This is a genomic window from Roseibium sp. 10G30-5, from assembly GCF_055809635.1.
In genome coordinates, this window is record NZ_CM147918.1 from 2,183,530 (window position 1) to 2,241,200 (window position 57,671).

Sequence of the window (57,671 nt, forward strand, 5' to 3'; positions counted from 1 at the left end):
GCCCGTTCTCCACGACAGATGAGGCTATGCCGAGTGGCAATGGTCTTGCCGCAGTCGGGCTCGCCAAGCTTGCGCTGCTTACCGGAGATGAAACATATCGGCAGCGCCTCGATCGACTGTTCGCGGCTTGCAGCTATGATATGAAGAAAAACGTTTTTGCGACTGCATCGCTGATTTCAGCGTTTGACACACATGTGAATGGCCAACTTGCGGTCCTTGTCATTCCGGATGGAACGGATCCGAATCCACTTCTCGAGGCTTTATGCCGATTTTCCGATCCAACCGTCTGTATCCGGCCGGTTCGAGATGGCGACGAAATACTTCCCAAAACGCACCCGGCGTTCGGAAAGAAAGCGCTCAATGGACAACCGACCGTCTATCTCTGCAAGAAAACCACATGTCAGGCACCAGTGACAGACGTTAAGGAACTCGACGGACTCCTTGCGCGCAGTTGTCGATCAGAACCCAACATCGCGTAAAATCAGGTCTGCTCAGCCTGCCGTATCCAAGGCCGCGCGGGATGCTGCCCATTGGGTGCGCGTCAAACGATACAGCTTATGCTTTTGCAGAGGGTGTCTGTCTGGGATTTTGGGAAACAAAAAGTCCCCCTCCTCGTCACGGCTCATACCGAGACGTTGCATGACCTTTTTCGACGGCACATTGGGATAGGCTGTGAAGGCAACAATCTCATCGAGATGCCTCTCTTCATAACCGAACCGAATCCATTCCCGTGCCGCTTCGCTAGCGTAACCCTTACCCCAGAATGCACGACATAAGCGCCAGCCTGTTTCAACACATGGGCCGAAAGGCAATTCGGCATTGTACGACGGCATGTTCAGACCAATGCATCCAGCAAACAGGCCCGTCTCCCGTTCAATCACCGGCTGAAAGCAAAACCCGTCCCGCACTGCCCGTTCCCGACAAGTCTGGACCATTGCTGCACTTTCCTCGAAGCTCAAGCAGGCCGGGTAATAACGCATAACTTCCGGATCTGCGTTCATCGCGGCAAAGGCGGCAATGTCATCCTCTTCCCAGGGGCGCAAGATCAACCGCGAAGTTTCGAGATAGGGAGCAGTGGTCGACATTTTGCTTCGGATCCGAATCGAGGCCTGATTCACGTGAAACAGGGTTTATGAAAAGTTAAGGGCGCTTTGGTTTCCACCAAAACGCCCCTCACGATATCCGACAAACATGAAACCTGAAACCTGATCAGGTGTTCATACTGTCAAAGAATTCTTCGTTCGACTTTGTCTGTTTCAACTTGTCGAGAATAAATTCCACAGCGTCGATCGTCCCCATTGGGTTGAGGATACGGCGCAGAACGAATGTCTTCTTGAGACGCTCTGGCGTTGCCAGCAATTCTTCCTTACGCGTGCCCGACCGCTGAATGTCGATGGCCGGGTAGATGCGCTTGTCAGAGATCTTGCGGTCCAGGATAATTTCGGAGTTCCCCGTTCCCTTGAACTCTTCGAAGATGACTTCGTCCATGCGGCTGCCGGTATCAATCAAGGCAGTTGCGATGATGGTCAAAGACCCGCCTTCTTCGATATTACGAGCTGCACCAAAGAAGCGCTTCGGACGTTGCAGCGCATTGGCATCCACACCACCGGTCAGCACCTTGCCCGAAGACGGCACCACGGTGTTGTAAGCACGACCCAGACGAGTGATTGAATCCAGCAGAATGACAACATCGCGTCCATGCTCGGTCAGGCGTTTTGCCTTTTCGATGACCATCTCGGCAACCTGAACGTGGCGCGAAGCCGGCTCGTCGAACGTGGAGGACACCACTTCGCCGTTCACCGTGCGCTGCATGTCGGTCACTTCTTCCGGACGCTCGTCGATCAAAAGAACGATCAGGTAGCACTCTGGATGGTTGGTCGTGATGGACTGGGCGATGTTTTGCAGAAAGACTGTCTTACCGGTCCGCGGCGGCGCAGTGATCAGCGCACGCTGTCCCTTGCCAAGTGGCGTAACCAGATCGATCAGACGTGAGGACAAATCCTTGCGGGTCGGGTCCTGAATTTCCATCTTGAACCGCTCGTTCGGATAAAGCGGTGTCAAATTATCGAAGTGAACCTTGTGACGGGCCTTGTCGGGATCCTCAAAGTTGATGAGGTTCACCTTGAGCAAGGCAAAATAGCGCTCGCCATCCTTGGGACTGCGAATTTCGCCTTCAACAGTATCGCCTGTGCGAAGCTGGAAGCGGCGAATTTGCGAGGGCGACACGTAAATGTCGTCAGGTCCAGGCAGATAGTTCGCATCAGGAGACCGCAAGAAGCCGAAGCCATCCTGCAACACTTCAACGACGCCCTCACCAATGATCTCCTCATCCCGAGCCGCAAGGCTCTTGAGGATCGCAAACATGAGTTCCTGTTTGCGCATGGTGCTCGCGTTTTCGACCTCGAGCTCTTCAGCAAACTGAAGCAGCTCAGTCGGTGTTTTTTCTTTAAGGTCTTTGAGTTTCATTTCCCGGATCAATTTGGGTTTGGTGATGCTTCAGAATACACTTGGATAGGTCTGCTGATGGGTAAACCTAAGACAGAACAAATCACCAAAAGTTAAGCTGAGATAGTGCCAGAATGTCTAGAGTAAGACTTGGCGGCCGATCTGGACGAGAGAATAATCAATGCTCGGCTCGGTTGTCACAAGGGAACTTATGAAAACCGGATAGATAATGCAAGTGGGCATTTTTCCTAATGAGCAGAAAAGCCGCTCAATAGGGGCGAATATTAAAAAGGTTTAACAATCACAAGTATCACGATGAAGATCATCAACAGCGTCGGAACTTCATTCAGAACACGATAAAACTTTGCACTCTTTTGATTTTCATCTCTGGCAAACCGTTTTACGCATCCGGCCAGATAACCATGCACGCCGGAGAGAATAATCACAAGGGCCAGTTTTGCCTGCAGCCAAGGCATCGCCAAATGCGTTGATCTCATAAGCGGTCCACACTCCGAAGATCCAGGTCGACACCATCGCCGGATTGATGATCGCCTTGAGCAATCGTCGTTCCATGATTTTGAAGGTCTCCGACATCTCAGAGCCTGTCTCGACATTGGCATGGTACACAAACAAACGCGGCAGATACAGCATTCCGGCCATCCAGGCGATGACCGAAATGACATGCAGGGCTTTCACCCAGGAATAGATATCCATGGATCAGCCTCGTTTTACACGCTCGATCATTTGCGCAACATGGTCCGGATTGGCATCCGGTGTCACACCATGACCGAGATTGAAAATCAGTGGGCCTTGATCGAAGGTTTGCAGAATATGATCAATCCCTTCATCCAAGGCCCTGCCGCCAGCAACAAGCCGCATCGGATCAAGATTGCCTTGCACCGTGTGGTTTTCTTGAACTGTCCGGACAATCTCATCCGGCGCACTCCAATCAAATCCAATTGCATTCACCCCAGTCTGCGCGATGAACCGCTGCGCCCGCGCCGAAGAGGCTTTCGGAAATCCGATGATCTTGGCATCCGGGTAAACCGCCCGGACCCCTTCGATAATCTTGCGCGTTGGCGCAATACACCAACGGTCAAAACCTGCTTCATCAAGAACGCCGGCCCAAGTGTCGAAAATCTGGATGGCATCGGCACCCGCATCAAGCTGACGGATGAGATAGCGGATCGATGCAGTAACGAGTTGATCAACAAACCTTTGCATCAGATCAGGCTCGCGATAGGCGCCCAGACGCGCTGCAATCTGATCTTGCGTGGTGTGACCAGCAACGGAATAGCACGCAACAGTCCAGGGAGCTCCGCAGAAGCCCAGCAAGGTGGTTTCATCAGGGAGTTTAGCTCGAAGTCGTGAAACCGTCTCCATGACCGGTTTAAGATGATCCTCGGCTCGGTCTTGTTCCAGTCGATCGACAAGATCCGCTGACAGAGGTTCCAGAACCGGTCCCTTGCCTTCAACGAACTTGACCGGATAGCCGATAGCATCTGGCACGACGAAGATGTCCGAAAACAGAATGCTTGCATCAAAGCCAAATCGACGGATTGGCTGGAGAGTGACTTCTGTTGTCAGATCCGGGTCATAACAAAACGATAGGAAGTCTGGAGCCGTTTTGCGGATCTCTCGATACTCGGGGAGGTAGCGACCGGCCTGACGCATCATCCAGATGGGGGAGGCCAGAGTTTTTCTCCTGCGAGAACTCGCATCACGGCACGCTCTTCGGATCTCATCAGGCAGAGCCCCTTTCACACATTCCCAATAAATAAGATTCTTAATTTTGAATCTGTTTTTTATATTAGTGAGTGGATTACCGGGATCCTTCTAGATCCACAATCACTCACATGCACAGTCGTGGTGGGAGAAATTGACGCAGGTTCTGGACAAGTTATCCTCCACAGGAGTCAATAAGTCAGAAATCTTTTATGAAACAAGACATTAAAGGAATGTTTACACTTTATTAACTAATTTGGCGAGCGTGGAAAACCTGTCCATGATCTTGCCTAACATGTTAATCCACATGGTTGCGGACTCGTTTCGGGGGAGTCGTTTAACAACTCGGCGCTGTTCATAAAATCATGTCAGCGGGTATAATTTCCACGCATCCGGTGGCCCACCCCCAAGTGTTAAGAAAACATCAACATGGCTGGGGATGACAGAGGGCATAAACACATTAAACAACTGAATTTATTGATCATTGTCAAAATTTACGAGACAATTTCGATGATTTTTGACCAAACCTCACGGGGCTGAAATATTCAGCATTGTCGAGAGTGACAGGGCTTCGCTTCTTATTTGCTGGCCCTTGGTTCAAATGCCTGTTGAACGCCGCTGTCTCGCCCGTTATCGAATGCGGCAAGATCGACATTCAGAACAACACTGCAGTTAACCCGCCTTGGACCGGATTGTTCCTAAAGTTCGAGATTGTCCGCAAAAAGGAGACCTCATGTCCTTGGTTCTAGCCAGTGGCAGCCGTATTCGCCGAACACTTCTCGAGAACGCGGGTGTTGAAATCTTGGTTTGCCCCTCGACCCTTGATGAACGATTGGTCGAAGCACCTTTATTGCAACAGGGAATTGCGCCCGACAAGCTTGCCCGGGTTTTGGCAGAAGCTAAGGCCAATGATGTCAGTGCCGCGCGACCGGATGATTATGTCATTGGAACCGATCAGATTTTGGCATTTGAGGGCAAGCGCTATACAAAGCCGGAAACTCTTGAAGACGCGCGCAATCAGCTTTTGTCTTTTGCAGGCAAAACACATGAATTGCTTTCAGCGGTCGCCATTTCACGTGGGGGCAGCATTAAATGGCACCATGTGTCGGCGGCGCGTCTGACAATGCGGGCGTTTTCTGCTGATTTCATAGATAGTTATCTTGCACAGACGGGTGACGATATTCTGCAAAGTGTTGGTGGCTATCAACTGGAGGGCGCTGGCATCCAACTGTTCGAAAAGGTCGAAGGTGATTATTTCACCGTTTTGGGTTTGCCGCTTCTACCGCTTTTGCAACACCTTCGTGAGCTTGGGATACTTGATCAATGACAGCCCCTAAACAAATCGCAATCACTGGGTGGCCGGTGACCCATTCTCGTTCGCCGGTCGTGCATGGCTACTGGCTGAAGAAATACGGCATCGATGGGTCTTATGGGCGTTGTGGTGTTGAGCCAGACAAAGCCCAGGATTTTTTCGACAACTTCGCCAGGTCAGGTCTTTCGGGGGCGAATGTCACTGCCCCGCACAAACAGACAGCCGCTCAGGCTTGTGTGTGGCTGGATGATGCTGCGAAGGCAATGATGGCGGCAAACACCCTGTGGCTCGATGACAAGGGGCAGCTTTGCGGTGCCAATACCGATGGTCTCGGCTTTCTGGGCAATCTGGATCAACTCGCGCCCGGATGGGACGAGAGACAAGAAAACGCTGTCGTTCTGGGCGCAGGAGGGGCCTCTCGGGCCATCGTTCACTCATTACGTGCGCGTGGGTTCAAGACTGTGCATATCGTCAATCGGACTGTCGAAAAAGCGCAAGCCATTGTCGATGATTTCGGGACAGGAATTATTGCTCATCCGTGGGATAAGCTGGAGGAATTTCTGGGGACAGCCGATCTTCTGGTCAATTCCACATCCTTGGGTATGACGGGCAAGGATGCTTTGAAAATCGACCTGTCGCCCCTTCCCGATCATGCTGTTGTGACAGATGCTGTTTATGCGCCGCTCAAGACCGAATTGTTGAAACAGGCAGATGAGTGTGGTCACCGCACCGTCGATGGTTTGGGCATGTTGTTGCATCAGGCGGTGTTCGGGTTTGAGCGCTGGTTTGGTGTTCGCCCCGAGGTTGACGAAGACTTGCGCGTCTTTGTGCTGGCAGACATGGCCAAAAACGCATGATCAAACTTGGCCTGACAGGCTCCATTGGCATGGGAAAGTCCACCACGGCGAAGCTTTTTGCCGCGCAAGGTATTCCTTGTCATGACGCCGATGCAGTGGTTCACGCCTTGTATCAGGGGAAGGCTGTTTCTGAGATTGCCAAGGTTTTTCCCGAGGCTGTTGTCAGCGCTCAGGTGGATCGCAAGGTTCTGTCGACACTGGTCGTTGGAAAACCGGAGGCAATGCGCCAGCTTGAAGACATCGTGCACCCGTTGGTGCAGCAGGAAGAGCAGGCATTCTTGAGGCAGGCGCAGGAGAGCGGACATCGCGTTGTTCTGCTGGATATTCCCTTGTTGTTTGAGAGTGGTGCCGATGCACGTGTCGATGTCTGCGTTGTGGTTTCGGCCTCATCAGAAACCCAGAAACAGCGCGTCCTGAAAAGAGATGGGATGACACAAGAGCGTTTGGATCACATTCTGGCGCGTCAGATGCCAGATCAGCAAAAACGCCGGCTGGCGCATTTCATCATTGAGACCGGCCGTGGTATTGAGGCCGCGACCCGGTCGGTTGACGCCCTGCTCAGGGCAATTGCCCCGATCCAGAAGTAAGCTTGTCCTTCGCCACACCGTGGAAAGCGCTGGTTGCGGTCTTGGCCAAGACGGTGTTGCAAGGCAAACTGAAGCCAATTGGGCCAATGTCATTCAAGGACCTGAAACAGTATGCGTGAGATCTCCTTCGATACGGAAACAACCGGACTGAACCCGCGTACGGGTGACCGGCTTGTTGAAATTGGCGGCGTAGAGCTGATCAATCATGTGGCGACGGGCAACACCTATCACGTCTATATCAACCCAGAACGGGACATGCCTGAAGAGGCGTTTCGTGTTCATGGTCTGTCGGAAGAATTTCTCAGAGACAAGCCGAAGTTTGCCGAGGTCGCTCAGGAGTTTCTGGATTTCGTAGGTGATGCCACGCTTGTCATTCACAACGCGCCCTTCGATATGGGCTTTATCAACACCGAGTTGAAAAAGGTCGGGCTTCCGACAATTCCGAACACGCAGGTTATCGATACCTTGCAGATCGCGCGGCGCAAGCATCCGACTGGGGCTGCCTCTCTTGATGCGCTATGCTCGCGTTATGGCATCGACAATTCACGCCGGACGATGCACGGCGCATTGCTTGATGCTGAATTGCTGGCTGAAGTGTATCTGGAGCTTATCGGCGGCAAGCAGACGGCACTTAGTCTTTATGCCCGGGGGGAAGAAGCCGACGACAGCGACGACAAGGATTGGGATCCGGATGCAGGGCTTGGGCCGTTCAATGCCCGCAGTCGTCCAGAGCCATTGCAGCGCCCGTTCCAAAGAGCGGAATACGAAGCGCATCTGGCTTTTCTGGATGGGCTGGGTGATAAGGCGCTTTGGAAAAAATACGAATAGGCAATGCTTTATCGGTCCACACCCGAAGCCACCTAATCGGTCAAAGGCAGCACGCGATCTGGTGGGCGGTGACCATCCATGAAGGCGCGGATATTGATCAGCACCTTTTCTCCCATCTCGATGCGGCCTTCGATCGTTGCTGACCCCATATGCGGCAGCAGCACAACGTTGGGATGTCCTGACAGCCGAGGATCGACAGCAGGTTCGTGCTGAAAAACGTCGAGAGCGGCCCCTGCGAGCTTGCCGGTTTCCAGCAAGTCGATCAAAGCACTTTCATCAATGATTTCACCGCGCGCTGTGTTGACGAGATAGGCATCTGGTTTCATCAGCTTGAGACGACGGGCGGACAAGAGATGATAGGTTGCCGGCGTATAGGGACAATGCACGGAAACGACATCCATGCGCGCCAGCATCTGGTCGAGGCTGTCCCAATAGGTTGCCTCCAGCTTGTCTTCCATTTCCCCGGAAACAGGGCGACGACTATGATAATGGATCGACATGCCAAAGGCCTTTGCGCGTCGCGCAACAGCCTGCCCGATGCGGCCCATGCCGACAATGCCCAGTCGTTTGCCCCAGATCCGGTGTCCAAGCATCCAGGTTGGTGACCAACCTGTCCAGGAGCCATCTTCCAGCGCCTTGATGCCAGCAGTCAGCCTGCGAGGGACGGCAAGCATCAACGCCATCGTCATGTCGGCAGTGTCTTCGGTCAGAACGCCTGGTGTATTGGTGACGATGATGCCCTTCTCACGGGCAGCGACAAGATCAATGTTATCGACACCATTGCCGAAGTTGGCGATGAGCTTCAGATCGGGTCCAGCCTGAGAGATGACGGCGCGATCTATCCGGTCTGTGACGGCAGGGACAAGAACATCTGCCGATTTCACGGCCGAAACCAGTTCGGCCTGGGTAAAGGCTTCGTCAACTTCGTTCAGACGCGCATCAAACAATTCGCGCATCCGTGTTTCTACAACATCGGGCAGCTTTCTCGTAAGAACGACCAGTGGCCTTTTTTTTGCCATTCCTGTTGCCTTTTGATTGTTCGAAGCATTTCCAGACGGGTTGAGTGTCGGCGTCCTGAGTGTCGGTGGCGATCCCCAGCCCTTTCAATATCTCAACCTTGAAGTCATGCACAAGAGGCTGTGGAGGAACTGCTTTGGTTGGAGATTGATTGGCGAAGTCTGGCCTTTATTGTCCATCTTCGCTAGAGCATTGAAAGAAAATGGCGGTTGAAGCCGGTCGGCAGGGAGTTTGAATGGCTTTTCTTTCCAAGAAATTGATGCGCGGTGTTTTGGCGGCAGTCGCGGCATTGGTCCTGTGCTTGTCGGTGCAACAGGGTTTTGCCCAGACCAGTAATGTTGGCCCCAGCGGGCTGCCGTTGCCACGCTTTGTCAGTTTGAAGTCGGATCGCGTCAATGTTCGTATTGGCCCATCGCGCGATTATGATGTGTCCTGGACGTATGTCAAAGCAGGTCTTCCTGTTGAAATTATTCAGGAATATGTAAATTGGCGTCGTATTCGTGATTGGCAGGGCAAGGAAGGCTGGGTGTTTCACACGCTGTTGTCGAGCCGCAGAACCGGCCTTAGTCACCCCATGGGAAGACACGATAACGCCGATGCGTGCGTCAGCCAGTTCCACTGCGACGGTGGTCGCAAAGCTGAAGAAAGATGTTCTTCTGGATGTCGACAGTTGCGATGGCTCGTGGTGCCGCGCCCACAACAAGCAATGCGAAGGCTATATTCTGCAGAGCCGCTTGTTTGGTATCTACTCGGACGAAAAAATCAGCGAATAGAACTCGTTGAGATTTGGCAATTGCAGATATGAAAAAAGGGGAGCCAGTTGGCCCCCCTTTGTCGTTTCAGATCGAAATCACCTGATCCCTCAGGACTTGGCTTCCTCTTCGACCTTCAATTCGGTCAGGCTCGGCATGGCCATGATGTTATAGCCGCTGTCGACGTAATGGACTTCGCCGGTCACGCCACTGGACAGATCGGAGAGTAGATAAACGCCCGTGCCGCCGAGATCATCGAGTGTAACGGTCCGACGCAGCGGAGAATTGCGTTTCTGGTAGGAAAACATCAGACGTGCATCCGATACGCCAGAGCCTGCCAGTGTGCGAACCGGTCCAGCCGACAAGGCGTTGATGCGGATGTTCTGTTCGCCGTAGTCAGCAGCCAGATAGCGCACGGAGGATTCCAGCGCTGCTTTGGCCACGCCCATGACGTTGTAGTTCGGCATCACCTTGTTGGATCCACCATAAGTCAGTGTCAGGATAGACCCGCCGTCGCTCATCAACGGTGCCGCCCGCTTGACGATTTCGGTGAAAGAGAAGCAGGATATGACCATTGTGCGGGAAAAATTCTCGCGTGATGTGTCAGCGTATTTGCCGCGCAATTCAGACTTGTCGGAAAACGCGATAGCGTGAACGACGAAGTCAATGCTGCCCCACTCTTCCTTGAGACGATCGAAAACGGCATCGACGGTTGTCGTGTCTTCCACATCGCACGGCATGAGAAGAGAAGAGCCCACGCTTTCGGCCAAAGGCTTGATACGACGGCCGAAAGCGTCACCCTGATATGTAAACGCCAGCTCGGCACCTTGTTTGTGCAAAGCCTGAGCGATCCCCCAAGCGATGGAGTGATCGTTCGCGACGCCCATGATCAGGCCACGCTTTCCCTTCATAAAATCGGACATTCTAAGTTCTTCCTCAGCCGTGATAACGCGACAGCGCCAGCGTTGCGTTTGTGCCCCCGAAGCCGAAACTGTTGGACAAGACCGTATCCAGGCCTGCGTTGTCCACGCGCTTCAGTGCGATCTCGCTCTCGTTGAGCTTGGGGTCCAGTTCAGTGATGTTTGCAGATGCAGTGATGAAATCGTTCTGGAGCATCAGCAGACAGTAGATGGCTTCCTGAACCCCGGTCGCGCCAAGGCTGTGACCGGTGAGGGATTTGGTCGATGACACGGGCGGCTGGTTGCCTTCGGTAAAGATGCGACGGATCGCTTCGATTTCGCCGATGTCGCCAACCGGGGTCGATGTCCCGTGGGTATTGATATAGTCGATCTTGCGGTCGCCGAGTGTCTGCATGGCGAGACGCATGCACCGTTCGCCACCTTCACCGGAGGGAGCGACCATGTCATAGCCATCTGAATTTGCAGCATAGCCGGTGACTTCCGCCAGAATGTTGGCACCGCGTGCCTTGGCATGTTCCAGCTCTTCCAGAACCACAACACCACCACCACCAGCAATGACGAAGCCATCACGGGTCGCATCATAGGCTCGCGACGCGGTCTGAGGTGTGTCGTTGTACTTGGAGGACATGGCGCCCATGGCATCGAACAGACAGGACAAGGTCCAGTCGAGTTCTTCACCGCCACCTGCAAACATCACATCCTGTTTGCCGAATTGAATCTGTTCGACGGCATTGCCGATGCAGTGAGCCGAGGTCGAACAGGCCGAGGTGATGGAATAGTTGATGCCTTTGATCTTGAAGGGGGTCGCAAGGCAGGCCGAGTTGGTAGAGCTCATGCCGCGTGTCACCATGAAAGGTCCCATACGCTTGGGCGCGCCCTTTTCGATGACGATCTTGTGCGCCTGGAACAGGTTCTTGGTGGATGGACCACCCGACCCCATGATCAGACCGGTGCGCTCATTGGAAACGTCGCTCTCTTCCAGGCTCGCTGTGTTCAATGGCCTGTTGCATGGCGATGTAGTTATAGGCTGCGCCATCACCCATGAAGCGGAGTTGACGCTTGTCGACGTATTCGCTGACATCAAGGTTTGGCATGCCATGGATCTGGCTGCGGAACCCGTGTTCAGCATAATCGGGAGCAAAACTGATCCCGGACTTTCCTTCACGAAGACTTTCGAGAACCTCTTGAGTGTTGTTGCCGATAGAGGAAACAATACCCATTCCGGTGATAACCACCCGCCTCATCGCGGTCTCCTATTCGTTCAAAATCGGTCTGTGCTGCCGGTTTGGCGCACGGGCGACTTGTGAAATACCACAACCGGCGCCTGTTCAGGCGCCGGCAAGTTTCGATTGACTGATTGTGTGACCAGCAGGGTCGTTTACTTGTTGGCCAGACCGACCCGCAGATCGGTTGCCTTGTAGATGGGTTCGTCATCGGCTTTTAGCCAGCCGTCTGCGATCCCGAGAACAAGACGACCCTTCATGACGCGCTTGAAGTCTATGCCGTATTCGACTTTCTTGACCTCGGGCGTCACCATGCCCTTGAACTTCACTTCGCCAGTTGACAGTGCCATGCCCTTGCCCGGCAGGCCAAGCCAGCCAAGGAAAAAGCCTGTCAGTTGCCACATGGCATCAAGACCGAGGCAGCCCGGCATCACCGGATTGCCCTGAAAGTGGCACGGGAAGAACCAGAGACCCGGATTGATGTCGAATTCGGCGCGTACATAGCCCTTGTCGAATTCTCCACCCGTCTCGGAAATGTCCGTGATCCGGTCGAACATCAACATAGGGGGCAATGGCAACTGCGCGTTTCAGGTCCGAATAGTTCGCCCCTCGCACAGGCCAGAAGATCCTCGTAGGTGAAGCTTGAGCGTCGCTCGGTCATCAGATGTCCGTTCTTTGTCCCTGCCTGTTCGTTCTCGACGAAATCTCCAAGCCGGGAGTGGTTATGTCTACTTGTTTGGCGCTTTTCCTATCACAGGGCAAAGACCTAAGGAAGGTCGTCTCTTCAGGAACTTTAGCGCAAAAAAGCTTAAAACCTAGGAAATCTGTCTATTTTATGATTGGCAGGATGGTCGGTGTCAAAGCGTCGCAGAGTAAAAACTTGCAAGTCAGGCCCCAGATAAGGCACATATAGAATAAGTTCAGTTAAAAGACGTGAACGTCTTGCAGTGCAGCGATCAGCAATTTGGATCCCGCGCATGATCAAGGACCTTAAATTGGAATGGCAGACATGACGACACTCCATCATGGCGATCATGACCACGACGTGACGGATATGTTGCGCGGTGCAGGTTTGCGCCCAACGCGCCAGCGGGTTTCTCTTGCCGAATTGCTCTTCTCTAAGGGCGAGCGTCACATCTCTGCCGAGGTGCTTCACGAAGAAGCGACCACCGCAAGCGTGCCTGTTTCACTGGCGACAGTTTACAATACGCTGCACCAGTTCACGGAAGCCGGGTTGCTGCGCGAAGTCGCCATTGATGGCAACAAGACATATTTTGACACCAATGTCGGTGATCATCACCATATGTTTATCGAGAGCGAGAACCGTGTTGTCGATATCCCCGCCAAGAGTGTGCATATCGATCAGATCCCGGATGCACCTGAAGGTATGGAAGTTGTTCGCGTTGATGTGATCGTCCGCGTTCGTCCCAAGGCCTGACCTGTCGCTGGGGCCAATTTTCAGCGCAGAATAGCGACCGCGTGTGATGCGGAGGCTGTTCAGGCTCCGTTTTCATTTGTCCATTCGTGGATGTCGATTATGGTGCCTGTTCCCGGATAAGGTCGTCGGGCAAACCAGCGAAAACCCAGGGTGCCTGCCAGGCGTGCCGATTTCTGATTTTCCGGATCCATGATGGCGTAAAGGCCATTCATTTCAAGCGTCTCTGTGGCAAATCGCATCAGCGCAAGGGCAGCCTCTTGCGCGTAGCCTTGACCGGTATGCCGGTTAAGGAAAGCATAGCCCAGATCGGGGAGCGGAAACCCTTGGCGTCGATAGATCCCGACGTATCCTAAAGGCACGTCGTCTTCCTGCCGGATGACCATGTAAGACCCGAAGCCGTTCTGCTTGTAGCCGCGTTCAATCACCTGCACGATGTAGCCAATTGCGTGTTTTTGCGACGCAATGCCGCGATCTCCGATGAAACGCAGATAGTCTGGCTCATTCATCAGTTCGACAAGAAAAGCACTGTCGTGACGTTCGACCGTGCGAAATCGCAATCGCGGCGTTGCCTGCGGGCACTGTATCAAAGGTCCAGCCTTGTCTTGTTGTCGGCCACGAGCTTTGCCGTTTTCACGGCAATTTCTGGAACAGCATCAAACGGCTCACGCTCGGGGCTCTTGCACAGATCGTAAATCAGGCAGCGTTTGCAGTCTGGTTTGCGTGCCTTGCAGATGTAGCGTCCATGCAGGATCAGCCAGTGGTGGGCGTGCAGGGAATATTGCGGCGGAACAGCTTTTTCCATCGCCTTTTCGACCTCAAGCGGTGTCTTGCCTGGCGCAAGGCCGATGCGATTGCCAAGCCGGAACAGATGTGTATCGACCGCAATTGTCGGATGACCGAAGAAGATGTTCAGCACCACATTGGCGGTCTTGCGACCGACGCCGGGAAGCCGTTCCAGGGCTTCCCTGTCTTCTGGTACTTCGCCGTTGTGTTCGTTGACAAGCAGGGTCGATAGAAGAATGACGTTTTTGGCCTTGGTCTTGTAAAGTCCGATGGTGCGGATTTCCTCACGCACGTGGTCCTCGCCAAGTGCCAGCATCTTTTCCGGTGTATCGGCAATCTGGAAAAGATGCTTGGTGGCGCGGTTGACTCCAATATCGGTGGCCTGGGCCGATAGCACCACGGCAACCAGCAGCGTGTAGGCGTTTACGTAGTCCAGTTCGCCTTCCGGTTCTGGATTGTCGGCATGAAACCGTTTGAAAACCTCAAGCGCCTCAACGCGAGAATAGCGCGATCGTTTCAGGGTCTTGCCTTGGTTCGGCGACAGAAATTGTCTTGCGTTTCTTGGCGGCGGGCTTGGTTTTGCTGGCGGGGTTTGTGCTGCTTGGCATGATCCGTCTCGAGCTGGCAATATTCCAGGAAGCATTCTTCCTCTATACTCATCATCCATGATGGACAACCATGATGCCAGCGCGAGGACGTTTGAGGAGCCGTTAAGCCGCGAACAGGGCTGTTTTTGCGTTGTGTTGACGCCTTTTAGATCGCTCGGACCGAATGGCTTCATTCTGGTGATGGCATTGGTCTGGGGGGTCAGCTTTTCGGCAGGAGTGGGCTTCTTTCTTCTCGGGGCCTTGCCTGTTGTGGGGTTTTTCGGGCTTGATGCGCTGCTGATCTATGTGGCTTTTCGCCTGAATTATGCGTCAGCGCGGATGCGTGAAGAAATTTATGTCGATAATACCCACCTGACGATACGTCGATGCGGCCCCGGATCCCGCGAGCAGCGTCATACGTTCAATCCGTTTTATGTCCGCTTGCAGATCGACGAAGACGTGGACGACGGCGTCACTCGTGTCGCTGTAGAAGCGCGGCAGACCGTGGTTGTGGTTGGAGCGTTTCTCAATCCGCTAGATCGAACCAGTTTTGCCCGGGCCTTTGCACAGGCTCTGGCAACAGCGAAAGCCGGAGCTTTTTGACTTCCTGTTATGGCGAAGCAGTAGAGGCATCATCGGGACCGCCGGCGCATGGGCATATAACGCGGACGACTGGTTGCAACCATCAATACGACTGAGGAGATGGCGGTTATTGCCGCTGCAATAACGACGGCACGATAGTCGAGGACACTGGCGATCATGCCCATGCCGACGCTGCCGATCATGCCGCCCAATGTCATTCCATTGACGAAGATGGCTGTGGCCTTGCCGGGTCTGTCTGGCATGAAACTCTGGATGTATGTGATGCCGACGCCAGCAAAAAATCCGTAATAGATCCCTTCAAGGCAGGCAAAGGGCACCAACTCCCACACTGTGCTGATCTGTGCCATCAAGACATAGACGATCACGGCCAGAAATGCAGAGAGGATCAGGATATTTCGCGCGCCATGGCGTTCTGCAAGCCGAACAGACCAATAAATTCCGATGATCTCCATGAAGCACTTCAGCGTCAGAGCGAGGCCTGGAGAATAGGCCGGTAATCCGACTTCGTTGACGAAATACAGCGATTCTGCAGAGACGAAGAGGGCATTGCCAAGATTGATGAATATACACGAGGTGATGGCGACCAGAAGTGGCCAGTGAAATCGTGGCAGGACCACGCCCGGGCTGGTGCTTGATGCGTCAGGTGCCCGAAAATCCTTCGGAACCGTGTAGGCCCACATGATCAGCCACGCGATCCCGAGGGCGGTGCCGGTCAAAAAAGTCCAACGGAAACCGATCAGGCCAAACAGGATGAAAGTTATTGCAGGGCCGACCATCCAGGAAAACGATGCTCCTGCCCGTAACAAGGCGTTGTACCTTGGCAATGTTGAGTCCGACCTCGACGGCGTAAAGACGCCCAAAGGTCAAAGAGGTCGAGATGGCGGAGTTGGCGACGCCAAGCAGCAGTGAGCCGAAGATGGTGAGCACGATTATGCCAGCACCACTGGCCAGCAGCAGACTGAACAGCAGAAACGAGATGCAGGCCGAGCCGATAAGCCAGCGCACAGGCACCGAGCGGTCGAGCATCGCTCCGAACCAGCGATTGACCAGTATTGCGGCTGGTGCCTCGATGGCGATGAAAATGCTTATTTTCCAAGGCGTTTCATGCAGGCCATTGACGATGTAATAGCCAAGCGCGGACAGAACCATGGCGGTACATGTCGAGCCAAGGGTCAACAGCACCAGAATTCGGTAGCCTTGCGGTGGGATGCCAAAGCGTTTCAGCATGGCTTGTGGTCCATTCACACATGCGACCGCAGCCTTGATCAGGCGACGGCGGGAGCGATCAGAGGTGCTCCATTGGCAGGGTTTTGCAGTTCGTGAGAGGCCCAGACAAGCGCGATCAGGATATTTTGGCCTGATGGGCCTGCATTTTCAAACTGTAGAGAGCTTCGAGGGCTTCTCTTGGTGTCATATCATCCGGATTGATCTTGGCAAGAGCTTCCTTGAGTAAATCCGGCTGGCTTTCTGCTGTTTTTGCAGGCACGGTTGCCTGCTTGATGCTGGCGAAAAGCGGTAATTCATCAATCAGTGACTGAGAAGAGCCGCCTTTGCGGTCCTGTTCTTCAAGCTGGGTTAGCACGTGTTGTGAGCGGGCAACCACACTCGCCGGGAGACCGGCAAGCTTGGCCACCTGAATACCGTAGGAGCGGTCAGCGGCTCCCGCAATGATCTCGTGTAGAAAGACAACCTCGCCATCCCACTCCTTCACGGAAACGGTGGCGTTGGACAGCCGCTCCAGCTTTTGTGCCAGTGTGGTCAGTTCATGATAGTGCGTAGCAAAGAGGGCGCGTGACTTGTTGACTTCGTGCAGATGCTCGATGGTTGCCCAGGCAATTGACAGGCCGTCGAATGTCGCGGTTCCCCGGCCGATTTCATCGAGAATAACCAGAGATCGATCGCCTGCCTGATTGAGGATAGCGGCGGTTTCAACCATTTCCACCATGAATGTGGAGCGACCCCGGGCCAGATCGTCAGCAGCGCCGACGCGGGAAAACAGGCGATCAACCACACCGATATGCGCCGCCTGAGCAGGCACGAAGGATCCCATCTGCGCCAAAATCGCGATGAGCGCATTTTGCCGCAAGAAGGTTGATTTACCCGCCATGTTGGGACCGGTGATCAACCAGATGCGGCCCGTTCCATTAACTTCATCCTGTTCCGGACCAAGGTTTGCGCTGTTGGCAACGAAGCTGTCGCCGCCATTGGCTTTCAAGGCATTTTCAACGACCGGATGGCGGCCATTTTGAATATCAAAGGCGCGGGTTCCGTCAACTTGCGGACGTACATAGCCATTTTCCTGTGCCAGTTTTGCCAATGCAGACGAGACATCCAGGACGCTGAGGCCCAAGGCCGCAGTCTTGATACTGGTCTCTGCCGCAACGATTTGCGCGCAAAGCCGGTCAAAAATCTCCATTTCGATGGCCATGGCACGTTCGCCAGCGCTGGCGATCTTGGATTCCAGGTCGGCGAGTTCCGTTGTGGTGAAGCGCATTGCGCCTGCCATCGTCTGCCGGTGAATGAAACGACCGGGATCTGCCTGTAACTTGTCGGCTTGCGCGGTCGGCGCTTCGATAAACCAGCCCAGAACATTGTTGTGTTTGATTTTCAACGAGCGGATGCCAAGGTCTTCGGCATAGTCGGCCTGAAGACGGGCAATGACCTTGCGTGACGCATCGCGCAGACTGCGCAACTCATCAAGCGTTTCGTCATACCCGGGCGCAACAAAGCCGCCGTCCCGCTTCATCAGCGGTGGTTCTTCCTTGATGGCGCGGCGCAACTCGTCACCCAACGCATGCGGTGCTTGCGACAGGCTCGCGGCAGCCTCTTTGACTTCATTGGGAAGGTCGTGCCCGCCTGCCGCCATCTTCGCGTCAATTTCAAGGGAGCGGGTCAGTCCTTCCGTTACGGCAAGTATATCGCGTGGCCCTCCCCGATTGAGGGCAATGCGCGACAATGCCCGTGCCATATCAGGCGCCCCTTTGAGAATCTGCCGAACGCCTTCGCGCATGATTTCATTGTCGTGAAAGAAAGACACGGCATCATGGCGAGCCTGAATGGCGACGGGATCGATCAAGGGTCCGGCCAGACGGCTTGCCAGCAATCGTGAGCCGCCTCCGGTCACGGTGGTGTCGATCGTAGCCAACAGGCTGCCTTGTCGTTCGCCTGACAGAGTACGCGACAGTTCCAGATTGGCGCGTGTGGCGGGATCAATGAGCATACGCCCTGCCCCGGCTTCGCGCGTCGGAGGATCCAGTGGTGGCCTTTGGCCTAACTGGGTTTTTTCGATATAGGAGAGAATACCGGCGGCGGCGGACAGTTCGGCGCGTGAAAAGGTGCCAAAGCCGTCCAGGGTCTTGACGCCGAAATAATGCGACAACCGGTCGGTCGCGGTGGCGCCGTCAAAGAAGGCGCGGGGCACCGGTGACAAGGCACCTGTTGTCTGTTCAGCGATCTGACGCACGTCTGCTTCCTGCAACAATGTGTCGGGCAGAATGAGTTCGCGTGGGCTGATCTGCGCCAGGTCGGCGGAAAGTCTCTGGTCGTCTGTCTCGGAGACCTGAAATGAGCCGGTGGATATGTCAATCCAAGCCAGACCATAGGTGCTGTCGCCTGCAAGAGAGCCCCCTTAAGGCGCGTCATGGCACAGAGATAATTGTTGGAGCCAGCATCGAGAAGCCGCTCTTCCGTCAGCGTGCCGGGGGTCACCAGCCGAATGACATCGCGTTGTACAACTGATTTTGCGCCGCGTTTCTTGGCTTCAGCGGGATCTTCCATCTGTTCGCAGACGGCGACACGGTGGCCAAGGCCGATCAGCTTTTGCAGATAATCATCGGCCGCGTGCACTGGAACGCCGCACATGGGGATGTCTTCGCCCAGATGTTTGCCACGCTTGGTCAGTGTAATGCCGAGGGCGCGCGAGGCGATTTCGGCATCCTCGAAAAACAGCTCGTAAAAATCCCCCATCCGGTAAAACAGCAAGCTGTCCGGGTTGGCGGTCTTGATCTCGATAAACTGGGCCATCATGGGCGTGACCCGGGTATCGGCTGCTTTGGCTTGGGATGCTGAAACGTCTGACATGGCGACAACCTATCAAACCCCTCGTTGGCTTTCACGAGGGTTGCGCGTTAGAAGCTGTGCCACCATGTCAGTTTTCCGGGGAAAACAAGGGCTTGAATCATGCTTCAATGTGGTTGATCAGATCTGTGGGCTTTTCGGTTTGCAACTGCTGAAGAGTGTTGGCTGCTGCTGGCATGTTCATCCGTTCTCGGCAATGAAGCTTGCGGTGCCATAAAGATGTTGCAAGTCATAGAGCGATGGATTGTTATAGGCGCCTTCTGGCCACAGCTGAAATCCTTGAGGGTTTCAAGGCCTCCCAGCGCTTTTCAGCGCACTATCAGATGTGATCTCAGGGATGACCGACAACAAGATCAAGATTTGCGGCCTTACAACCGAGGCCACCGTCGAGGCGGCGCTGGAGGCAGGTGCCGACATGATTGGTCTTGTCTTCTTTCCGAAGAGCCCGCGCCATGTATCCTTGTCACAAGCCTGCAAGCTGGCCGATATGATCCGTGGCAAGGCTGAAATCGTGGCGCTGACCGTGGATATGGATTTTGACAGCCTGTCGCGCATCAACGAACTGGTCGGGCCTGACATGTTTCAGATGCACGGCAAGGAAACGCCGGAAGCCTGTGCCGTGGTCAAGATCATGCAGGGGCCGAAGATCATGAAGGCCATTGGTGTGTCGGAAGCCGCCGACTGGAAAAAGCGCAAGAGTATCGCACTGTCGCCGACCGCATTTTGTTTGACGCCAAACCGCCTAAAAACTCTGATGTTCCAGGCGGAAATGGCATTTCTTACGATTGGGGATTGTTGAAGGGGTTGACCTCAAAAAGCCCTTCATGCTTTCCGGGGGTGACGCCGGACAACGTGGCCGAAGCCATTGCGCAAAGCGGTGTCACCAGCGTTGATGTCTCATCTGGGGTCGAAACGGAACGAGGCGTTAAGAGCGCCGATCTTATTCGCAGGTTTGTGATTGCCGCGCGGGCTGCTCAATCTGCCATGAATGAAGCATAATCAGGGAGTCTCTCGCGTTGACCAAGATCGCTAACAGCATGAGATCAGGACCGGACGACCGGGGGCATTTTGGTATCTTCGGTGGACGCTATGTCGCCGAAACCCTGATGCCGCTGATCCCGGAACTTGAACAAGCCTATAAAGATGCCAAGGCAGATCCGGCGTTTGCAGCTGAAATCGAGACGCTGAACACGCATTACACCGGGCGTCCTTCGCCGCTGTATTACGCAGAGCGGCTGACGGAGCACCTTGGAGGTGCCAAGATCTATTTCAAGCGCGATGAGCTGAATCACACCGGGTCGCACAAGATCAACAATTGCCTTGGCCAGATTCTTCTGGCCAAGCGCATGGGCAAGACGCGGATCATAGCGGAAACCGGCGCGGGGCAGCACGGCGTGGCAACGGCAACGGTCTGTGCCCGCTTTGGCCTGCCTTGTGTCGTTTATATGGGTGCCACCGATGTGGAGCGGCAGAAGCCCAACGTCTTCCGCATGAAGTTGCTGGGGGCGGAAATCATTCCGGTCACGGCGGGTGCTGGCACCTTGAAGGATGCTATGAACGAAGCCCTGCGCGACTGGGTGACCAATGTCGATGACACTTATTACCTGATCGGAACGGCTGCCGGGCCGCATCCCTATCCCGAAATTGTGCGTGATCTTCAATCCGTTATTGGTCAGGAAACCAAGGAACAGATGCAGGAGGCCGAAGGCCGTCTGCCGGATGTTCTGGTCGCGGCCGTCGGTGGTGGCTCCAATGCCATCGGCCTGTTTCACCCGTTCCTCGATGACGCGGATGTGCGCATCATCGGTGTTGAGGCTGGTGGACATGGCCTTGAAGGCCAGGAGCATTGTGCGTCGATCACGGCAGGTAAGCCGGGAGTTCTGCACGGCAATCGCACCTATCTCTTGCAGGATGATGACGGCCAGATCTTCGAAGGGCATTCGATTTCGGCAGGTCTTGATTACCCTGGCATCGGGCCAGAGCACTCGTGGCTAAAAGACATTGGACGCGTTGAGTATGTGCCAATCATGGATACGGAAGCGCTGGAGGCGTTTCAGCTTCTGACCAAGATCGAAGGTATTATTCCCGCTCTCGAGCCGTCGCACGCACTGGCGCATGTCATGAAGCTGGCGCCGACCATGGACAAGGACCAGATTATTGTCATGAACCTTTGCGGGCGTGGCGACAAGGATGTCTTTGCCGTTGGCGCAATGCTGGGCTACGACCTCTGACGCAAGGCGACTTAACTTGTGGCTGCTTGCTCCAACGGGGCATGCAGTCACTTCAAACTGGCTTTCTGGTCGATTTTCACGCCGAATGAGCTGAGATTCTTGCCGGTAAGCCGTATTTCTCCTTCCTTTGATCGTTTCGTTGACAGGTAGGGACACACGCCCCTACACAGCGAAGGTCTGAAGGCATGTTTGATTTTCTGACGGACGTTCAGGCTGAGATTGGGACGATTGCATGACCGAAACGCGTATTGACCGCCGCTTCAAGGCCTGTGCCGACCAGGGCCGACCAGCACTGGTGACTTTCATCACTGCCGGAGATCCGGATCTCGAAACCTCGCTTGAGATCCTCAAGGCACTGCCTGCGGCTGGAGCTGATGTGATTGAACTGGGTATGCCCTTTTCTGATCCTATGGCGGAAGGCGTTCCGATCCAACTTGCAACGCAACGCGCGCTCAAAGCCGGTCAGACGATGAACAAGACCTTGGATATGGTGCGTGAATTTCGCAAGTCGGACGAGGACACGCCGATCATTCTGATGGGCTATTACAATCCGATTTACATTCGCGACCCCAAGGCATTCGTTCAGGAGGCCAAAAGCGCAGGCGTTGACGGGCTCATCGTGGTCGACATCCCGCCGGAAGCCGATGATGAACTCTGCATTCCGGCACTGGATGCCGGTATCAACTTTATCCGTCTTGCAACACCGACCACAGATGACAAGCGTTTGCCACAGGTCCTCGCCAACACCTCCGGATTTGTCTATTATGTCTCTGTCGCTGGCGTGACCGGGGCAGGCAACTTGAACACAACCAATGTTGCAAAAGCTGTAGAACGCATTAAAAGCCACACCAAGCTTCCCGTTGCGGTGGGATTTGGTGTAAAAACGGCAGCAGATGCAGAAGCCATTGGCCGGGATGCTGATGGTGTGGTCGTCGGATCGGTTCTGGTCAATGCCATTCAAGGTAGCCTTGACCCCGCCGGAAAGGCAACCGATATGACGGTAAGCGCTGTCACAGATATCGTGACGTCCCTGGCAGAAGGTGCTGCCCGCGCCCGCCGCGCGTAAAACGAAATTCGACGGGTTGGCTCCTGATGAGTTCGGCTCCAGTCAATATTTGTGTAAGAAAACGGACACACCCTCGTGAATTGGATCAATTCTCTCGTTCGGCCGAAGATCCGCGATTTGTTGAAAAAGCGCGAAGTGCCGGAGAACCTTTGGATCAAATGCCCGGAAACGGGCGAAATGGTCTTCCATCGTGATCTGGAGGCCAATCTCTGGGTCGTGCCGAATTCTGGCCATCACATGCGTATGCCGTCGAAGCGGCGTCTTGAGACGTTCTTTGATGACGGCCAGTATGAGCGTGTTGAAACGCCCGATGTGGCACTGGATCCCCTGAAGTTCCGGGACACCAAGCGTTATGTTGATCGTCTCAAGGATTATCGCGCACGCACGGGTGAAACGGATGCTGTCAGCGTTGCCACCGGCAAGGTCAATGAGACTGACATGACCGTTGCGGTGCAGGATTTCGCCTTTATGGGCGGTTCTCTTGGGATGGCTGCCGGCGAAGCCATTCTGACCGGCATGCAGAAAGCCGTCGCAACGATGACACCTTTCGTCTTGTTTGTTGCCTCTGGTGGGGCGCGCATGCAGGAAGGCATTCTGTCGTTGATGCAGATGCCGCGCACCACGGCCGGTATCCAGATGCTGCGCGAAGAAGGTCTGCCCTACATTGTGGTTCTGACCAATCCGACCACAGGTGGGGTTTCCGCGTCTTATGCTATGCTGGGCGATGTGCATATCTCTGAGCCGGGTGCGCAGATCGGCTTTGCCGGTCGCCGTGTCATCGAACAGACGATCCGCGAAAAACTGCCGGAAGGCTTTCAGAGTGCCGAGTTCCTGTTGGAGCACGGTATGGTCGATATGGTTGTCCCGCGGCATGATCTGAAAGACACGATTTCCAATATCTGCAACATTCTGATGAAGCGTCCGGCAGCAACTCCGGTTGCCATTCCGTCGCTTGAAGATATGGCAGAGCCTACGGAAACCGCTGCTGAGAAGCCGTCAGGCCAGGCTCAGTCCGTCGACTAGGGACGTGAAGAGGCGCGGCATCCAACAGGCGAGCCGTGCCCTTTGTCCAGTTTTGTGTGATCGGCTCAGGCTTCCGCGTTTCGGCGCAGAAGCTTGTGCTGGCCGCATGTTACTTGATCCGTGAGGATGCCGTGGATCAGATTGCTGCAATTCTTGATCGTCTTCTTGCTCTGCACCCCAGAGAGATAGACCTCTCCCTTGAACGCATACATCGCTTGTTGAAGGCGTTGGGATCTCCTGACACCCGTCTGCCGCCGGTCATTCATGTTGCCGGGACAAACGGCAAGGGATCTGTGACGGCAACCATGCGATCTATTTTGACGGCCGCGGGGAAGCGCTGTCACGTTTATACATCGCCCCACTTGTGCCGTTTCAACGAGCGCATTCGCTTGGGAGATGAGGATCGTTTCGTCTCCGACTCAGAGCTTTACCACGCGCTTGAACGTTGCGAACACGCCAATGGTGGCGAGGAAATAACCTTCTTTGAAATCACCACCGCAGCGGCCTTCGTGTTGTTTGCAGAACATCCAGCCGATGTGCTGATTCTTGAAGTGGGCCTTGGCGGTTTGCTGGATGCGACCAATGTCATTGATAAACCCCTGGCGACGGTGATCACGTCGATTTCGATGGATCATGAAAAGTTTCTCGGCAACACGCTGGCTGAAATCGCGGTCGAGAAGGCTGGAATTCTCAAACGCAATGTACCTGCGGTCTCCGCGCCGCAGGAGGATGAGGCGCGTCGCGTGATCGAGCGCGCTGCGGCCCGCCTCAAAGTACCTTTGCAGTTCTTTGGTGAGGATTTTTCAGGATCAGAAGATCAGGGACGACTGGCGTTTCAGGATGAAGACGCCTTTCATGATCTGCCCTTGTCAATTCTTCCGGGACAGCATCAGATCGTCAATGCCTCGGTGGCCATCGCGGCCCTCAAGGTGGCGAAACTCTGGCCGGGTGAAGAGGCCGCAGCGCGTGGACTGAAACACGTCAATTGGCTAAGGTCGGTTGCAAGCGCTGATCAAGGGACCGATTGCGAATTTGTGCCCGAAAGGCTCCGAGATCTGGCTGGATGGCGGGCACAATCCCGGTGCAGGCGTGACGATTTCAGCCTTTATGGCAGAACAGGAAGAGCGCTCATCGCGTCCTTTGTATCTGATTACCGGCATGTTGATGACCAAGGACCCGACGGGTTTCTTTCGTTCGTTCAAGGGCTTGGCACGTCATGTGACGACGGTGCCCATCACCACGACGACGACGGGGCGCTCGCCTGAAACTCTGGCCGATTGTGCCCGAGATGCGGGGCTTCCGGTCTCGGTTGCGCAAAATCTTGATGCTGCTCTGGCCAACGTGCTGGAACTGGCCGAGAAGGATGGCGAGCCTCCGAGAATTCTGATTTGCGGATCACTATATCTGGTCGGTGAAGTGCTGATGCGCAATGGAACTTTGCCACAATAATCAAGCCCCGGCCTGATCGATCTTTTGTATCATTCAGGTGGCGTGAGTGTTGCTCGCAACACGCCTTGTTCCCAGACCAGCATAGCGCGTTTGCGTGGCAGGCCGGAGTGATAGCCGGTCAGCGCTCCGCCTTGACCGAGGACCCGGTGGCACGGCAGAACGAAGGACACGGGATTGCGCCCAACCGCAGCGCCAACCGCTTGTGCCCCTTTCGGTTTTCCAACGCTGCGAGCAATATCCGAATAGAGGACGGCGCGGTCGAAGGGAATTTCTGCCAGTGCTCGCCAGACGTCGATTTCAAAGGCGCTGCCGCAGAGCATAATTTTCAGCGGCGCGGTGCGCGACCAATGGTCCGTCTGGAAAACTCTTTTTACGAAGGGCACTGTCATCTGTTGATTTTCGGTAAAAGCAGCGGCAGGCAGGCGCTTTTTCATCTCATCCAGAGCGTCCATCGGCCGGTGCCGTGTTGGAAACCCAAGAGCCACCAAGTGCTGGTTCATGACGATGAAAAGTCCCGGGCCGAAAGGCGTTGGGTGAATGCCATAGGCAATGTTCAACCCGTTGCCCTGCACGCCTTCGATTTCGGGTGAAATCGTGTCGATCTGCAGCCCCGGATCGGGAAGCGTTGTTTGGGACGCCTGTGTCTTTGGCTCCGGTTGACCGAAAAACATCTCCTCTCCGCGCAGCAGGTGCAAAGTATGTTGTCGTGTGGCCGCCCGCAGAAGCATGTCTGTGGTCAGGTTGCCCCAGCGGGCAAGGACAGCTTCAAATGCGCTCGGTGGTATTCCGAGGTGGCGGATCACCTCTGATTTGTCCGGTCGGCTGAGACTGTCCGGCGACACGATAGCCAAGGCGCGGCAGACAAGATCATAGTCTTGTCCTGACGATCGCGCCTGCCCATCTTGAGCGTCCGTTGCGCTGTGCGACATGAGGCAAATCCTCCAGAAATGTCAGGGCTTTGTCAGGTGCGCAGGGCAAATCTGTCGGGCCTGCACACCTGATGATGCGCCTCACTCTTGTCAGGCTTTGGGCAGTGCTTCGATTTCTGCGGCGACGGAACGGGCGACGGCGCGAGGATCATCCGCCTGATTCAATGGCCGCCCGATGACGAGATAGTCGCTTCCGGCGGCCACGGCTTCGCCCGGTGTCATGACGCGCTTCTGATCACCGGCAGGACTTCCAGCCGGGCGAATGCCCGGCGTCACCATGACCAGCTTGTCACCGATGACACTGCGCAGTTGGGAGGCTTCCGTTGCGGCGCAGACAATGCCGCCCATGCCAATGTCACGTGCCTGTGCCGCCCGCTTTGCGACAACCTCGTTCACTGTGCCAGCATATCCAGCCTCGGTCAGATCTGCGTCATCCATCGAGGTAAGAACGGTCACACCCAGCAGACAGAGAGCGGGATTACCTTCTTCGGTCAGCGCCTGCACTGCGGCCTTCATCGTTTTGGGATAGGCGTGCAGGGTCATGAAAGTGACGCCCATCTTGGCGACATTCTTGACGGCGCGCAAAATCGTGTTGTCGATGTCGTGCAACTTGACGTCGAGAAAGACCTTGTGACCGTCTTCAGCCAATTCGCGGGCGAATTCCAGTCCACCGGCAAATTGCAATTCCATGCCAACTTTGTAGACGCCGATGTCACCAGTTGTAATCTCGACAAGCTTTTCGGCCTGTTTCACGGTGGGCACATCAAGGCCCATGATGATGCGGTCTTTGGCGGTCGCGGGCGTGAGCAGATTGGCAGGCATGACAAGGGCTCCAAAAAGATGGCGGCAGGAATGATTTTCAGGCTGGATGAAGGCAAATTGAGTTCTTATGTCTTGGTGGCGCGATCAAGTCAATCTTGCGGACTGCTGCAATGTCGTGCACCGCACATTCTGTCTCGATATATTGTTCCCTTGCGCAAGGCAGGCTGCTAAAAGGGGGCGAAAACAGCCGAAAAGCATCCGGCGTCAGGGAAGGAGCCTATATGCGCACTGCAAAAACCGCGCGATCCACCAAGGAAACGAGCATTTCCCTTGAACTCAATCTTGATGGCACAGGCACTTACGACATCAAAACCGGTGTCGGCTTCTTCGATCATATGCTTGAGCAGCTCTCCCGACATTCCCTGATAGATCTGACGGTGCGCGCTGACGGTGATCTGCATGTCGATGATCATCACACGGTTGAAGATACTGGCATTGCCCTTGGTCAGGCATTCCGCGAGGCGCTGGGCGATATGGCGGGCATCACGCGTTACGCTGATACGCATCTGGCTATGGATGAAGCCCTGACCCGCTGTGCGCTGGATGTGTCCGGTCGTGCATATCTTGTCTGGGATGTGACCTTCGAGCGTGACAAGATCGGTACGTTCGATACTGAATTGCTGGAGGAGTTTTTCCGCGCCTTTACCATGAATGCCGGAATCACGCTGCACGTAACCAATCTTTACGGCTCTAACAGCCATCATATTTCGGAAACCTGCTTCAAGGCAGTCGCACGGACGCTGCGCAAGGCGATTGAGATCGATCCTCGTCAGGCGAACCGTCTTCCGACGACCAAAGGCCAATTGGGGGGCTGAGGACGCATAATATGACAAGCTACTATGTGATGGCTCCGAAGGAGCTGAAGGAACCGATCACCAGTCCGCATGATCTGGACAGTCTCGTGTTCATTCCTGATGCCTTTTCGTGGGGCGCATTCGTGATCTCGATTGTCTGGATGACCTGGCACCGCATGTGGGCCATTCTGGTGGTCTTTCTGGTCGCCTGCATTGCTGCGGAATCTGCTGCGCAATTGATTGGTGCTCCAGCGCCGCTGCTGGCAGCACTGGCGATTGCGTTTCTCTTCGGGCTGGAAGCCAACGGTCTGCGTCGCTGGAGCCTTGAGCGAGCTGGCTGGCGCGTCATGGGTGTCGCACTTGGCGACAATCAGACCGAAGCCGAACTGCGGTTCTTTGACAGCTTGCAGAAATCGGCCATCGGGACAGGCCCTTATGCAGAAGAAAAACCGGCTCCGATTGTCCGTCCGTCCGGTATCATTCCTAAAATCGGCCGCCAGCGTGTGGTTGGGCTCAGTCTGGGACGGGAGGCGCCTCGGTGAGTCTGGCGATTATTGATTATGGCTCCGGAAACCTGCGTTCCGCGGCCAAGGCATTTGAGCGGGTCGCGCAGGAAAATGGCGTGAAGGTGGATATTCTGGTCACCTCTGATCCAGATGACATTCGTAAGGCGGATCGCATCGTTCTGCCCGGTGTGGGGGCCTTTGCCGATTGCAAACGCGGCTTGAGCAGTCTCGACGGTATGATCGAGGCGATGGACGAAGCGGTCAGCCGTGATGCGAAGCCGTTTCTCGGTGTCTGTGTTGGCATGCAGCTTCTCGCCTCCCGTGGGCTCGAGTTTGAGACGGCAGATGAGCCTGGGCTGGATTGCAGGCGACATCGTGCGCATGGAGCCGGACGACAAGACGTTGAAGATCCCGCATATGGGCTGGAACACGATTGAGGTCAGTGAGGAGACCCATCCAGTTCTGAAGGGTTTGCCGACCGGGTCGAACGGCCTTCATGCCTATTTCGTGCATTCCTATCATTTCCTGCCCGCGCAGCGAGGAACATCGTCTGGCGACATTCGATTATGCAGGGCCCTTCACGGCCATGGTGGCGCGCGACACGATTGTCGGCACGCAGTTTCATCCGGAAAAAAGCCAGAAACTCGGCCTTGGCCTGATTGCAAATTTTCTGACCATGGGCGCCCTGAGCGGCAGCACACGTCATCCAACCAAAATGGTATTCTGACATCATGATCCTTTTTCCCGCCATCGACCTGAAAGATGGCCAGTGCGTTCGTCTGAAACTGGGCGACATGGACCAGGCCACCGTCTTCAACGACAATCCTGCAAAACAAGCGCGGATCTTTCAGAACCAGGGCTTCGAGTGGCTGCATGTCGTGGATCTGAACGGGGCGTTCAAGGGAGAGAGCGTCAATGGCGAAGCTGTCGAGGCAATCTTGGCTGCGACCACCAATCCCGTACAATTGGGTGGTGGTATCCGCAGTCTTGAACACATTGAGACCTGGCTGCAAAAAGGCATCGCTCGCGTGATTCTGGGGACCGTCGCCGTGCGCGATCCGCAACTCGTCAAGGAAGCCTGCAAGGCTTTTCCGGGCAAGATTGCCGTCGGCATTGACGCCAAGAGCGGTCGCGTCGCTGTTGAAGGCTGGGCCGAAACCTCTGAGCTGACCGCCGTGGATCTGGCGAAGCAGTTCGAAGATGCGGGTGTCTCTGCCATCATCTACACGGATATTGACCGGGATGGTATTCTCAAGGGCTTGAACTTGCCGTCGACACTGGAGTTGGCGCGCGCCGTATCCATTCCGGTGATTGCGTCGGGCGGATTGGCGTCAATGGATGATATTCATCAGCTTCTTGCACCGGAGTGTGCCCTTCTTGAAGGGGCTATTACTGGGCGCGCGCTGTATGATGGTCGTCTTGATCCGGCAGAAGCCATGGCCGCGATCCGCCGGGCGGGTGCAACTTCGAAGAGCTGAGACCGCTGAAGCGTCAGGCCAAACTGGAAATGAAGGGCAGATCATGCTGAAGGCTCGTGTAATCCCCTGTCTGGATGTGAAGAACGGACGTGTCGTCAAGGGGATCAACTTTGTTGATCTGATTGACGCAGGTGATCCGGTGGAAGCGGCCAAGGCTTATGATGCTGCTGGCGCAGATGAATTGTGCTTTCTTGACATTTCCGCCAGTCACGAAGGTCGTGATACGATTTACGATGTCGTGCGACGAACCGCAGAGGCTTGCTTCATGCCGCTGACTGTCGGCGGAGGCGTGCGCACCGTCGAGGATATTCGTAAGCTGCTTCTGGCGGGTGCCGACAAGGTGTCGATCAATACGGCTGCGGTTACGAACCCGGACTTTGTGCGTGAGGCTGCTGAGAAATTCGGCTCACAGTGCATTGTTGTTTCGATTGATGCCAAGCAGGTGAATGAAGAGGGAGAGCCCGAGCGGTTCGAGATTTTCACGCATGGTGGGCGCACGGCGACCGGAATTAATGCCATAGAGTTTGCCATTCGCATGGTGGATCTGGGCGCGGGCGAGTTGCTCGTCACCTCGATGGACCGGGACGGCACCAAATCCGGTTATAATATCGCGCTGACCAGTGCGATTGCCGATGCCGTGCATGTGCCGGTGATTGCGTCTGGTGGTGTCGGTAATCTGGACCATCTTGTCGAAGGCATTCGCGATGGCCATGCCACGGCCGTTCTGGCTGCCTCTATCTTTCATTTTGGCGATCACACCATTCAGGAAGCCAAAGCCTATATGAGTGCCGCAGGCATCCCCATGCGGATGGATGTTTGAGGGCACACTGACTTGAAGCGCCGGGCGGAGACCTTGGTGAGAAACGGAAATTGATGACCGATTTTACGCTCGATGATCTTGCCAAGATCGTTGCAAAGCGCGCGGAAAGCGACGACGAAAACTCTTACACCCGCAAGCTGATGGGCAAAGGGCTTGCAAAATGCGCCCAGAAACTGGGAGAAGAGGCCGTGGAGGCCGTGATCGCCGCCGTCACACGGGATCGTCAGGAACTTACGGCAGAGGCCGCAGACGTCCTGTATCACCTGCTCGTCGTGCTTCATGCATCGGATGTGTCGCTGGATGACGTGATGAGCGAACTTGAAAGCCGGACCGGACAGACCGGGCTGGAAGAAAAGGCTTCACGGCCGAATGCCTAATCACGCTCCTGCAAGCGCGCCGCCACGACGCCGGTCGAACAAGGCGTTTGCCCGCGAGATCAGGCTTTGCATGTAGTGGACTATTGTCTGATATGGATCAGCAGTTGAAAACCAGACGGGGCATGGATTTGTCCCCCTACCGCGTTTTTGATGAACGCGAATGGTCGCGCCTGCGCATGGATACGCCCATGACGCTGACAGGCATCGAGGTCTCAGAGTTGCAAGGGTTGAATGACCCCATGTCGATTGCCGAGGTGGAGCGGATTTATTTGCCGCTGTCACGTCTGCTTGCCTATTACGTTGAAGCGACGATGGGCCTCAATCTGGCAACGCAGAATTTCCTCGGTGTGCATGATGGCAAGACGCCGTTCATCATCGGCATTGCAGGGTCTGTTTCTGCTGGAAAATCCACGACGGCGCGCGTGCTTCAGGCCCTGCTTGCGCGTTGGCCGGCCAGCCCAAAGGTGGATCTGGTGACGACCGACGGGTTCCTCTATCCTAATGCGGTTCTGGAATCGCAAGGTCTGATGCAGAAAAAGGGCTTTCCCGAGAGCTTTGACCGCACGCGGTTGCTGGAGTTTCTGTCGGACATCAAGGCTGGTAAACGTAATGTTCGGGCTCCAATCTATTCGCACTTCTATTATGATGTGCAGCCGGGGCATTCGGTTGTCGTCGACAATCCGGATATTCTGATCGTTGAAGGCCTGAATGTTCTGCAAACACCGGACCTGCCCAAGGATGGCCGTGCGGTGCCGTTTGTGTCGGATTTCTTCGACTTCTCTCTCTATATCGATGCGGACGAAGACCTGCTGCTGGAATGGTATGTCTCGCGCTTCAAGCGCCTGCGGGAAACAGCTTTCCGTGACCCCAGCTCCTACTTTCACAAGTACTCGCATATCACCGATGAGGAAGCGGAAACAACGGCGCGGCGGATCTGGAAAGACATCAATCTGGTGAACCTGCGAGAGAATATTCTGCCAACACGCCCGCGCGCGGATTTGATCCTGACCAAGGCCCCGACCCATCGCATCATGGAAGTGGCTTTGCGGCGGATTTGATGATCGCGCGGGTGCCGTAGGATTGGAGATACAAAAAAGGCCCGGTCATTTGCCGGGCCTTTTTCATGTGTCGTTCTCAAAAGAGGCGCAAGCACTATTGTGCCCGGCAGAAAACCTCCTGCAGCCCGGGGCGGCGCCAGCTGACGTTGGAAGGGCCACCTTGAAGCGACATGCCATTGGCGGCGTAAAGGAAGCCCGCGCCTGCTGCCGCTTGAATCCGCGGCAAGGTGTATGAGCCATACCGGGCTTCGGCGATTGTTGCCTGCTGGCCATTGCGTGCAAATTCCACCTGCAGGTCGACGTTCTGGCTGCAGATGTAATTGACCATGCGGCCGGCAGGAACATTGCCCGGCCCGCGTTGCTGAGGCTGCTGCGGGCCGTTGAAAGACTGTTGCCCCCCACCGCCAACGCTTGCCGGGGGAAGAGGCTGATTCAAGCCGCCGCCAAACCCGCCGCCGTTGTTGTCAAAGCCATTGTCGTTGCGGTCGGCTGGTCTGATCGTATCATCATCCTGTTCGTCATAGGGGGCGGCTCCGGGCTGGTTGAAGCCCTGATTTCCGCCATCGCCCTGATATGCGCTGCCATCCACGATGCTGACTTCACGATAGGTGGAATCGACCACATAGATGCCCATACATTGGCCTGTTACAGCGTTTTTGATGGCCCAGGCATGTGACACGGATGTTGGTTGTTTCAACGTTTGCCCAGAGTTCAGGCTCGAATATTGACGGGTGCTGCCGTCATAGCTGATCCAGTCAACCTCGATGGCAAGATTGCTGTTGTTGTGGAACAGCATCACACTGGGCTGGCCGCCACGTTGGGACAGGACACGACCGAGCTGTGAACAGCCAACGTCAAAGCCGTTGTCGTTGGGCCCCATTTGTCCGGACCCATCCTGTGCGCCATTCATCTCTGCGACATCGTCATGTCCAGCGCCACGGTAGTCGCCTGAGGCATCATAATCGCCATTATTGCGACTGTTTGCGCCGAGGTCACGCGGGCCCATGCCTTGCTGATCGCCAAAGCGGCCGTTTTCTCCGCCGTTGTCGTAACCCGATTGGCCGGATCCGTAATCCTGCGAAGATCCCATTGCCGTGGCATCCTGGCCGTTGCCGGACCCACCGCACTGTTGCAGGAAAGTCTTCACGGGAGTGGCGCTGCCCTTGAGGGAAACCGTATAAGCGGGAACCCCTTCAATATCGATCTTGAGCTGTGATTCCGCAATCAGGACCTGCCAGATCGGATCATGCACTGACAGCTTCAATTCCGGCATCGACACGGCAAACTGCTGTGTCGGCGGAGAGCCGACCGCCTGATAGGTGAGAGAGAAGGTGCCGCCTGACAGGGTCACATCTTCTTCTTTGCCCTGCGCGGTGGAGGCAGATGTGGCGTAGAACATGATCGTGGCATTGCCAGAATGCGGGCGACAGAAAGCCTGAAAGTCGTTGTTGTCCGTCTCGGGGATACCATGCAGCAACTGTGCAACCTGTCCATCGGGTGTGCCCGGCATAAAGGACCAGGCACGACCGGCCGCCGGGTGCACGAGGATGTCATGCTGGGCGCGCTGCCCCGGTGACAGATGCTTTTGCAGACTTTGGCTGACAATGTCCGGCAAGCCCGTGGTGGCACGAGATGGCTTGGGCTGGCGGGAGGCCGGCGTTTGCACGGTTTCCAGCGGCTTCATCTTGGCATCATTGCCAGAGGACTTTTGATCGGAGGAGGCCTGTTGAGCGCTGTTGTGAGATGATTTCTTGTCCGCCGATCCTTGGCTGTTGTCCTGCGTTGGCATCTTGTCGCGGGGCGTTGCGTCTTTGCCACCGGATCCCGCGATTTCCTTCATGCCGGATGTCTTGGACGCAGGAACGTCCTTCTTCGCCTCGATAGGATTGCCGACGGGACCTTCCACACGGACCTGATCCATGTGGTCTTCCTTCGTCACTTCAATGATCACCGTGCTGCCTTTGCAAATATCGGCGCGACGGTTCAGCACACGGCTGTTCTCCAGCGTGACGGCAAGGCGGATCTGACAGCCCTGGGGGCTGGGATCATTGCCTTGTGTGTCGATCATCACGCCTTTGTCGTCGCGGCTGATCGCCGGGCGATAGTGGTCGTTCAACATGATCGAGCGGATTTCAGGCTTGGCCGGGTCCACCTGGATGCGCAAATTCTGCGGCACGGTGTCTTGCGCAAGTGAAGGGCTGGCCAGAAGCGTCAGTATGCCAAGCGCCCCCAGGCTCGTGGACAGGAAAATATGCGCGTGTCTGGCTGCCTTGAAGGGCATAAGGAAGATCTCCGTGAAGTGGCGGACGACAAGGCCCCTGCCTTCTTGTTTCACCAAATCGACAGCATTGCGGCAAAAGCACCCAATGGATGATGAAGTTTATGTAATCTTGCTCAACGCGGAGCCCGTTTTGCCAGAATCCGTTGCAAGGTCCTGCGGTGCATGTTGAGCCTGCGGGCGGTTTCCGAAACATTGCGATCGCACATTTCGAAGACGCGCTGGATGTGTTCCCAGCGTACCCGGTCGGCCGACATCGGGTTTTCCGGTGGCTCGACCTTGTCGTTCGGACCATGCAGTAGGGCGGTCAGAATGTCGTCCGGGTCGGCAGGTTTGGAAAGATAGTCGACGGCCCCGAGCTTTACCGCTGTAACGGCCGTGGCAATATTGCCATAGCCCGTCAGGATGACTGCGCGTGTGTCAGGTCGTGCTTCATGAATGGATTCAATGACTTCAAGACCATTTCCATCGTCAAGACGCATGTCGACAATGGCGTAGGCCGGAGCATGAAGCGCGAGCTTTGCCTTGGCTTCATTGACGCCACCAGCGGTTTCGGTGGCAAATCCGTGCCGCTCCATGGTTCGCGCCAAGCGTGTGAGGAAGACCTGATCATCATCAACGATGAGCAAGCTCATGTCTTGTGGCGTGTCTACTGCGTCCGTCATTCAATCGAGCCTGTGTTGGTCCGGGCAGATGGGCGGTTGCCCATTATCGGGTCTGCACCCCATGGTGCTGACCCTAAGTCTCAGATCTCGTTTATGGAACGAATTTCAGCCCTCGTCCAGTTTGTCGGAGCTTTCAAACGAGGTTCTGTGCCATTTGATACGGATTTCGGCACCGGTTTCCGGCTGTGTTCTATTGCCGATGAAGAGTTTCGCGCCGCTGCGTTCCAGAAGCGTCTTGGCAATGAAGAAGCCAAGGCCCAGTCCGCCGCCAGTCATTGAGCGGTCGTTCTGCCGATGTCGCATGGAAATATAGGGATCGCCAAGGCGCGCCAGCACATCGGGTGCAAAGCCGGGACCATCATCGCGCACCAGCACAACGGCTTCCTTTTCATTCCAGGTGGCGCGGATTTCGACCTTGGACGACGCAAAATCCACTGCGTTTTCGACGATGTTGCCAAGGCCATACTGGATGGCGGCATCGCGATTGCCGACAGGCTCTTCGCCTGTGCCTGCAAATTGCATGTCGATCTCGACGCCAAAGCCTCGGTGGGGCGCGGCAACATCTTCCAGAATTTGTGAGATCGCCAGGTACCGGAAGGTGTTGTCCTGATCGCTCGACAGGCTGGTCAGGCGTTTGAGAATACCGCGGCAGCGCTCCGCTTGTTGGCTGATCAGTTGCAAATCTTCGCGGTGCGGATCGTCGTCGCCAACATCTTCGCTCAATTCCTTGGCGGCCAGATAGATCGTCGCCAACGGCGTGCCAAGTTCATGGGCTGCTGCTGTCGCCAGTCCGTCGAGCGCGTTGAGGTGCTGTTCACGGGCCAGAACCAGCTCAGTGGCGGACAAGGCGGTGCCAAGCTGACGTCCTTCTTCGGCGATGCGGAATGAGTAGACAGCCATGAACCCGAGCGTCAGCACCAGCGAGATCCAGACACCGAGGGAGTAGGTGTGCGGCAGGGTGAAGATCTCGTTCGAGGACCACGGCAGCGGCAGGTGCCAGATCGCCAGGAACGAAGCACAAAATGCTGCCCCTATGCCCAGAAATACGGTGTGGCGCGATGACAAGGCTGTGGCGGACACAACGACTGGCGCAATCAGCAGAATGGCGAAGGGATTGCCCAATCCTCCGGTGAGGAACAGTAAGCCGGTGAGTTGGCACAGGTCATATGTGAGCTGGAAAATCGCCTCCCGCTCGGAAATCCGATAAGACATCGGGTAGCGAATGTTGAGGACAATGTTCAGCCAGTGCCGAAAAGGCGACCAGACCGAAGGCCCAGTAAATCGGCAATGAATAATTGAGCCCAACCTCGACATAGATCAGGGCAACTGTCTGACCGACAATGGCAAGCCAGCGCAGCCGAACCAGAGTGGCAAGGCGCAGGCGCTGGATGGAGAGCGAAATCTGGGCTTCAGGATTATTTATCATGTCATCTTTTTGCCGGGCTTTGTCGTTCAAGACAAGTTTGGCGGTCTTGTATGCTTGCAAACTAAATGATAGCCACCATAAACGAGATGTTAAGCAGCTTTGCTTGCACTGGGAGGACACGTGAGCTTTAACGGCAGCGCGCTGTCTCTAATTGCGAAACGGAATGGAAAAAATGACCGATACGAATGACAGCGGCGCACAGCCGCAGGCAGCAGAAGCCGGCGACGCACCGGGCATGAACGTCCTTGGACAGTACATCAAGGATCTGTCTTTCGAAAACCCCAACGCGCCGCAGTCCTTGCAGCAGGGTGATCAGCCGCAGCTTGACATCAACGTCAATGTTGGCGCGCAGCCTTTGGGGGATGGCCAGTTCGAAGTTGTGCTGACGCTGAACGCCAAAGCCGAACGTCCTGACCATGTGATGTTTGCTGTTGAGCTGGTTTATGCAGGCGTTTTCCGCATCACCGGCGTGCCGGATGAGCACATGCACCCATTCGTCATGATTGAATGCCCGCGCATGCTGTTCCCGTTCGCTCGCAACATTCTGGCCGAAGCGACCCGCAACGGTGGCTTCCCGCCGCTGCTGCTTGATCCGATCGATTTCGCCCAGCTCTATCGCCAGAACATGGCCGAGCAGGCACCGACAAATATGCCGAACTGATTTCAGTCAGTTTGAGCGACTTTTCAAAAGGCCGATGTTTTTGCATCGGCCTTTTTCGTGTCTTGGGTTCCGTTGAGGTGATGCGCCCTTTTGAAGGGGTGGTCTGCAAAAGTGATCAGTCCAGTTCCAGAACTTGCTCCCATGTCAGCGGCATGTCGCCGTTGAGAGGATTTTTCGCGGACCGTCGATAGCGGATTGTCTCCATGCGAAAGCTTTTGGCATCGAAGAGAACATGCCGTCCAACCAGCCCATCGCCTGCCCCGGTGATTTCCTTGATCGCTTCCATGGCCTGCATTGAGCCCATGATCCCGGTGATCGCGCCGAGAATTCCGGCTTCCGCGCAAGTCGGCAACATGCCCGGCGCCGGTTTCTTGGGAAACAGGCATCGGTAAGTGGGATTGGCGAGGCCCTCTGCATTTGTTTCAAAGGGCCTAAGCGTCGTGATGCTGCCGGAGAACTGATTGACGGCGGCGCTGACCAAAGGTTTTTTTGCAAAAAAACAGGCATCTGAAACCAGATAGCGAGTATCGAAATTGTCCGACCCGTCAATCACCAGATCATATTGACTGATGAGCTGCATGACATTGTGGCCGCCAAGGCGGGTGGGGTGCGGCTTGACATGAACATTGGGGTTGAGCCGGGCGATGGCATCGGCGGCGCTGGCGACCTTCGGCTCGCCCAGCATCTCGGTCTGATGGATCACCTGGCGTTGCAGGTTGGACAGAGACACTGTGTCATCATCGACAATGCCAAGGGTTCCGACGCCAGCCGCTGCAAGATATTGCAGGACAGGAGCACCCAAGCCTCCAGCCCCAACCACCAGAACCTTGGCCGCCTTGAGCTTCTGCTGGCCCGGACCGCCAATATCCCGCAGGACAATATGCCGGGCGTAGCGTTCGAGTTCTGCATCTGACAGCATTGTATCGTCCATTTTTGTGGGCCTCCCGGGGAGAAATCAAAGGCGTCTTCTCACCCAAGGATATGGCTGAGAAGACGCGCGGTGTAGTCGACCATCGGAATGATGCGACCGTAGTTGAGGCGTGTGGGGCCGATGACGCCCAGCACGCCGACAATGCGCTGATCGCGGTCTCTATAGGGCGAAATGACAAGCGAAGACCCGGACAGCGAGAAGAGGTTATTCTCGGAGCCGATGAAAATACGCACGCCATCCCCCTGCTCTGCCAGGCCAAGAAGCTGGATCAGATCGCGCTTGCTCTCCAGATCATCGAACAGCAGGCGGATGCGTTCCAGATCTTCGGCGGCCTCCAGATCTGTTAGCAGGTTGGATCTGCCACGGATGATGAGTTGCCCAGTGTCGTGGCTGCTGGCGCCCCCCCAAACCGCAAGCCCGGCATCAATGATCTTGCGCGATAACTGATCCAGCTCTGCCTGATGCACATCTTTCAGCCGTTCAAGCTCGACCCGCACCTCAGAAAGGGTTCTGCCCTGAAGCTGGGCATTGAGGTAGTTGCCCGCCTCAATCAGTGCCGACGCCGGCAGGCCGATCGGCAGATCAATGATGCGGTTTTCCACCGACCCATCTTCCCCGACCAGGACAGTCAGCGCCTTGAGAGGCTCAATGCGGACAAACTCGATGTGCTTGAGGCGCATGTCGGACTTGTGTGTCATCACCACGCCTGCAGCGCTCGACAGACCGGACAACATTTGTGTGGCTTCGGTCAGCACTTGTTCAGGTGAGCGGGCCTGTTGCGAGGCGCGCACCTGAATTTCAATCTGACGCCGTTCGTCTTGTGTCAGATCGCCAACTTCCAGCAAGGCGTCGACGAAAAAGCGCAAGCCTGCTTCCGTCGGCAAGCGACCGGCGCTGGTGTGCGGCGAATACAGCAACCCCATATGTTCGAGATCCGACATCACGTTGCGGATGGATGCCGGAGACAACGACATGGCCAATGCGCGCGAAACATTACGGGAGCCGACAGGAATGCCGGTCTCCAGATAGTTTTCAACGATGGAACGGAAAATCTCGCGCGATCGCTTGTCGAGGTCCATCAGGCTCACGTCAAACACTCCTTGGCTCACCCTTCAAGGCGAGCGTGTTGCAGGTCAGTGCTGGCAACCAGGAAGGACAAGGCCTTCTCGGAGCGGCTCAAGACTATTTGGGCTGTTTTGTCCGTCAGTTCAATTTCATTTATGGGGACACACCCTAGTTACAGGCGCAAAATGGGACAAGTGAGAAACGGGGTCTTTACGCCTTCCGCTTTCAAGCGCTACAACCCGCAGCACTTGTTTGTTTCGTGCTTCTGTTCGCATGAAGTCGAAGAAAAGATAGGAAATGATATGCGTCCGTCCAAGCGCACTGCCGATGAACTGCGTCCCGTGACCTTGGAACGAGGCGTCTCCAAGCACGCCGAAGGTTCCTGCCTCGTCAAGTTTGGCGATACGCATGTTCTGTGTACGGCAAGCTTGGAAGAGCGTGTACCGCCCTGGTTGCGCGGCCAGCAGCGCGGCTGGGTAACGGCGGAATACGGCATGTTGCCGCGGGCCACCGGCGACCGGATGCGCCGTGAGGCGAGCATGGGCAAGCAGTCCGGTCGTACGCAGGAAATTCAGCGTCTGATTGGCCGTTCTCTGCGTGCGGTCGTCGATCTTGAAGCGCTGGGCGAGTGCCAGATTTCGGTCGATTGTGATGTGATTCAGGCAGATGGGGGCACCCGCACGGCCAGTGTCACCGGTGCCTGGGTGGCTCTGCATGATTGCATCGAATGGATGCGCGCCCGCGACATGGTCAAGAAGCAGGTGCTCAAGGACCAGATCGCAGCGATTTCTTGTGGCATCTATAATGGTACGCCGGTCCTTGATCTCGATTACGCGGAAGACAGTGCGGCGGAAACGGATGCCAACTTCGTGCTGACGGGGTCTGGCGGCATTGTCGAAATTCAGGGTACTGCGGAAGGTGCCCCGTTCTCGGAAGAGGAATTCACGCAGCTTCTAGGATTGGCTAAATCGGGGATTGCTCGTCTGGTTGATCTTCAGAAAATGGCGATCCTCTAAGTTCGGGCGATCAGAAGGGTATGACAATGAGCAAGAAGCTTGAACCGGGCAAACTGGTTGTTGCCAGTCACAATGCAGGCAAGATCCGCGAAATGCGCGAGCTTTTGGGGCCATACGGCTTCGATGTGGTGTCTGCCGGGGATCTGAACCTGCCCGAGCCGGAAGAGACGGGTACGACGTTTGAAGCCAATGCGGAATTGAAGGCTGTGGCATCTGCCAAGGCCTCCGGGCTGGTGTCGCTTGCTGATGACAGCGGGTTCTGCGTTGCCGCTCTTGACGGTGATCCTGGCATCTACTCGGCGCGCTGGGCGGGGCCTGAGAAGGATTTCCAGATGGCGATGCAGACCATCGAGGAAAAGCTGCAAGCCAAGGGCGCTGTAAGCGATATCGAACGCGCCGGATCATTTGTCTGCGTGCTCTGTCTGGCGTGGCCAGATGGCGAGACGGCCTTTTTCCGGGGCGAGATTGACGGGACAATCGTGTGGCCGCCGCGTGGTGACATGGGTTTTGGCTATGACCCCATGTTTCAGCCTGCCGATCGTGACCGGACGTTCGGCGAAATGACATCTGAAGAAAAACACGGTTGGTCGAAAACCGGTGATGCGCTGTCGCATCGCGCTCGCGCATTCCAGCTCTTCTCGAAGAGCTGTCTGGAGGATTGATGGGTTCTGCCCCTGAAGGTGGTTTTGGCATTTATGTTCACTGGCCGTTTTGCGCCGCCAAATGCCCGTATTGCGATTTCAACTCGCATGTCCGGCACATGGGCGTTGATCAGGTGCGTTTTGCTGCCGGGCTGGAGCGTGAGCTGAAGCACTTCGCAGAACTGACTAGGGGAAAGACTGTTCAGTCGATCTTTCTGGGCGGTGGCACGCCATCGCTGATGGACCCTTCGACCGTTGGGCGGGTACTGGATTGTATTGCGCGCGAATGGACTGTCGCGCCGAATGCTGAAATCTCCATGGAAGCCAATCCGACCAGCGTTGAAGCAGACCGCTTCAAGGGCTACCGGGCGGCCGGCGTCAACCGGGTGTCACTTGGCGTCCAGTCGCTGCATGATCATGACTTGAAATTGCTCGGTCGGCTGCACACGGCAGAGACTGCGATCAAAGCAATTGAAACCGCACGCTCAACATTTCCACGTCTGTCCTTTGATCTGATCTATGCCCGTCCCGGCCAGACTGTGGCCTCCTGGCGCGAAGAGCTTGAACGCGCCATTGCGTTGGCGGCGGACCATTTGTCGCTCTATCAGTTGACGATCGAAGAAGGCACGCCCTTCTACAATCTCTATCAGGCAGGCAAGTTGAAGATGCCGGATCCCGATCTGGGTGCCGAGTTTTATGAACTGACCCAGTCGGTGACAGAAGCGCATGGTATGCCGGCCTATGAGGTTTCCAATCACGCCAAGCCGGGTGCAGAGTGTCGGCATAATCTGGTGTATTGGCGATACGGTGAATACGTTGGCGTTGGCCCCGGTGCGCACGGCCGTCTCAAGGTGGGGGTGAACCGACTGGCAACAGCCACCGAATTGCATCCGGAGACCTGGCTGGAAGCCGTCGAAACGCATGGCCATGGACAGGTCCAGCAAGAAGGCCTGAGTGATGAAGAGCAGGGCGATGAATTTCTGCTCATGGGCCTGAGACTGGTGGAAGGCATCGACCTGAAACGCTTCGAAAGTCTGGCTCATCGTCAGGTCGATCCGCGCCGTCTGGCGCTTTTGATCGAGCATGGCATGGTTGAACAGCTCGGAAATGATCACATTCGCGCCACCCCGGAAGGTTTTTCGGTGCTTGACGCCGTCGTTGCAGATCTCGCAGCCTGATCTGAATTCAATTAAATAAATCAATGTTTAGACCTGCGGGAGAAGATGATTTTCCCGCAGATGTTACCTGCTGCCCTAAAGCTCGATCCTGATGCTATCGGTCTTTGCATGATTTTAGAACGAACGGTTCTTGCAGCATCCTTGGCCTCGGCCTAATATGGTGCGATGCAATACGCGGTTTTACGACACATCTGTCTCGCGCGCGCAATAAACGTTGCATGAGACCATAGGGAGACTTGGTCGTGGCCTTTTACCAGCTTTACGAATTCAATCACGCTGCGATGGCGCCTTTTCGGGCCGTAGCCGATATGACGAAGCTTTATTTCCAGAACCCGCTCAACCCGCTGAGCCACACCGAATATGGGCGTGTGGTTGCGGCTGGCTGCGAAGTTCTCGAGAGGACAACGCGCCGCTATGGCAAGCCTGCGTTTGGTCTGAACGAAACCATGGTCAGTGGCGTCACGGTGCCGGTACGCGAGAAGACAGTTTGGTCTGCACCTTTCTGTAACCTGCTGCATTTTGAGCGTCGTTTGCCGAAGGCGCGCAAGGATCCCAGGATCCTGTTGGTTGCACCGATGTCCGGCCATTATGCGACGCTGCTGCGTGGAACGGTTGAAACCTTGCTGCCGTCTGCCGACGTTTACGTTACTGATTGGGTCGACGCCCGCATGGTGCCGCTCAGTGATGGTCGCTTTGATCTCGATGATTTCATCGACTACATCATGGATATGCTGCATTTTCTCGGTCCGGACACGCATGTCATTGGGGTGTGCCAGCCGTCCGTTCCTGTTCTGGCGGCAGCGGCGCTGATGAACGAGCGCGAGGATCCCAATAGCCCGGCCAGCATGACGCTGATGGGCGGGCCGGTCGATACCCGTGTCAATCCGACTGCGGTGAACGAACTGGCTGTTTCAAACGGGATCGAGTGGTTCCAGAACAACGTCATCATGCCGGTGCCCTTCCCGCATCCAGGCTGTCATGCGCAAAGTTTATCCTGGTTTTCTGCAGTTGAGCGGCTTTATGAGCATGAATCTTGATCGCCATGTCACGGCGCATCGGGATTTTTTCCATCTTCTGGTCGATGGTGATGGCGACGGCGCCGACAAGCATCGCGATTTTTATGATGAGTATCTCGCGGTGATGGATTTGACCGCCGAGTTCTATCTCCAGACCATCGAAGCCGTGTTCATTGATTTCTCACTGCCGCGCGGCACGATGACCCATCGTGGGGTCAAGATTGATTGCTCCAAGATCACGCATACGGCACTTCTGACCGTAGAAGGTGAAAAGGACGACATCACCGGACGTGGTCAGACCAAGGCGGCGCATGCCTTGTGTACGGGCTTGGCCGATGAAGACAAGGCCCATTACGAGCAGCCGCGCGTTGGCCATTACGGCGTCTTCAACGGGTCGCGGTGGCGCTCGGAAATCGCCCCGCGGATCATGGATTTCATCAATTCGCACCGCCATGATCTGAAAGGTACCGCCAGTTCTGATGCGAAAGAGGCAAAGTCCCCCGATCAGAAGGTGGCAGAGCCGAAACCAGCAGAGGCAAAAGCCGCATCAAGCGAAACCAGGACTGTTTCGTCTGATGCCAAGACTCCAACCGCTGCAAAGAAAGCGTCTGAGGCTCCTAAAGACAAGACTGAGCTGAAGGCCAAGGCGATTGAAGCTGTTGCGCCAAGTCCGGAAAAAGCAAAGGCCACTGCCAAGCCGAAAGCTTCTTCCCCGGCCTCTGATCCGTTGGCACAGATCCTTTTGTCCAGCCCGCAGGGCGTGGCCGATGATCTGAAGGCGCTCAAGGGCGTTGGGGTCAAGCTTGAAACGGTGTTGAACGAGGCTGGCATCTTCCATTTCTGGCAGATCGCCGGATTGACCGATGACCAGATCGAAGCACTGGATTCAAAATTGGATTTCCGCGGGCGGATCTCGCGTGAAAACTGGATTGAGCAAGCGCGCAAACTGTCTGAAACGGTCAACTGATCCAACAGGTTTGCACGAAGGCCACCTGTGATGGTATCTTCGTGCAAACTCTTGGCTTCTTCATATCGCCTGACTAGAATACAGCTCTGAGCTGTTTGGCTGAGCCGACCTGCTCCGGTCTTGTCTGCCTTATCCTTGAGTTGAGAAACGTCTGAATGCTGTTCGGCAAAGACCGGAAGAGCCGTCTTCCCGACCATATTGATCTGGAGACCAGCCGCGGTCTCTTGCGCATTCGCCTGAAGACCAACGCAAGGGCGCGACGGTATTTGTTGCGTCTTCCGGCAGATAACTCCGGTCCGATTCTCACCCTTCCCAAAAATGGCACTCTTGCGCGGGCAGAACGCTTTGCCCGTCAACATGTTGACTGGTTGCATGAGCGAATGGACTTGCGGCCGACGCCGGTTGAGCTGATGCCCGGCGACCTGGTGCCATTGCGCGGCGTAGATCATCGCATCGTGGCGACAGGCACCCTGAGGGGTCTTGTTCGGCCCTGTCTTGTGGACGGTGTTGCCTCACTTGAGGTGCCGGGTGAAGTGGCACATGTGCCGCGCAAGTTGACGATGTGGTTGCGCAAACAGGCGCGCCTTGATCTTGAAGTAGCTTGCGCGCGATATGCTGCGCAACTGGGCGTCACAGTGGCGGCCTTGTCCATTCGGGATACGCGCAGCCGCTGGGGTTCTTGTGCTTCTGACGGGCGGCTGTCATTTTCCTGGCGTCTGGTGCTGGCACCACCGGATGTTCTGGATTACGTCGCAGCGCATGAGGTCGCACACCTGCGGCAGATGAACCATTCCCCCGCTTTCTGGAAGATCTGCAACACGCTTGCTCCGCATACTCCAACCGCGAAAGCCTGGCTCAAAGCCAATGGCGCACGCCTTCATGTCTTCGGCTAACGGGCGCTTATTTACCTGCCGAAGAGACGCTCGAGCAGCGACTTGTGATGTCTGGAGGGTTGCGGTCGAATAACGGCACTCCCCGAGCCAACATTGGCGGGCGGCACGAAGCTGCTTGTCTTCGGGCTTGGTACGACGGTTGCTCCGAAGTGGGAGACACCCGGCAGATTGACGATGGGCAGGTCCTTGTTTTCCTGTCGCATTGCCTGTTGCCAGATGATGGCCGGAACGGTTCCGCCCGTCACGCGCCGGGTGGGAGAATTGTCGTCATTGCCAACCCAAACTGCGGTCGTCAGTTGGGCCGTGTAGCCGATGAACCACGCATCCCTGAAATCCTGACTGGTGCCGGTTTTGCCTGCTTCCGGGCGGTTGTTGGGCAGGCGCGCGTTATGTCCCGTGCCGCGCAGAACGGTTTGTTGCAGCATTTCGTTCATTTCAGCCACATGCGTTCGCGTCACCACACGGCCCGGACCGGATCCGCTGCGCGAATAGAGTACCTTGCCCTCTGTTGTGACGATCTCACGGATGACATGCGGAATAACGCCATAGCCGCCATTAGAGAACGGCACATAGGCCGAGGCAATCTCCAGTGGTGTGACCTCAGATGTGCCAAGAGCGATAGACAGATTGGGTTGTAAATCCGAGGTGATGCCAAGTTGGTGTGCGGTTTTGATGACATTCTTCGGGCCAACCTCATAGGCAAGGCGGGCGGCAACTGTATTGAGGGAATCCGCAAGCGCGGTTGTCAGCGTGACCGGGCCACGGTTGGTTTTCTCATAGTTTTGTGGTGACCATCCGTTGATCGTAATAGGCTCATCCTGACGTACGGTGTCAGGCGTCAGGCCGCTGCGCAGGGCTGTCAGATAGACAAATGGTTTGAACGATGAGCCTGGCTGACGCTTGGCGTAGATCGCACGATTGTACTGGCTCTTGGAATAATCAACACCGCCGACCATGGCCTTGACTGCACCCGTTGTATCCAGCGTGACAACAGCCCCTTGGCTGACCTTGCGCTTCTTGCCGTATTTGCTCAGTCCGTCGCGCAACGCGGTTTCTGCGTCCTGCTGCATGGACTTGTCTATAGTTGTGCGAACGACAATGTCGCTGTCGACAGAGCTAATATATTGCGGCAGACGGTCCATCACCCAGTCGGCAACATAATTTTCGCTGGACCGGATCTCGTTACGCTGCGCCTTCGCGGGGTGCGCGATAGCCTGTTGCTCTTCCTTTTTGGTGATGTAACCCTGATCGGCCATAGCGCGCAGCACGACTTTGGCACGCGCTTGCGCAAGCTTTGGATTGCGGGCTGGTGAATAGCGGCTCGGGGCTTTCAGCAGGCCAGCCAGGGTCGCAGCCTCTGCAATGGTAACGAAACGGGCCGAGTGGCCAAAGTAGCGCCGCGCCGCTGCATCCACGCCATAAGCGCCCGCCCCCAGATAAACGCGGTTGAGGTACATCTCCAGGACCTGATCCTTGGAAAAATTGGCTTCGAGCCAAAAGGCCAGCACGAGCTCCTGGATCTTGCGTTTGAATGTTCTGTTTTGCTCCAGAAACAAGTTCTTGGCGAGCTGTTGGGTCAGGGTTGAGCCCCCTGCACCACGCCGCCGGATGTCAGATTGACGACGACAGCACGCGCCAGGCCAATTGGATCGATGGCGAAATGAGACCGGAACCGCTTGTCCTCAATGGCAATCACGGCATTGGGCAGGTAGGCTGGCAATTGTTCCAGACGCACTGCTTCACCGCCTGTCTTTCCCCGGTTGGCAAGCAGCGTTCCATTGTCCGAAACGATCTTGATGTTGGGCGGTCGATCCGGCACTTTCCACTCGGACGTGGGCGGTAGATAGGCGGCATAATAGCCGACGATCCCGGTGACCAGAATGATACACCAGATACCCATGACGCAGGACCAGTAGACGCCTTTTTTCAAAAACCACATCGAAGAGTACCGGCGGGGTCCGCCGCCGTTCTTTCTGGATGCTTTACGGGGAGGCTTGCGATTGCCGCCACCGCCTCCGCCGCCCTGCTTTGCTGCGGTCGGTGTTTTTTTGGCTGGTGCTGGGCGCGCTGGAGCAACAGCGGGTGCCTTGCGGATTTTTGGAGCGCCACCGCCCGAGCCGACATTTGTGCTGGAGCGCTCGCGGTCCGGCTTCGCCGGTCCACGGGACTTTGCAGCCTTGGAGGAAAAGCTGGGCTCTATCCTTTTGGGGCGGGATGTCCTCTTTTGCGGCATGCGTCGGTTGGGTCCTCAAAGAGCTGAAGGATGCTCTGATCAAGCGCTTTTCAATCTAGATTGAGGCAATTTAAAGGGTCGTTAAGTTTTGTTTTTGGTTAAGTTCAAAAGGCGTATTTGAGGTATTTCTGCACAAGACAGAGATGCAAATGGAGAGAAAAATGCCGAAAGCATATTGGATTGCCCGGATGGATGTTGAAAACGCCGAGCCCTATGGACGCTACGTGGCGGGAACGAAGGCGGCTTTTGAAAAATACGGTGCGGTGTTTCTGGCGCGCGGTGGTCGCGCTGAGACCCTTGAAGGGCAAGGGCGTTCGCGCAATGTGGTGATCGAATTCAAGGATATGGACACGGCGCTTGCTTGCTACCATTCACCGGAATATCAGGCCGCCCGTGCCTATCGGTTGGAAGCATCTGAAGGCGAATTGCTGATCGTTGACGGCGTCGAATAAGATCGAATTGGGCTCTGCTGCCCTGACATCATTGCCTCTCGGAATAAAAACCGACGTGTTTCACGGGAAACACGTCGGTTTGAAAACTCAGATTTTCCCAGTGGACTGGGCCTGTGTGCTTATGTCATCAGGGAAATTTCGGCAACACAAGGTCAACTCGCGTAGCGGCTGGCTTCTTCGCCGTAGTGCTTCACATATCTGCTGCTGAGACTGTCGACTGGCAGCACGATCAGGACGTCGGTGGTACCGAACTGATGATCGATCACCGCGCCTTGGCCAATTTGCGCACCAAGGCGCAGGTAGCCCTTGATCAATGGCGGCAATGCGCGCAAGGCCCGCTTCGGTTCCAGCTCTTCTTTGGCAACACGATTCATCTCGGTGTAGCGGTCTGGCAGCGCATTGACATGCCATTCCGGCGTCGTGCTGGAAAAGTGATGCAGGAATGAAAGCTGTTCCGACAAGAGGTCAGCGTTGGTGCCTTCCATAGAGGCGCAGCCGATCATGACGTCAATCTTGTGTATCGTCACATAAGACCAGATGCCTTGCCACAGCAGGTCGAGCGCCTTCTTGTTGCGGTAGGGTTGCAGCACGCAGGAGCGGCCAAGTTCAAGAAAGTTCTTGTCGGGGTGGGCGTCGATCATCGGCTGAAGGTCAAATTCGCCTGAGGTGTAGAAGCCGCTATGCTGCTCGGCAACGGCCTGGCGCAGAAGGCGATAGGTGCCAACAATCTGCGGCTTCAATCGGCCCAGCTTGTTGCGCTTGAGCGACGCATGGTCGATGACAAGGAGGTGGTCGCAGATCGCGTCATAGGGATCGGCATCGCGACGGCTTGTGATGGTCTCCGCATCGGCAATCGCCGACATTTCTTCGTAGAAGACTTCGTAGCGAAGGCGCTGCGCCTGCCGGATTTCCTTGACGTTGCGCGCCAGTCGGACTTCCAGAGCGCCAACACGGCCCAAGCTGCCTTTTTTGGACAGAAGATCGAGGGCGTCAGGACGGGCTTTCTGGATCCATCCCCGCGCCAGAGGAAGCTTGCCACCGTGAGGTGAGATTTTCTGAACAAGTTTCTTGGGTGAAAAAATGTCCGAACGTAATGCCAAGACGAGGCCCCTATTTCCAAACAAAATCAAGATCTTATTAGATCTCGAAACGAAAGCAGTCCGGGGAGGAGTATATTTGACCCCATCATCGCAAGACTGTTTCGCTGTCTTAAAGCATACCTTTCCAACAAGATAATGACAAATTTGAATTTTTTAATTTATCGGGAACACGTTTGAGTGCGCGCTTCATAGCCTCGTTTACGCCCCGGTTTCTGAGCACAATGGTTGCACATCGTCCAGACGCGAAGGTGCCGTGTCCGGGACCGGAGCAGGTCTCGCCCGCGGGGTCGCTATTTCCGTCTGTAAGATTTCAATTCGCAGCCAACTGATGAGTTTTAACAGGTCGCACCAGCACTCGTCGGCGATGGTGTCGCGCATCCTGACGCCAAAAGCGCAAGCAATTTGACAAGGAGAATAGATGCCGTCGCGCTCATGCGCTCTTCAATGCCCCTTCAAGAGAGCCAAGGCGTCACGGGTTAGCAGTGCTTGGTCAGTCTTTGGCTTTGATGAGTGCACTGAGCGTCTCTTCAATGGCGTGGTGGGTCAATGGTTTGGTCAAGAAGCCATTGACCCCGGCACTTTCCGCTTTTTCGCGAGCATCCGGCATGACGTCGGCAGTGACGATGATCACGGGCACTGTGGCACGTCCTTCGCGCTCTTCCAGATCCCGAATGCGCTTCAATGCCTCAATACCATCCAACTGTGGCATATGAAGATCCATCAGGATGGCATCGAAACGTGTGCGTGCAGCAGCCTCTACAGCCGCCATTCCGTCGCTGACCATGATCGGGCTGTGACCTAGCTTGCGCAAAAGTGCATCACTGAGCAACCTGTTGATATCATTGTCTTCTGCAACAAGAAGACGCAACGTGTTGGGTCCCGAGGTCGCCGTCTTGTCTTTTCGGTTTTCGCACGTCGTGTCGAGCGCTTCCCAGGATTTGGTTGGGCTAACGCCCGCCAACGTATCGGATACGACACGTGTGAGGCTCTCCATGCGCACCGGCCGGATCAGATAGCTGGCATACCCCGCGTCTCTCAGATCGGTCAGGCGGTCCCGCTTGGACGGGTCAATCAGAATGACGGCGGGTGTCGTGCAACCAGCAAGGCGGGCGGAGGCAAGCCAGCCACCGCTTTCGTTCACGGCGGCATGATCGACCATCAGCAGGTCCGCTGTATTGAGCTGGTCTTCAAGGTCACTGGCACCTGGCTCGCGAACCTCAGTGTGAGCGCCTTCCTGACGCAGGCGGTGAGCAATTAATTCGGCCTCGACTGTGCCTTGACTGACAAGCAAGACGGACTTGCCGAGATAGGTCAAAGGCGCAGCGCGCAGATTTTCTGGCAGTGGCAGCGACAGACGGAAGCAAGCCCCTTCATTCTCGCGGGATTCAGCAGAGATTTGCCCCCCATCAAGCGGGCGAGGTTTTGCGCGATCGCCAGTCCCAGACCGGTGCCGCCGAAACGGCGGGCAGTGCCATGATCGGCCTGTTCGAACTCCTGAAACAGGCGGGCCGCTTCCTGATGATCGAAGCCGATGCCGGTATCGCGTACGGAAATGTCAACGATGCAACCCAAAGCATCCGGGTTGTCATGCCCGTCTATCTCGATGGAGATGCCACCCGTGTCAGTAAACTTTATGCCATTGCCTGCCAGGTTGAACAGGATCTGGCGCAGCCGTGTTCCATCCACCGTGATGTGATCAGGCAGACGTGGATCGATGCGACTGCCGATCTCAAGGCCTTTGCCCTGCGCCTTGGGAGCCAGCAGTTCCACAACGCTTTCCACCAAAGGCGCCAGATCTGTTGATGTTGGTTGCAGGACCAGTTTGCCAGCTTCCACCTTGGAAAAATCAAGGACTTCGTCGATGAGCAGCAACAATGTATCGCCGGACGTTTCCAGCGCGTCGATATAGGCCACCTGCTCCTTGGTCAGTCGAGTGTCGCGCAGCAACGTTGACATGCCCAAAATGCCGTTCAACGGGGTGCGGATTTCATGGCTGACGGTGGCAAGAAAGCGCGATTTTGCTTCGTTGGAGGTTTCCGCTGCCTGTCGGGCGGAGACAAGTTCCTGCTCGATCTTGTGGCGGTCGGTGACATCGCGCAGCACAGTTTGGAGTACGGATTGGTCGGTAATTGTGTCGCGTACGCTGGCATCCAGACGCGAGAACCAGCGCGGGCCGTTGTTGGTTTGCAGCAACACGTCATTGAGCGCCACACCATCCGATTTGCGCGCAAGGGTTTGTTCCTGCTCGTCCTTGTAAAGGCGCGGCAACGTCAGGCGGCTGCCGATCAACGGCAATTGGTTTGCATCGCCGAAGGCGGCTTGCGCAGCAGGGTTGCTGTAGATGACGGTGTTGTTGGCATCGCGCCGGATCACGATGTCGCCCAGAGCGCCCAGAATGCTGGACAGCCGCTCGTCGCTTTCGCGCAATTCCCAGGCCTTGTCTTCCAGAGTTTCGCAGAGGGAGCGCAACCGTGTAACTTCGCGGCGCTTGAAGGCAAGACGGGCTTCAAACCGGGTACGGTCGTCACTGGCAATCAGCCACATGGCAAGCGTTCCGGCGAAGAAACTCAAAGGCAACGCAAGAAGACGGGTTTCCGGCATCTCAAGCAATAAAATGGCAGCAACAATTCCGACAAGACATCCCGCAATGGCAAGAACGTTCAGAACTTTGGGCGATTGGGTTTCATCGGCGCCGGGGACTTCCTTGTGGGCCTGAGACGGGGCGCCCGGGCTATCGATGCCAGATGAGGCTGTGTCCGCTTCGTCAGACAAGCGGTCGCCCGGCGCTCCGGGATGTTGATCATCCAAGTGCGTCACGCCCAACAGCTCTGCGGAATTTGAAGCATTTTTGACCAATAAACTGGTCCCCATCTTCTCGTTTGAGACATCTCAGCCTCGTCCATAAGCATTGAGAAAGAGTTTCGCCGACCGTTCAAATGGCGGAAAGGCTCTTCAGGTTCTCAAACTATTTGGGCTTCATGCGGTTTGCTTGAGGCGTTCTTCTTTTCGGTAACTGAGGGCTTCAGCAAAATGCAGCCGTCGTACACAGTCATCGCCGTCCAGATCGGCAAGAGTGCGGGCGACTTTGAGAACCCGGTGATACCCGCGTGCGCTGAGGGTCAAAGTGGTGGCAGCCTGATGCAGCAGGGCAAGGCCGTCCGCATCGGGCCGCGCCAATTCTTCAATCAGGGAGGCGGGAACTTTGGCGTTGGTGCGGCTGGTAACACCAAGACTGGCGAAACGTTGCAACTGGATCTGGCGGGCCTGTGCGACGCGGGTCGCAACCGTGGCAGATGGCTCCGAACTGGCCGGGCCTATCAGGTCCATCGCGGTCACAGCAGGAACCTCGATCCGCAGGTCTATGCGATCAAGCAGGGGCCCGGATACGCGCGCCTGATAGTCCTGGGCGCAGCGAATTCCCTTTTTGCAGGTATGTCCGGGTTCTCCCGCATGGCCGCAACGACAGGGGTTCATGGCCGCAATGAGCTGCACCTGAGCCGGATAGGTGACGCGGTGATTGGCGCGGGCAATGATCGCTTCCCCGCTTTCCAGTGGTTGGCGCAAACTGTCGAGAACTTGCGGGTTGAATTCCGGCAGTTCATCAAGAAAGAGCACACCGTGATGAGCCATCGACACCTCGCCCGGGCGGGCGCGGAAGCCGCCACCGACGAGAGCGGCCATGCTGGCGGAGTGATGCGGTGCGCGAAACGGACGTCGGTCGCTCAGGCGCCCCTCTTCAAGTTCGCCGGCCAGCGAGGCGATCATCGAGACTTCCAGCAATTCCTCCGGCCGCAAGGGCGGAAGAATGGAGGGAAGACGGCTGGCCAGCATGGACTTTCCCGCGCCCGGTGGTCCGACCATCAGCAGGTTGTGACCGCCTGCGGCGGCAATTTCGAGCGCCCGTTTCGCACTTTCCTGGCCGCGCACGTCGGCCAGGTCCGGCAATGTGCCTTCTTGCCGGTGCAGCTTGGCCTTGGGTCGCGACAGGATTTGCGTTCCCTTGAAATGATTGGCCAGTTGGATGAGGGAGTGCGGTGCGAGAATATCCATCTCCGCATCTGCCCAGGCCGCCTCACCGCCACAGGCTGCGGGGCAGATCAACCCCTTGCCCAGTGTGTTTGCGCCAATGGCAGCTGGCAACACACCAGCGACAGGGGCAATGCTGCCATCAAGCCCAAGTTCGCCCAGCACGGCATAGTCGGCAATGAGGTCGGAGGGAATGGCACCGATGGCGGACATAATGCCCAGCGCAATTGGCAAGTCGTAGTGTGACCCCTCTTTGGGCAGGTCCGCCGGAGCCAGATTGACGGTAACCCGTTTTGCCGGCAGGGCCAGCCCGCATGCCTGCAACGCTGCCCTCACCCGTTCCCGGCTTTCGGCCACGGCTTTGTCTGGCAGTCCGACAATGGTGAAGGCGACCAGACCGGAACCAATCTGCACCTGCACATCGACCGGTCTGGCGTCTATTCCCTGAAAGGCAAGTGTTGTAACGCGGCTGACCATCGCACTCTCCTCAACGCTCAACTGACGTTAAGGAAGTTTTAATATTTGCACAAGAACAAAAAAAGAACTTTCTGTTGTGCGCAATGCCTGTCGAGCCGCAAGGCGTTTGCCCGCAGGGTCTGGATTTGAAATCGGTGTTGCATGTCACGCCTTCCCAAGCTGTCAGTTCTGCGTAGGGACCGTGAATGAGATCGCTATGAAAAAGGCCTGATCGTTTTCCACGTCGGGCCTTTTTCAATGATAGCAGGCGCAGCAGTCAGTGCGCGTCATCCCAGTTGTCGGCGGCACGTGCGTCCACCTTGAGCGGCACGGAGAGCTGCAGAACGGGCTCTGTGGCCTTTTCCATGCCTTCGACAATCACTGGAATGGTCTTGTCGACCTGATCTTCGGGCACTTCAAAAATCAATTCATCGTGGACCTGCAAAAGCATCTGCGCATCCAGACTGGAAGCGGTCAGGCGATCTTCCATACGGATCATGGCACGGCGCAGAATATCGGCAGCCGATCCCTGGATTGGCGCATTGATTGCGGCGCGTTCATAGAAAGAGCGCATGTTGGGGTTCTTGGTATTGACGTCCGGATAATGCGCCTTGCGGCCGAAAATCGTTGTCACATAGCCGTTCGCATGGACGGCCTTCTTGGTTGCCTCCATGTAGTCCTTGATGCCGGGGAAGCGCTCGAAATAGGTTTTGATGTAGTCGCTCGCTTCACCGCGCGAAATGCCAAGCTGAGCCGCCAGTCCAAAGGCGGAAATGCCGTAAATGATGCCGAAGTTGATGGCCTTCGCACGTCGGCGCACCATCGGGTCCATGTCCTTGATCGGCACGCCGAACATCTCGCTTGCGGTCATGGCGTGAATATCCAGTCCGTCCTCGAAGGCTTGTTTCAGCTGCCCGATATCGGCCATATGCGCCAGAACACGCAATTCAATCTGGCTGTAATCGGCGGAAATAAGTTTGCAGCCTTTCTGAGCGACGAAAGCCTTGCGGATCTTGCGACCGGATTCCGTGCGCACCGGGATATTCTGCAAGTTCGGCTCTGAGGACGACAGGCGGCCTGTGGTGGTGGACGCCAGGGAATAAGAGGTGTGCACCCGGTTGGTTTCTTCGTTTATGAAGCCGGGCAAGGCGTCAGAATAGGTGGACTTGAGTTTGGAAAGCTGACGCCAGGACACGATTTTTTCAGGCAGTTCATGACCTTCAGCAGCAAGGTCCTCCAGCACGGATGCTGAGGTGGACTACAGGCACCGGTTTTTGTCTTCTTGCCACCGGGCAAACCCATCTTGTCAAAAAGAATGTCGCCAAGCTGCTTGGGCGAGCCGATGTTGAAGGTTTCGCCTGCCAGAGTATGGATCGTGTCTTCCAGCCCGGCCATACCCTGCGCGAAGTCGCCGGAGAGGCGCGACAGCATCTGCCGATCAATGGAAATACCGCGCCTTTCCATCCGGCCCAGCACAGGCACCATGGGGCGTTCCAGCGTTTCGTAGAGGCTCGCCATCTTTTCGGCCGCGATGCGTGGTTTCAGCACTTGCCACAGGCGCAGAGTGACGTCCGCATCCTCGGCGGCGTATGCCGTGGCCTTGTCGATGGCAACCTTGTCGAAGGTGATCATCGACTTGCCGGAGCCACAGACTTCCTTGAACGGAATGGGCTTGTGGCCCAGCCAACGCTCAGACAGCTCGTCCATGCCGTTGCCGCCGATGCCCGCATCCAGCGTATAGGACAGCAGCATCGTGTCATCAGCAGGGGCAACATCAATGTCGTAGCGGCTGAGCACCAGCCAGTCGTATTTCAGGTTCTGTGCGATCTTGAGCACAGCGCGGTCTTCAAGCAGAGGCTTCAGCAGATCCAGCGCGTCGCGCAAGGGGATCTGGCCCTCGGCAAGGTCTCCGCCACCCAACAGGTCCCCCTCTCCTTCGACATGCGCCAGCGGAATATAGCAGGCCTTGCCAGCGGCAGTGGCCAGCGATACGCCCACCAGATCAGCCCGCATGGCATTGAGAGACGTGGTTTCCGTGTCAAAGGCGACATACCCGGTTTCACGAGCATCTGCGATCCACTCCTTCAGACGAGTGGCATCCTTGATGGTTTCATAGGTTGAGGCGTCAATGGGCACATTGGTAGCAGAGGCGCGGCGTACGTCGGCCAGCGTTTGAGGCATCATCAGCCCGTCAGGCGCTGGAGATCCTGCGGTTGTCGAACTGGAGGACGTTACGCTCGTGGCATCATCGGGCGCACTGCTGCCGGATGACGCCGCCGGGCCGCGTTCTGTGATCCGGCCCTTGGCATCAGGCACATCCCAGCCTGGCACATCGAAATCGTCTGCATCGATATTCGCAAGCTCTGCCCCGGTGACCTCGGCCACCCGTTTGGTGAGGGTGCTGAACCCCATCGCCTTGAGGAATCCGACAGCCTTCGGGCCGTCCAGATCGGTGACGGCCAGATGGCCAACGGGCGCTTCCACCGGTACGTCCTGTTTCAAGGTGACAAGCTTCTTGGAAACCCGCGCCTGTTCGGCAAACTCGATCAGGTTTTCCCGACGCTTTTTCTGCTTGATGGTATCGGCCTGCGCAAGCAGGGTTTCCAGATCGCCGAATTCATTGATCAGCAGGGCTGCCGTTTTCAGGCCGATGCCGGGTACGCCCGGGACATTGTCAACACTGTCACCCGCAAGTGACTGCACCTCAATCACTTTGTCTGGTCCAACGCCAAACTTCTCGAACACTTCATCCGTGGTGAAGATCTTGTTCTTCATCGTGTCGATCATCGAGATATTTGGCCCGATGAGCTGCATCAGATCCTTGTCACCTGAGACGATGGTGACCTTGGCCCCGGCCTTTGCGGCTTGCGTTGCATAAGTGGCGATCAGGTCGTCTGCCTCAAAGCCTTCCTGCTCGATGCTGTGCACACTGAAGGCTCGGGTTGCCTTGGCGGATCAGGCCGAATTGCGGGATGAGGTCTTCAGGTGGATCTGGCCGATGCGCCTTGTATTCCGGGTAGAGGTCGGAGCGAAAGGTCTTCGATGAATGATCGAAAATCACGGCCAGATGCGTTGGCTCATCGTGCTTGTCCGGATTGGGGCCGTCCTGCAACAGCTTCCACAACATGTTGCAGAACCCGGCTACGGCGCCCACGGGCAGCCCGTCAGGCTTGCGGGTCAGAGGCGGAAGCGCGTGATAGGCCCGGAAAATGAAGGTGGAGCCATCGACCAGGATCAGGTGGTCATCGCCGGTGAGTTCGGAAAAGGAAGCAAGCTTGGACATGGCGCGGATCATGCCTTCGACCGGCCCGCTAGGAAAGCCCCTATCGTCGAGTTTCCGCAGCCAAGCGCAGTTTTGTGAAGAGCATTCCTACTCGGCTGGTTGAGGCGCCCGGGGTGCAGGCGTGATGTGAGCCCACTGAGGCCGGAAGAACAGAAACCGTCCCTTCCCCGTTCGCAAGATGATCCAGTACAGAATGAGCGGCGAAATTACGCTGGCCGCGGTCACCAGAACGCTGGTTGTACCGATGTCGAGGCTGCCGATTTTCAAGAGCAGTGTGCGCGACACGACCATTGGAAAGAAGAACGAGAGATAGACGACAATGGAGTTCTTGCCCAGATAACTCAGAAAGCCCATGACCGGCAGCTTTTGCAGCAATGAACTGATCTGGATGATGGCAAGCGCTCCGGCGGCACCCAGCGCCAGCGACACGAACGGTAACGCTGCCCAGTCGAGAGCCACAAGCGTGCCGTTGATCATGCCCCAACCAAGCAGAAGCATCAGGCTCTGCCGCACATGAGCGCGGGCCCAGTCTGACAGAGCAAAGATGCTCGGGGCAAACAAGACGCCGATGTAAAAGAACACGAAGCGCTGGGCAAACTCGTCAATGATGACCGACCCGGTGTTGATGTGAGCGATTTCCAGTGCCATGGCGGCAACAAGGACAACACTGCGCGGAATGCGGCTTTCGTGCACCAGCTTGGCAACAACGCAGAAAACAGGAAGCAGATAGATGAACCAGAGAGTGCCAAAAGGTTGAATGAATGTCAGGAAATAGAAGCCGACAGCATCTGTCGTTCCCATCTCCTGAGCAAAATTCGGCCCTTTGAACAGGAACTGGATGGCCACCCAAAGGATATAGAAATAGGCGAAATGGACCACCTTGCGGTCCAAATACAGCCGCCAGTCCCGCGCAATAACATTGCTGATGAAGAGACCGGAAATCATGAAGAAATCCGGCATCCTGAAGGGGCGGGCAAAGTCGGTGACAACATGCATCCAGCCGGTTTGACCGGCGGCCGCCTCTACGCCCAGAACTGAATGCATCATGACAACAAAGATGATGCAAATGCCCTTTGCTGTGTCAACCCAAGGGACGCGTGTGTCAGCCATAAGAGGATATCCCTGCGCGAAAGCTCAATCTTGTCTAAAATAACTCGTAAAAGTTACTAAGGCTTCCGCAGGGATATGTCGCGTCAAAATGGCAGAAACGGTTAATTGCCATCTTTGGGTTTATCGGTCCATGGGCTGATACGCTGTGGTCCGCTGGGCGGTGTGCCATCCGAATGAGAGGGATGCGACCAGTCACTTTCATCCAGATCGACAACATGTTCGTCGCGGGTGAAGCCCGGACCAGACCGCACAACCGTAACGTTCGACCGTGTGACGATCCAACGCGCAATCCGGTCGCGCAACGGTGGGATGAACAGCAACAGCCCAATTATGTCGGTCACAAAGCCTGGAATAAGCAACAGGAAGCCTGCCAGCACGATCATCGCACCATGCATCAATTCCGTGCCAGGAACGCGCTTGGCATTCAACTCGGATTGCATTTGCCGCAAGAGTGAAACGCCTTGCTGGCGCAACAGCATGGATCCGATGACGGCGGTCAGAACAGTCAAGCCGATGGTGGGCAAGGCTCCGATGGCGCTGCCAACTTCGACAAAGACGAAGATTTCG

The 57,671-nt window shown here is 56.0% G+C and carries 45 protein-coding genes and 11 pseudogenes (2 of these 56 only partly in view); 28 read left to right on the forward strand and 28 right to left on the reverse strand.

The window, feature by feature from the left end:
* Positions 1-479 carry the 3' portion of a hypothetical protein gene (locus AC0L7U_RS11105; protein WP_473690706.1) on the forward strand. 163 nt of this gene lie to the left of the window's left edge, so only the last 479 of its 642 coding nucleotides appear in the window; the start codon falls outside the window, past its left edge; the stop codon is at positions 477-479.
* Between the two features lie 12 nt (positions 480-491).
* Here AC0L7U_RS11105 and AC0L7U_RS11110 read toward each other — a convergent pair whose 3' ends face one another.
* The 4 genes and pseudogenes from AC0L7U_RS11110 to hemE all read right to left on the reverse strand — a co-directional run bounded on the left by AC0L7U_RS11110 (position 492) and on the right by hemE (position 4,122).
* Positions 492-1,085 carry a GNAT family N-acetyltransferase gene (locus AC0L7U_RS11110; protein ID WP_473690708.1) on the reverse strand — a complete coding sequence of 198 codons (594 nt, stop codon included), beginning with the start codon at positions 1,083-1,085 and terminating at the stop codon, positions 492-494.
* 124 nt (positions 1,086-1,209) lie between these two features.
* A complete protein-coding gene (rho, locus tag AC0L7U_RS11115; protein ID WP_473690710.1) occupies positions 1,210-2,466 on the reverse strand; it encodes a transcription termination factor Rho in 1,257 nt (418 codons plus the stop codon).
* A gap of 263 nt (positions 2,467-2,729) precedes the next feature.
* A pseudogene (gene hemJ / locus AC0L7U_RS11120) lies at positions 2,730-3,159 on the reverse strand (protoporphyrinogen oxidase HemJ).
* Positions 3,160-3,162: 3 nt separating this feature from the next.
* Positions 3,163-4,122, reverse strand: coding sequence for a uroporphyrinogen decarboxylase (hemE, locus tag AC0L7U_RS11125; protein WP_473690712.1), 960 nt, complete (start codon positions 4,120-4,122; stop codon positions 3,163-3,165).
* Between the two features lie 781 nt (positions 4,123-4,903).
* Here hemE and AC0L7U_RS11130 point away from each other — a divergent pair.
* The 4 genes from AC0L7U_RS11130 (at position 4,904) to dnaQ (ending at position 7,754) form a co-directional block, all read left to right on the forward strand.
* Positions 4,904-5,497 (forward strand): Maf family nucleotide pyrophosphatase, encoded by a 594-nt coding sequence (locus tag AC0L7U_RS11130; protein WP_473695771.1) that lies wholly within the window; start codon positions 4,904-4,906, stop codon positions 5,495-5,497.
* Entirely contained in the window at positions 5,494-6,339 is an 846-nt protein-coding gene (locus tag AC0L7U_RS11135; protein WP_473690714.1) for a shikimate dehydrogenase, read from the forward strand. The genes AC0L7U_RS11130 and AC0L7U_RS11135 overlap by 4 nt, the downstream gene beginning before the upstream one ends.
* Positions 6,336-6,926: a dephospho-CoA kinase gene (coaE, locus tag AC0L7U_RS11140; RefSeq protein WP_473690716.1), complete on the forward strand. Its 591-nt coding sequence runs from the start codon at positions 6,336-6,338 to the stop codon at positions 6,924-6,926. Before AC0L7U_RS11135 ends, coaE begins: the two co-directional genes overlap by 4 nt.
* 111 nt (positions 6,927-7,037) lie before the next feature.
* Positions 7,038-7,754: a DNA polymerase III subunit epsilon gene (gene dnaQ, locus AC0L7U_RS11145; RefSeq protein ID WP_473690718.1), complete on the forward strand. Its 717-nt coding sequence runs from the start codon at positions 7,038-7,040 to the stop codon at positions 7,752-7,754.
* Positions 7,755-7,786: 32 nt separating this feature from the next.
* On the opposite strand, the gene AC0L7U_RS11150 is transcribed toward dnaQ, so the two are convergent.
* Positions 7,787-8,773, reverse strand: coding sequence for a 2-hydroxyacid dehydrogenase (locus AC0L7U_RS11150; protein WP_473690720.1), 987 nt, complete (start codon positions 8,771-8,773; stop codon positions 7,787-7,789).
* Between the two features lie 233 nt (positions 8,774-9,006).
* Between AC0L7U_RS11150 and AC0L7U_RS11155 the strand changes: the two are divergent.
* Positions 9,007-9,544 (forward strand): annotated as a pseudogene (locus AC0L7U_RS11155) (SH3 domain-containing protein).
* 89 nt (positions 9,545-9,633) lie between these two features.
* Here AC0L7U_RS11155 and fabI read toward each other — a convergent pair.
* The 3 genes and pseudogenes from fabI to fabA form a co-directional block, all read right to left on the reverse strand.
* Positions 9,634-10,446, reverse strand: a complete 813-nt coding sequence (gene fabI, locus AC0L7U_RS11160) for an enoyl-ACP reductase FabI (protein ID WP_473690722.1) — start codon at positions 10,444-10,446, stop codon at positions 9,634-9,636.
* A gap of 13 nt (positions 10,447-10,459) precedes the next feature.
* A pseudogene (gene fabB, locus AC0L7U_RS11165) lies at positions 10,460-11,687 on the reverse strand (beta-ketoacyl-ACP synthase I).
* 134 nt (positions 11,688-11,821) lie between these two features.
* Positions 11,822-12,327: pseudogene (gene fabA, locus AC0L7U_RS11170) on the reverse strand (3-hydroxyacyl-[acyl-carrier-protein] dehydratase FabA).
* Positions 12,328-12,675: 348 nt separating this feature from the next.
* Here fabA and irrA point away from each other — a divergent pair.
* Entirely contained in the window at positions 12,676-13,104 is a 429-nt protein-coding gene (gene irrA, locus AC0L7U_RS11175) for an iron response transcriptional regulator IrrA (protein WP_473690724.1), read from the forward strand.
* A 59-nt stretch (positions 13,105-13,163) separates the two neighbouring features.
* On the opposite strand, the gene AC0L7U_RS11180 is transcribed toward irrA, so the two are convergent.
* Together AC0L7U_RS11180 and nth are read right to left on the reverse strand one after the other, a co-directional pair.
* Complete coding sequence (locus tag AC0L7U_RS11180) at positions 13,164-13,661, reverse strand: GNAT family N-acetyltransferase (RefSeq protein WP_473690726.1); 498 nt, start codon at positions 13,659-13,661, stop codon at positions 13,164-13,166.
* A 26-nt stretch (positions 13,662-13,687) separates the two neighbouring features.
* Positions 13,688-14,530 (reverse strand): endonuclease III, encoded by an 843-nt coding sequence (nth, locus tag AC0L7U_RS11185; protein WP_473690728.1) that lies wholly within the window; start codon positions 14,528-14,530, stop codon positions 13,688-13,690.
* Positions 14,531-14,627: 97 nt separating this feature from the next.
* Here nth and AC0L7U_RS11190 point away from each other — a divergent pair, with 97 nt between their 5' ends.
* The gene (locus tag AC0L7U_RS11190; RefSeq protein ID WP_473690730.1) at positions 14,628-15,077 is read left to right on the forward strand and encodes a DUF2244 domain-containing protein; all 450 of its coding nucleotides are present in this window, start codon (positions 14,628-14,630) and stop codon (positions 15,075-15,077) included.
* Positions 15,078-15,106: 29 nt separating this feature from the next.
* On the opposite strand, the gene AC0L7U_RS11195 is transcribed toward AC0L7U_RS11190, so the two are convergent.
* From AC0L7U_RS11195 to mutS, 3 genes and pseudogenes are all read right to left on the reverse strand, one after another.
* Positions 15,107-15,757, reverse strand: a complete 651-nt coding sequence (locus tag AC0L7U_RS11195; protein WP_473690732.1) for an MFS transporter — start codon at positions 15,755-15,757, stop codon at positions 15,107-15,109.
* The gene (locus AC0L7U_RS11200) at positions 15,717-16,304 is read right to left on the reverse strand and encodes a hypothetical protein (RefSeq protein WP_473690734.1); all 588 of its coding nucleotides are present in this window, start codon (positions 16,302-16,304) and stop codon (positions 15,717-15,719) included. Before AC0L7U_RS11200 ends, AC0L7U_RS11195 begins: the two co-directional genes overlap by 41 nt.
* A gap of 115 nt (positions 16,305-16,419) precedes the next feature.
* Positions 16,420-19,157, reverse strand: a pseudogene (gene mutS, locus AC0L7U_RS11205) (DNA mismatch repair protein MutS).
* Between the two features lie 334 nt (positions 19,158-19,491).
* Between mutS and AC0L7U_RS11210 the strand changes: the two are divergent.
* From AC0L7U_RS11210 to AC0L7U_RS11235, 6 genes and pseudogenes are all read left to right on the forward strand, one after another.
* Positions 19,492-19,953, forward strand: coding sequence for a phosphoribosylanthranilate isomerase (locus AC0L7U_RS11210; RefSeq protein ID WP_473690736.1), 462 nt, complete (start codon positions 19,492-19,494; stop codon positions 19,951-19,953).
* The gene (gene trpF / locus AC0L7U_RS11215; RefSeq protein WP_473690738.1) at positions 19,878-20,153 is read left to right on the forward strand and encodes a phosphoribosylanthranilate isomerase; all 276 of its coding nucleotides are present in this window, start codon (positions 19,878-19,880) and stop codon (positions 20,151-20,153) included. Before AC0L7U_RS11210 ends, trpF begins: the two co-directional genes overlap by 76 nt.
* A 38-nt stretch (positions 20,154-20,191) precedes the next feature.
* A complete protein-coding gene (gene trpB / locus AC0L7U_RS11220; protein WP_473695773.1) occupies positions 20,192-21,385 on the forward strand; it encodes a tryptophan synthase subunit beta in 1,194 nt (397 codons plus the stop codon).
* A gap of 232 nt (positions 21,386-21,617) precedes the next feature.
* Positions 21,618-22,451, forward strand: coding sequence for a tryptophan synthase subunit alpha (gene trpA / locus AC0L7U_RS11225; RefSeq protein WP_473690740.1), 834 nt, complete (start codon positions 21,618-21,620; stop codon positions 22,449-22,451).
* Positions 22,452-22,526: 75 nt separating this feature from the next.
* Positions 22,527-23,474 (forward strand): acetyl-CoA carboxylase, carboxyltransferase subunit beta, encoded by a 948-nt coding sequence (accD, locus tag AC0L7U_RS11230; RefSeq protein ID WP_473690742.1) that lies wholly within the window; start codon positions 22,527-22,529, stop codon positions 23,472-23,474.
* 131 nt (positions 23,475-23,605) lie between these two features.
* Positions 23,606-24,923 (forward strand): annotated as a pseudogene (locus AC0L7U_RS11235) (bifunctional folylpolyglutamate synthase/dihydrofolate synthase).
* A gap of 29 nt (positions 24,924-24,952) precedes the next feature.
* Here the strand turns inward: AC0L7U_RS11235 and AC0L7U_RS11240 are convergent.
* Both AC0L7U_RS11240 and pyrF read right to left on the reverse strand, forming a co-directional pair.
* The gene (locus AC0L7U_RS11240; RefSeq protein ID WP_473690744.1) at positions 24,953-25,852 is read right to left on the reverse strand and encodes a methylated-DNA--[protein]-cysteine S-methyltransferase; all 900 of its coding nucleotides are present in this window, start codon (positions 25,850-25,852) and stop codon (positions 24,953-24,955) included.
* A 90-nt stretch (positions 25,853-25,942) separates the two neighbouring features.
* Positions 25,943-26,674, reverse strand: coding sequence for an orotidine-5'-phosphate decarboxylase (gene pyrF / locus AC0L7U_RS11245; protein ID WP_473690746.1), 732 nt, complete (start codon positions 26,672-26,674; stop codon positions 25,943-25,945).
* Between the two features lie 221 nt (positions 26,675-26,895).
* On the opposite strand from pyrF, the gene hisB reads away from it, so the two are divergent.
* The 7 genes and pseudogenes from hisB (at position 26,896) to coaA (ending at position 31,707) form a co-directional block, all read left to right on the forward strand.
* On the forward strand, positions 26,896-27,489 hold the full coding sequence (gene hisB / locus AC0L7U_RS11250; protein ID WP_473690748.1) for an imidazoleglycerol-phosphate dehydratase HisB: 594 nt from the start codon (positions 26,896-26,898) through the stop codon (positions 27,487-27,489).
* A gap of 11 nt (positions 27,490-27,500) precedes the next feature.
* Entirely contained in the window at positions 27,501-28,010 is a 510-nt protein-coding gene (locus AC0L7U_RS11255; RefSeq protein ID WP_473690750.1) for a DUF2628 domain-containing protein, read from the forward strand.
* Positions 28,007-28,701 (forward strand): annotated as a pseudogene (hisH, locus tag AC0L7U_RS11260) (imidazole glycerol phosphate synthase subunit HisH). Before AC0L7U_RS11255 ends, hisH begins: the two are co-directional and overlap by 4 nt.
* Positions 28,702-28,705: 4 nt before the next feature.
* Positions 28,706-29,452, forward strand: coding sequence for a 1-(5-phosphoribosyl)-5-[(5-phosphoribosylamino)methylideneamino]imidazole-4-carboxamide isomerase (gene hisA, locus AC0L7U_RS11265; RefSeq protein WP_473690752.1), 747 nt, complete (start codon positions 28,706-28,708; stop codon positions 29,450-29,452).
* A 43-nt stretch (positions 29,453-29,495) separates the two neighbouring features.
* Positions 29,496-30,272, forward strand: a complete 777-nt coding sequence (gene hisF, locus AC0L7U_RS11270; protein WP_473690754.1) for an imidazole glycerol phosphate synthase subunit HisF — start codon at positions 29,496-29,498, stop codon at positions 30,270-30,272.
* 53 nt (positions 30,273-30,325) lie between these two features.
* Positions 30,326-30,649 (forward strand): phosphoribosyl-ATP diphosphatase, encoded by a 324-nt coding sequence (locus tag AC0L7U_RS11275; protein ID WP_473690756.1) that lies wholly within the window; start codon positions 30,326-30,328, stop codon positions 30,647-30,649.
* Positions 30,650-30,741: 92 nt separating this feature from the next.
* Positions 30,742-31,707, forward strand: a complete 966-nt coding sequence (gene coaA, locus AC0L7U_RS11280; protein ID WP_473690758.1) for a type I pantothenate kinase — start codon at positions 30,742-30,744, stop codon at positions 31,705-31,707.
* Positions 31,708-31,801: 94 nt separating this feature from the next.
* Here coaA and AC0L7U_RS11285 read toward each other — a convergent pair whose 3' ends face one another.
* The 3 genes and pseudogenes from AC0L7U_RS11285 to AC0L7U_RS11295 form a co-directional block, all read right to left on the reverse strand.
* Positions 31,802-33,988, reverse strand: coding sequence for a VHL beta domain-containing protein (locus tag AC0L7U_RS11285; protein WP_473690760.1), 2,187 nt, complete (start codon positions 33,986-33,988; stop codon positions 31,802-31,804).
* 113 nt (positions 33,989-34,101) lie between these two features.
* Positions 34,102-34,650 (reverse strand): ActR/PrrA/RegA family redox response regulator transcription factor, encoded by a 549-nt coding sequence (locus tag AC0L7U_RS11290; protein ID WP_473690762.1) that lies wholly within the window; start codon positions 34,648-34,650, stop codon positions 34,102-34,104.
* Between the two features lie 105 nt (positions 34,651-34,755).
* Positions 34,756-36,076 (reverse strand): annotated as a pseudogene (locus tag AC0L7U_RS11295) (ActS/PrrB/RegB family redox-sensitive histidine kinase).
* 172 nt (positions 36,077-36,248) lie between these two features.
* Between AC0L7U_RS11295 and secB the strand changes: the two are divergent.
* Positions 36,249-36,737, forward strand: a complete 489-nt coding sequence (gene secB / locus AC0L7U_RS11300; RefSeq protein WP_473690763.1) for a protein-export chaperone SecB — start codon at positions 36,249-36,251, stop codon at positions 36,735-36,737.
* A 115-nt stretch (positions 36,738-36,852) separates the two neighbouring features.
* On the opposite strand, the gene AC0L7U_RS11305 is transcribed toward secB, so the two are convergent.
* Entirely contained in the window at positions 36,853-37,656 is an 804-nt protein-coding gene (locus AC0L7U_RS11305; protein ID WP_473695774.1) for a HesA/MoeB/ThiF family protein, read from the reverse strand.
* Positions 37,657-37,706: 50 nt separating this feature from the next.
* Positions 37,707-38,747 (reverse strand): heat-inducible transcriptional repressor HrcA, encoded by a 1,041-nt coding sequence (gene hrcA / locus AC0L7U_RS11310; protein ID WP_473695776.1) that lies wholly within the window; start codon positions 38,745-38,747, stop codon positions 37,707-37,709.
* A gap of 288 nt (positions 38,748-39,035) precedes the next feature.
* Between hrcA and rph the strand changes: the two genes are divergently transcribed.
* The 5 genes and pseudogenes from rph (at position 39,036) to AC0L7U_RS11335 (ending at position 44,444) form a co-directional block, all read left to right on the forward strand.
* On the forward strand, positions 39,036-39,749 hold the full coding sequence (rph, locus tag AC0L7U_RS11315) for a ribonuclease PH (protein ID WP_473690764.1): 714 nt from the start codon (positions 39,036-39,038) through the stop codon (positions 39,747-39,749).
* A gap of 26 nt (positions 39,750-39,775) precedes the next feature.
* Positions 39,776-40,411: an RdgB/HAM1 family non-canonical purine NTP pyrophosphatase gene (rdgB, locus tag AC0L7U_RS11320; protein WP_473690766.1), complete on the forward strand. Its 636-nt coding sequence runs from the start codon at positions 39,776-39,778 to the stop codon at positions 40,409-40,411.
* Positions 40,411-41,568: a radical SAM family heme chaperone HemW gene (hemW, locus tag AC0L7U_RS11325; protein WP_473690768.1), complete on the forward strand. Its 1,158-nt coding sequence runs from the start codon at positions 40,411-40,413 to the stop codon at positions 41,566-41,568. The genes rdgB and hemW overlap by 1 nt, the downstream gene beginning before the upstream one ends.
* A 281-nt stretch (positions 41,569-41,849) precedes the next feature.
* Positions 41,850-43,032 (forward strand): annotated as a pseudogene (locus AC0L7U_RS11330) (polyhydroxyalkanoate depolymerase); the annotation flags it as partial.
* Between the two features lie 674 nt (positions 43,033-43,706).
* Positions 43,707-44,444, forward strand: a complete 738-nt coding sequence (locus tag AC0L7U_RS11335; protein ID WP_473690770.1) for a M48 family metallopeptidase — start codon at positions 43,707-43,709, stop codon at positions 44,442-44,444.
* Positions 44,445-44,455: 11 nt separating this feature from the next.
* Here AC0L7U_RS11335 and AC0L7U_RS11340 read toward each other — a convergent pair.
* Positions 44,456-46,677: pseudogene (locus tag AC0L7U_RS11340) on the reverse strand (transglycosylase domain-containing protein).
* Positions 46,678-46,838: 161 nt separating this feature from the next.
* Here AC0L7U_RS11340 and AC0L7U_RS11345 point away from each other — a divergent pair.
* The gene (locus tag AC0L7U_RS11345; protein ID WP_473690772.1) at positions 46,839-47,129 is read left to right on the forward strand and encodes a DUF1330 domain-containing protein; all 291 of its coding nucleotides are present in this window, start codon (positions 46,839-46,841) and stop codon (positions 47,127-47,129) included.
* 152 nt (positions 47,130-47,281) lie between these two features.
* On the opposite strand, the gene olsB is transcribed toward AC0L7U_RS11345, so the two are convergent.
* The 7 genes and pseudogenes from olsB to AC0L7U_RS11380 all read right to left on the reverse strand — a co-directional run.
* Entirely contained in the window at positions 47,282-48,139 is an 858-nt protein-coding gene (gene olsB, locus AC0L7U_RS11350) for a l-ornithine N(alpha)-acyltransferase (RefSeq protein WP_473695778.1), read from the reverse strand.
* A gap of 580 nt (positions 48,140-48,719) precedes the next feature.
* The gene (locus AC0L7U_RS11355; RefSeq protein WP_473690774.1) at positions 48,720-49,520 is read right to left on the reverse strand and encodes a response regulator; all 801 of its coding nucleotides are present in this window, start codon (positions 49,518-49,520) and stop codon (positions 48,720-48,722) included.
* A gap of 20 nt (positions 49,521-49,540) precedes the next feature.
* On the reverse strand, positions 49,541-51,037 hold the full coding sequence (locus AC0L7U_RS11360) for a histidine kinase dimerization/phospho-acceptor domain-containing protein (protein WP_473690776.1): 1,497 nt from the start codon (positions 51,035-51,037) through the stop codon (positions 49,541-49,543).
* 168 nt (positions 51,038-51,205) lie between these two features.
* Entirely contained in the window at positions 51,206-52,732 is a 1,527-nt protein-coding gene (locus tag AC0L7U_RS11365; RefSeq protein WP_473690778.1) for a YifB family Mg chelatase-like AAA ATPase, read from the reverse strand.
* Positions 52,733-52,988: 256 nt separating this feature from the next.
* Positions 52,989-56,006: pseudogene (polA, locus tag AC0L7U_RS11370) on the reverse strand (DNA polymerase I).
* Between the two features lie 75 nt (positions 56,007-56,081).
* Positions 56,082-57,104 (reverse strand): acyltransferase family protein, encoded by a 1,023-nt coding sequence (locus tag AC0L7U_RS11375; RefSeq protein WP_473690780.1) that lies wholly within the window; start codon positions 57,102-57,104, stop codon positions 56,082-56,084.
* Positions 57,105-57,205: 101 nt separating this feature from the next.
* A protein-coding gene (locus AC0L7U_RS11380) for an FxsA family protein (protein ID WP_473690782.1) crosses the window boundary here: on the reverse strand, positions 57,206-57,671 show its 3' portion. 44 nt of this gene lie beyond the right edge of the window; only the last 466 of its 510 coding nucleotides appear in the window; its start codon lies beyond the right edge, outside the window; it ends in the stop codon at positions 57,206-57,208.

Coding starts and splice junctions, on each gene's coding strand:
- trpA (WP_473690740.1), top strand. CDS start 21,618: ATGACCGAAACGCGTATTGACCGCCGCTTCAAGGCCTGTGCCGACCAG.
- AC0L7U_RS11110 (WP_473690708.1), bottom strand. CDS start 1,085: ATGTCGACCACTGCTCCCTATCTCGAAACTTCGCGGTTGATCTTGCGC.
- AC0L7U_RS11375 (WP_473690780.1), bottom strand. CDS start 57,104: ATGGCTGACACACGCGTCCCTTGGGTTGACACAGCAAAGGGCATTTGC.
- dnaQ (WP_473690718.1), top strand. CDS start 7,038: ATGCGTGAGATCTCCTTCGATACGGAAACAACCGGACTGAACCCGCGT.
- AC0L7U_RS11150 (WP_473690720.1), bottom strand. CDS start 8,773: ATGGCAAAAAAAAGGCCACTGGTCGTTCTTACGAGAAAGCTGCCCGAT.
- hisA (WP_473690752.1), top strand. CDS start 28,706: ATGATCCTTTTTCCCGCCATCGACCTGAAAGATGGCCAGTGCGTTCGT.
- hisF (WP_473690754.1), top strand. CDS start 29,496: ATGCTGAAGGCTCGTGTAATCCCCTGTCTGGATGTGAAGAACGGACGT.
- fabI (WP_473690722.1), bottom strand. CDS start 10,446: ATGTCCGATTTTATGAAGGGAAAGCGTGGCCTGATCATGGGCGTCGCG.
- coaE (WP_473690716.1), top strand. CDS start 6,336: ATGATCAAACTTGGCCTGACAGGCTCCATTGGCATGGGAAAGTCCACC.
- AC0L7U_RS11365 (WP_473690778.1), bottom strand. CDS start 52,732: ATGGTCAGCCGCGTTACAACACTTGCCTTTCAGGGAATAGACGCCAGA.
- hemW (WP_473690768.1), top strand. CDS start 40,411: ATGGGTTCTGCCCCTGAAGGTGGTTTTGGCATTTATGTTCACTGGCCG.
- AC0L7U_RS11210 (WP_473690736.1), top strand. CDS start 19,492: ATGACCGACAACAAGATCAAGATTTGCGGCCTTACAACCGAGGCCACC.
- AC0L7U_RS11255 (WP_473690750.1), top strand. CDS start 27,501: ATGACAAGCTACTATGTGATGGCTCCGAAGGAGCTGAAGGAACCGATC.
- AC0L7U_RS11240 (WP_473690744.1), bottom strand. CDS start 25,852: ATGTCGCACAGCGCAACGGACGCTCAAGATGGGCAGGCGCGATCGTCA.
- hrcA (WP_473695776.1), bottom strand. CDS start 38,747: ATGGACCTCGACAAGCGATCGCGCGAGATTTTCCGTTCCATCGTTGAA.
- AC0L7U_RS11285 (WP_473690760.1), bottom strand. CDS start 33,988: ATGCCCTTCAAGGCAGCCAGACACGCGCATATTTTCCTGTCCACGAGC.
- hemE (WP_473690712.1), bottom strand. CDS start 4,122: ATGATGCGTCAGGCCGGTCGCTACCTCCCCGAGTATCGAGAGATCCGC.
- AC0L7U_RS11195 (WP_473690732.1), bottom strand. CDS start 15,757: ATGTGGGCCTACACGGTTCCGAAGGATTTTCGGGCACCTGACGCATCA.
- AC0L7U_RS11135 (WP_473690714.1), top strand. CDS start 5,494: ATGACAGCCCCTAAACAAATCGCAATCACTGGGTGGCCGGTGACCCAT.
- pyrF (WP_473690746.1), bottom strand. CDS start 26,674: ATGCCTGCCAATCTGCTCACGCCCGCGACCGCCAAAGACCGCATCATC.
- rho (WP_473690710.1), bottom strand. CDS start 2,466: ATGAAACTCAAAGACCTTAAAGAAAAAACACCGACTGAGCTGCTTCAG.
- irrA (WP_473690724.1), top strand. CDS start 12,676: ATGACGACACTCCATCATGGCGATCATGACCACGACGTGACGGATATG.
- trpB (WP_473695773.1), top strand. CDS start 20,192: ATGAGATCAGGACCGGACGACCGGGGGCATTTTGGTATCTTCGGTGGA.
- nth (WP_473690728.1), bottom strand. CDS start 14,530: ATGCTTCCTGGAATATTGCCAGCTCGAGACGGATCATGCCAAGCAGCA.
- AC0L7U_RS11290 (WP_473690762.1), bottom strand. CDS start 34,650: ATGACGGACGCAGTAGACACGCCACAAGACATGAGCTTGCTCATCGTT.
- AC0L7U_RS11275 (WP_473690756.1), top strand. CDS start 30,326: ATGACCGATTTTACGCTCGATGATCTTGCCAAGATCGTTGCAAAGCGC.
- AC0L7U_RS11345 (WP_473690772.1), top strand. CDS start 46,839: ATGCCGAAAGCATATTGGATTGCCCGGATGGATGTTGAAAACGCCGAG.
- AC0L7U_RS11305 (WP_473695774.1), bottom strand. CDS start 37,656: ATGCTGTCAGATGCAGAACTCGAACGCTACGCCCGGCATATTGTCCTG.
- hisB (WP_473690748.1), top strand. CDS start 26,896: ATGCGCACTGCAAAAACCGCGCGATCCACCAAGGAAACGAGCATTTCC.
- secB (WP_473690763.1), top strand. CDS start 36,249: ATGACCGATACGAATGACAGCGGCGCACAGCCGCAGGCAGCAGAAGCC.
- coaA (WP_473690758.1), top strand. CDS start 30,742: ATGGATCAGCAGTTGAAAACCAGACGGGGCATGGATTTGTCCCCCTAC.
- rph (WP_473690764.1), top strand. CDS start 39,036: ATGCGTCCGTCCAAGCGCACTGCCGATGAACTGCGTCCCGTGACCTTG.
- AC0L7U_RS11130 (WP_473695771.1), top strand. CDS start 4,904: ATGTCCTTGGTTCTAGCCAGTGGCAGCCGTATTCGCCGAACACTTCTC.
- rdgB (WP_473690766.1), top strand. CDS start 39,776: ATGAGCAAGAAGCTTGAACCGGGCAAACTGGTTGTTGCCAGTCACAAT.
- AC0L7U_RS11200 (WP_473690734.1), bottom strand. CDS start 16,304: ATGCTGAAACGCTTTGGCATCCCACCGCAAGGCTACCGAATTCTGGTG.
- AC0L7U_RS11335 (WP_473690770.1), top strand. CDS start 43,707: ATGCTGTTCGGCAAAGACCGGAAGAGCCGTCTTCCCGACCATATTGAT.